This window comes from Limosilactobacillus alvi, from assembly GCF_016900115.1.
Classification (GTDB): Bacteria; Bacillota; Bacilli; order Lactobacillales; family Lactobacillaceae; genus Limosilactobacillus; species Limosilactobacillus alvi.
Genome location: NZ_JACJJQ010000011.1, coordinates 1 through 50174 on the forward strand (window position 1 = coordinate 1; position 50174 = coordinate 50174).

General features: G+C 43.2%; 47 protein-coding genes. 5 read left to right on the forward strand and 42 right to left on the reverse strand.

Annotated features, from left to right (window positions below; genetic code table 11):
* Positions 1-627 precede the first annotated feature (627 nt).
* The 11 genes from lysS to pth form a co-directional block, all read right to left on the reverse strand.
* Positions 628-2118, reverse strand: coding sequence for a lysine--tRNA ligase (gene lysS, locus H5993_RS03430; RefSeq protein WP_180871427.1), 1491 nt, complete (start codon positions 2116-2118; stop codon positions 628-630).
* Positions 2119-2135: 17 nt separating this feature from the next.
* Entirely contained in the window at positions 2136-3137 is a 1002-nt protein-coding gene (gene dusB, locus H5993_RS03435) for a tRNA dihydrouridine synthase DusB (RefSeq protein WP_204776237.1), read from the reverse strand.
* A 104-nt stretch (positions 3138-3241) separates the two neighbouring features.
* Positions 3242-4147 (reverse strand): Hsp33 family molecular chaperone HslO, encoded by a 906-nt coding sequence (gene hslO, locus H5993_RS03440; protein ID WP_204776238.1) that lies wholly within the window; start codon positions 4145-4147, stop codon positions 3242-3244.
* Positions 4148-4268: 121 nt separating this feature from the next.
* On the reverse strand, positions 4269-6467 hold the full coding sequence (gene ftsH / locus H5993_RS03445; RefSeq protein ID WP_204776239.1) for an ATP-dependent zinc metalloprotease FtsH: 2199 nt from the start codon (positions 6465-6467) through the stop codon (positions 4269-4271).
* Between the two features lie 107 nt (positions 6468-6574).
* Entirely contained in the window at positions 6575-7120 is a 546-nt protein-coding gene (gene hpt, locus H5993_RS03450; RefSeq protein ID WP_204776240.1) for a hypoxanthine phosphoribosyltransferase, read from the reverse strand.
* Positions 7113-8489 (reverse strand): tRNA lysidine(34) synthetase TilS, encoded by a 1377-nt coding sequence (tilS, locus tag H5993_RS03455; protein ID WP_204776241.1) that lies wholly within the window; start codon positions 8487-8489, stop codon positions 7113-7115. The genes hpt and tilS overlap by 8 nt, the downstream gene beginning before the upstream one ends.
* Entirely contained in the window at positions 8489-8995 is a 507-nt protein-coding gene (locus tag H5993_RS03460; RefSeq protein WP_204776242.1) for a S1 RNA-binding domain-containing protein, read from the reverse strand. The genes tilS and H5993_RS03460 overlap by 1 nt, the downstream gene beginning before the upstream one ends.
* Before the next feature lie 159 nt (positions 8996-9154).
* Positions 9155-9517 (reverse strand): FtsB family cell division protein, encoded by a 363-nt coding sequence (locus H5993_RS09645; protein WP_180871420.1) that lies wholly within the window; start codon positions 9515-9517, stop codon positions 9155-9157.
* A gap of 205 nt (positions 9518-9722) precedes the next feature.
* Positions 9723-9992 (reverse strand): RNA-binding S4 domain-containing protein, encoded by a 270-nt coding sequence (locus tag H5993_RS03470; RefSeq protein ID WP_180871419.1) that lies wholly within the window; start codon positions 9990-9992, stop codon positions 9723-9725.
* Complete coding sequence (gene mfd / locus H5993_RS03475) at positions 9979-13497, reverse strand: transcription-repair coupling factor (RefSeq protein WP_204776243.1); 3519 nt, start codon at positions 13495-13497, stop codon at positions 9979-9981. The genes H5993_RS03470 and mfd overlap by 14 nt, the downstream gene beginning before the upstream one ends.
* Positions 13498-13595: 98 nt before the next feature.
* Positions 13596-14156 (reverse strand): aminoacyl-tRNA hydrolase, encoded by a 561-nt coding sequence (gene pth / locus H5993_RS03480; RefSeq protein WP_204776244.1) that lies wholly within the window; start codon positions 14154-14156, stop codon positions 13596-13598.
* A 177-nt stretch (positions 14157-14333) separates the two neighbouring features.
* On the opposite strand from pth, the gene cbpA reads away from it, so the two are divergent.
* Complete coding sequence (gene cbpA, locus H5993_RS03485) at positions 14334-14966, forward strand: cyclic di-AMP binding protein CbpA (RefSeq protein ID WP_204776245.1); 633 nt, start codon at positions 14334-14336, stop codon at positions 14964-14966.
* A 54-nt stretch (positions 14967-15020) separates the two neighbouring features.
* Here the strand turns inward: cbpA and H5993_RS03490 are convergent, their stop codons facing one another.
* The 7 genes from H5993_RS03490 to H5993_RS03520 all read right to left on the reverse strand — a co-directional run bounded on the left by H5993_RS03490 (position 15021) and on the right by H5993_RS03520 (position 21550).
* Entirely contained in the window at positions 15021-15383 is a 363-nt protein-coding gene (locus H5993_RS03490; protein ID WP_204776246.1) for a type II toxin-antitoxin system PemK/MazF family toxin, read from the reverse strand.
* Positions 15383-16510 carry an alanine racemase gene (gene alr, locus H5993_RS03495; protein WP_204776247.1) on the reverse strand — a complete coding sequence of 376 codons (1128 nt, stop codon included), beginning with the start codon at positions 16508-16510 and terminating at the stop codon, positions 15383-15385. The genes H5993_RS03490 and alr overlap by 1 nt, the downstream gene beginning before the upstream one ends.
* On the reverse strand, positions 16503-16871 hold the full coding sequence (gene acpS, locus H5993_RS03500) for a holo-ACP synthase (protein ID WP_204776248.1): 369 nt from the start codon (positions 16869-16871) through the stop codon (positions 16503-16505). The genes alr and acpS overlap by 8 nt, the downstream gene beginning before the upstream one ends.
* A 3-nt stretch (positions 16872-16874) precedes the next feature.
* Positions 16875-18359 (reverse strand): degradosome RNA helicase CshA, encoded by a 1485-nt coding sequence (cshA, locus tag H5993_RS03505; RefSeq protein WP_180871412.1) that lies wholly within the window; start codon positions 18357-18359, stop codon positions 16875-16877.
* Between the two features lie 86 nt (positions 18360-18445).
* Positions 18446-19828: a UDP-N-acetylmuramoyl-tripeptide--D-alanyl-D-alanine ligase gene (locus tag H5993_RS03510; RefSeq protein WP_204776249.1), complete on the reverse strand. Its 1383-nt coding sequence runs from the start codon at positions 19826-19828 to the stop codon at positions 18446-18448.
* A gap of 263 nt (positions 19829-20091) precedes the next feature.
* The gene (htpX, locus tag H5993_RS03515; protein ID WP_204776250.1) at positions 20092-20973 is read right to left on the reverse strand and encodes a zinc metalloprotease HtpX; all 882 of its coding nucleotides are present in this window, start codon (positions 20971-20973) and stop codon (positions 20092-20094) included.
* Between the two features lie 10 nt (positions 20974-20983).
* On the reverse strand, positions 20984-21550 hold the full coding sequence (locus tag H5993_RS03520; RefSeq protein ID WP_180872087.1) for a LemA family protein: 567 nt from the start codon (positions 21548-21550) through the stop codon (positions 20984-20986).
* A gap of 139 nt (positions 21551-21689) precedes the next feature.
* Here H5993_RS03520 and H5993_RS03525 point away from each other — a divergent pair, with 139 nt between their 5' ends.
* Positions 21690-22154, forward strand: coding sequence for a low molecular weight protein-tyrosine-phosphatase (locus tag H5993_RS03525; RefSeq protein ID WP_180871409.1), 465 nt, complete (start codon positions 21690-21692; stop codon positions 22152-22154).
* A 27-nt stretch (positions 22155-22181) separates the two neighbouring features.
* On the opposite strand, the gene H5993_RS03530 is transcribed toward H5993_RS03525, so the two are convergent.
* The 7 genes from H5993_RS03530 to purR all read right to left on the reverse strand — a co-directional run bounded on the left by H5993_RS03530 (position 22182) and on the right by purR (position 30532).
* Positions 22182-22865 carry a hypothetical protein gene (locus H5993_RS03530; protein WP_180871408.1) on the reverse strand — a complete coding sequence of 228 codons (684 nt, stop codon included), beginning with the start codon at positions 22863-22865 and terminating at the stop codon, positions 22182-22184.
* A gap of 82 nt (positions 22866-22947) precedes the next feature.
* A complete protein-coding gene (locus H5993_RS03535; protein WP_180871407.1) occupies positions 22948-23952 on the reverse strand; it encodes a LacI family DNA-binding transcriptional regulator in 1005 nt (334 codons plus the stop codon).
* Positions 23953-24124: 172 nt separating this feature from the next.
* Positions 24125-25582, reverse strand: coding sequence for a sucrose phosphorylase (gtfA, locus tag H5993_RS03540; RefSeq protein WP_204776251.1), 1458 nt, complete (start codon positions 25580-25582; stop codon positions 24125-24127).
* Between the two features lie 97 nt (positions 25583-25679).
* Entirely contained in the window at positions 25680-26909 is a 1230-nt protein-coding gene (locus tag H5993_RS03545; protein WP_204776252.1) for an MFS transporter, read from the reverse strand.
* 352 nt (positions 26910-27261) lie between these two features.
* Positions 27262-28248 carry a ribose-phosphate diphosphokinase gene (locus tag H5993_RS03550; protein WP_180871404.1) on the reverse strand — a complete coding sequence of 329 codons (987 nt, stop codon included), beginning with the start codon at positions 28246-28248 and terminating at the stop codon, positions 27262-27264.
* A gap of 75 nt (positions 28249-28323) precedes the next feature.
* Positions 28324-29691 carry a bifunctional UDP-N-acetylglucosamine diphosphorylase/glucosamine-1-phosphate N-acetyltransferase GlmU gene (gene glmU, locus H5993_RS03555; RefSeq protein ID WP_180871403.1) on the reverse strand — a complete coding sequence of 456 codons (1368 nt, stop codon included), beginning with the start codon at positions 29689-29691 and terminating at the stop codon, positions 28324-28326.
* A gap of 1 nt (position 29692) precedes the next feature.
* Entirely contained in the window at positions 29693-30532 is an 840-nt protein-coding gene (gene purR, locus H5993_RS03560) for a pur operon repressor (protein ID WP_180871402.1), read from the reverse strand.
* Between the two features lie 374 nt (positions 30533-30906).
* Here purR and H5993_RS03565 point away from each other — a divergent pair, with 374 nt between their 5' ends.
* The gene (locus tag H5993_RS03565; protein ID WP_204776253.1) at positions 30907-31104 is read left to right on the forward strand and encodes a hypothetical protein; all 198 of its coding nucleotides are present in this window, start codon (positions 30907-30909) and stop codon (positions 31102-31104) included.
* On the opposite strand, the gene H5993_RS03570 is transcribed toward H5993_RS03565, so the two are convergent.
* From H5993_RS03570 to H5993_RS03650, 17 genes are all read right to left on the reverse strand, one after another.
* Positions 31101-31895, reverse strand: coding sequence for a metal ABC transporter permease (locus H5993_RS03570; RefSeq protein WP_180871401.1), 795 nt, complete (start codon positions 31893-31895; stop codon positions 31101-31103). The two genes, H5993_RS03565 and H5993_RS03570, sit on opposite strands and share 4 nt — an antisense overlap.
* Entirely contained in the window at positions 31896-32564 is a 669-nt protein-coding gene (locus H5993_RS03575) for a metal ABC transporter ATP-binding protein (protein WP_180872086.1), read from the reverse strand.
* A 1-nt stretch (position 32565) separates the two neighbouring features.
* Complete coding sequence (locus tag H5993_RS03580) at positions 32566-33474, reverse strand: metal ABC transporter solute-binding protein, Zn/Mn family (protein WP_180871400.1); 909 nt, start codon at positions 33472-33474, stop codon at positions 32566-32568.
* Positions 33475-33701: 227 nt separating this feature from the next.
* Positions 33702-34151, reverse strand: coding sequence for a GNAT family N-acetyltransferase (locus H5993_RS03585; protein ID WP_180871399.1), 450 nt, complete (start codon positions 34149-34151; stop codon positions 33702-33704).
* A 9-nt stretch (positions 34152-34160) separates the two neighbouring features.
* Entirely contained in the window at positions 34161-35012 is an 852-nt protein-coding gene (ispE, locus tag H5993_RS03590) for a 4-(cytidine 5'-diphospho)-2-C-methyl-D-erythritol kinase (RefSeq protein WP_180871398.1), read from the reverse strand.
* A gap of 407 nt (positions 35013-35419) precedes the next feature.
* Positions 35420-36313: a 16S rRNA (adenine(1518)-N(6)/adenine(1519)-N(6))-dimethyltransferase RsmA gene (gene rsmA / locus H5993_RS03595; RefSeq protein ID WP_180871397.1), complete on the reverse strand. Its 894-nt coding sequence runs from the start codon at positions 36311-36313 to the stop codon at positions 35420-35422.
* Positions 36285-36875 (reverse strand): ribonuclease M5, encoded by a 591-nt coding sequence (gene rnmV / locus H5993_RS03600; protein WP_180871396.1) that lies wholly within the window; start codon positions 36873-36875, stop codon positions 36285-36287. Before rnmV ends, rsmA begins: the two co-directional genes overlap by 29 nt.
* Positions 36862-37659 carry a TatD family hydrolase gene (locus tag H5993_RS03605; protein ID WP_204776254.1) on the reverse strand — a complete coding sequence of 266 codons (798 nt, stop codon included), beginning with the start codon at positions 37657-37659 and terminating at the stop codon, positions 36862-36864. Before H5993_RS03605 ends, rnmV begins: the two co-directional genes overlap by 14 nt.
* Positions 37659-39683, reverse strand: a complete 2025-nt coding sequence (metG, locus tag H5993_RS03610) for a methionine--tRNA ligase (RefSeq protein ID WP_204776255.1) — start codon at positions 39681-39683, stop codon at positions 37659-37661. Before metG ends, H5993_RS03605 begins: the two co-directional genes overlap by 1 nt.
* 82 nt (positions 39684-39765) lie before the next feature.
* Positions 39766-40617, reverse strand: coding sequence for a DUF72 domain-containing protein (locus H5993_RS03615; protein ID WP_180871393.1), 852 nt, complete (start codon positions 40615-40617; stop codon positions 39766-39768).
* A 133-nt stretch (positions 40618-40750) separates the two neighbouring features.
* Complete coding sequence (locus tag H5993_RS03620) at positions 40751-41446, reverse strand: class A sortase (protein WP_180871392.1); 696 nt, start codon at positions 41444-41446, stop codon at positions 40751-40753.
* Between the two features lie 63 nt (positions 41447-41509).
* On the reverse strand, positions 41510-42376 hold the full coding sequence (locus H5993_RS03625; RefSeq protein WP_204776256.1) for an alpha/beta hydrolase family protein: 867 nt from the start codon (positions 42374-42376) through the stop codon (positions 41510-41512).
* 253 nt (positions 42377-42629) lie between these two features.
* Entirely contained in the window at positions 42630-42875 is a 246-nt protein-coding gene (locus tag H5993_RS03630; RefSeq protein WP_019206491.1) for a type B 50S ribosomal protein L31, read from the reverse strand.
* Positions 42876-42969: 94 nt separating this feature from the next.
* On the reverse strand, positions 42970-44235 hold the full coding sequence (gene murA / locus H5993_RS03635; RefSeq protein WP_180871390.1) for a UDP-N-acetylglucosamine 1-carboxyvinyltransferase: 1266 nt from the start codon (positions 44233-44235) through the stop codon (positions 42970-42972).
* A gap of 216 nt (positions 44236-44451) precedes the next feature.
* Complete coding sequence (pyrG, locus tag H5993_RS03640) at positions 44452-46065, reverse strand: CTP synthase (protein ID WP_180871389.1); 1614 nt, start codon at positions 46063-46065, stop codon at positions 44452-44454.
* A gap of 183 nt (positions 46066-46248) precedes the next feature.
* Complete coding sequence (gene rpoE / locus H5993_RS03645) at positions 46249-46815, reverse strand: DNA-directed RNA polymerase subunit delta (RefSeq protein ID WP_180871388.1); 567 nt, start codon at positions 46813-46815, stop codon at positions 46249-46251.
* Between the two features lie 40 nt (positions 46816-46855).
* The gene (locus H5993_RS03650; protein WP_180871387.1) at positions 46856-47296 is read right to left on the reverse strand and encodes a YwiB family protein; all 441 of its coding nucleotides are present in this window, start codon (positions 47294-47296) and stop codon (positions 46856-46858) included.
* Between the two features lie 118 nt (positions 47297-47414).
* On the opposite strand from H5993_RS03650, the gene H5993_RS03655 reads away from it, so the two are divergent.
* A complete protein-coding gene (locus H5993_RS03655) occupies positions 47415-48773 on the forward strand; it encodes an HD domain-containing protein (protein WP_204776257.1) in 1359 nt (452 codons plus the stop codon).
* 2 nt (positions 48774-48775) lie between these two features.
* Entirely contained in the window at positions 48776-49603 is an 828-nt protein-coding gene (yidA, locus tag H5993_RS03660) for a sugar-phosphatase (RefSeq protein WP_180871385.1), read from the forward strand.
* The last annotated feature ends 571 nt before the right edge of the window (positions 49604-50174 follow it).

Sequence of the window (50174 nt, forward strand, 5' to 3'; positions counted from 1 at the left end):
CAAAAATAAATTAAGCGAATTGACTTCGCAAATGTTTTGCCTCGATCATCAAGATCAAGGACCCTACACATTTGATTCGTCGAAACTTTATTCAGTTTTCAAAGGTCTACCGAATTGCTTGGAAAGTTAATCCCTAGCGCTTAATTATTATATCATCTGGTTTAGAAGATGTCAAGAACTTTTTCTAAATTATTTTTGAAGCTCTTAATTACTAAGCTCATCAGCAACTCTTACATGTTATCAAACTATCAACTCTTTGTCAACTACTTTTTTTAACTAACTTTTGTTGATCAGCAGTGAATTTAATTAACTGCCGTGACAACGATATCTAATATACAGGGTTCCCTAGCCTCTGTCAACAAAATTTCGAAATTAATTTTCAATTTTTTATCTCCGAATTTTAACTTTATTCAATTTCTAAATCGTCGCTGAATCGCTAACTTTATTTCTGTTTTTCCGATGAATCACCCGGCTTTAATATTTAGGATGATGGGTATCAACATGCCGATTTCAAAGTAAAATTTGCAGATACTTTTTACAATTTCCATTTAATTTAAATCTCGTTTCTAACTTCAGCAAATAAAAAAGCCCAGGGTAGTTTCAAAACTACTCTGAGCTTAGCAATTATTACTTCTTTGGCCGCATGGTTGGGAAGAGTAAGACATCCCGAATCGACTTAGCATCAGTCAAGAGCATGACTAACCGGTCAATTCCAACCCCGAGTCCCCCCGTAGGCGGCATTCCGTATTCGAGGGCCTCCACGAAGTCTTCATCGATTGGTTGGTATTCATCATTTCCTTGAGCATGTTCTTCGGCTTGCTTTTCAAACCGTTGCCGTTGATCAATTGGGTCGTTTAATTCACTGAAGGCGTTAGCAAATTCACTACCTAAAATATAAAGTTCAAATCGGTCAGTAAACCGTGAATCTTGTTCGTTAACTTTAGCCAATGGTGAAATTTCAACTGGGTGCCCATAAATAAAGACTGGTTCTTGGAGTTGGTCTTGGACCTTTTCTTCAAAGAAGGCGTTGATAATGTGGCCAACCTTCCACCAATCTTCATATTCAATTCCATTTTCGTCAGCAAGCTTCTTAGCGTCATCGTCTGACATCGGTTCCCAGAAATCAATCCCGGTGTACTTCTTAATTGCATCAACCATGTGCATCCGGGCAAATGGCTTGGTAAAGTCCATTTCATGCCCTTGATAAGTAAACTTAAGGTTCGGGTGAACAGCCTTAGTAGCTGCCTTGACGATCCCTTCCGTTTCTTCCATCACATCATTGAAGTCAAAGTACGCAGCATACGTTTCCATCGTATCAAACTCAGGATTGTGGCGCAGATCCATCCCCTCGTTCCGGAAAATCCGTCCTAGTTCATAAACCCGTTCCATTCCCCCAACAATCAACCGCTTCAACCGTAATTCGGTCGCAATCCGCATGTACATATCGATATCAAGGGCGTTATGGTGCGTAATAAATGGCCGGGCTTCAGCACCAGAAGCCACATTTTCTAAAATTGGGGTTTCTACTTCCGTAAAATCATTGTCATCCATGTACCGCCGAATGGCCTTGATGATTTTAGTCCGGTTTTGGAAACGTTCAAAGCTTTCCCGGTTGGTAATTAAGTCCAGGTAACGTTGCCGGTAAACCAATTCAGGGTCTTGAAGACCATGGTACTTATCTGGTAATGGCCGCAATGCCTTCGTTAAGAAGGTGATTTCAGAGGCCCGGACAGTCAATTCACCAACTTTGGTCTTAATAACATCCCCCCGGATCCCCCAGAAGTCACCAATATCAGATTCCTTAAAAAGCTTATAGGCTTCTTCGCCAACCCGGTCTTGCCGAATGTAGAACTGAATCCGCCCACCACGGTCAAGCAGGTCACCAAAGCTAGCCTTACCGCTTCCCCGCTTAGCAATCATCCGTCCAGCGATCGTAACCATGTTACCCTGTTCAAGTAAGAGCTCGCCACTGAGTTCGCCATACTTAGCGCGGATATCCGTTGAAATATCATGGTCAGGAACAAACCGGTGGCCAAATGGCGCAACACCAGCATCCCGCAAAGCTTGCATCTTTTCTCGACGAACGATCATCTGGTCGTTCAATTTTTCTTCTGCCATCTTAAAGTGATCCTCCTCTACTGTGCTCGGCGCATCTGATTTCTTTGCTCCAAGCTTCCAATAAATTCATCAAAAATATCGTTAACTTCTTGTTGGGTCTTGGCTTCCATGACCTTAACCTTGGTCCGGGCTGACCGCGGGATTCCCTTTAGGTAATATGCTGCTTGACCGCGGAATTCAGGAACCGCATTGTGCTCTCCTTTAAGCTCAATCAGCCGGGCTAGGTGGTCCTTAGCTGTTTGCAACTTTTCCGCTGGGGTAGCTTCTGGTAATAATTCGCCCGTTTCAAGGTAATGAACCGTTTGGGTTAACATCCAAGGATTTCCCATGGCAGCTCGGCCAATCATAATTGCATCAGCGCCAGTATAATCCAATACATACTTGGCATCTTCAGCTGAGCGGATATCGCCGTTTGCCATAAATGGAATCGTCAACTGGCTGGCAACTTCTTTTAAGATATCCCAATCGGCATGACCAGAATACATTTGTTTCCTAGTCCGGCCATGCATTGCTAAAGCAGCAGCTCCCGCCTTTTCAGCTGCCAGGGCGTTTTCAACGGCATAAATATGCTTGTCATCCCAACCAGTCCGCATCTTAACCGTAACTGGCTTTTTAACAGCGTCCACCACATAGGCAACCATTTCGTAAACTTTCTTTGGATCAAGTAACCACCGAGAACCCGCATCAATATTAACGACCTTGTTAACTGGGCATCCCATATTAATATCGATCACATCGGCGTCGGTATTTTGATCAATAAACTTGGCCCCTTCGACTAAGGTTTCCTTGGTTCCCCCAAAAATTTGAATTCCCATTGGGTGTTCTGATGGATCAACCCCCGTCATAGAAAGGGTCTTCTTATTTTTGTACATGATCCCCCGGTCAGAAATCATTTCACAAACGACGTATCCAGCGCCAAATTTTTTACAGATGACCCGAAAGGCCTTATTGGTTACCCCAGCCATGGGTGCAACAACAACCTGGTTTGGGATTTTAACATCCCCGATTTGCCATTCCATCTTTTTCCCCCTTTATGCCCAAATAATGATTAATTTTCAGGTTCGACTTTTATATACACAATGACTAACTTACCATTTTTTTCTAATAATGACCAGTCTCGTTTTTATTTCTGCTTCTTTTGTATATCTTGATACTTTAGCATGCCTTTTAATTCAGCTTCACTGAACTGGTATTTCTTCCCACAGAATTGGCAAACAGCTTCTGCTCCATGATCTTCATCAATCATCGCCTGAATTTCATCCGGGCGTAAGGTTGCAAGTGCCCGGGTAAAACGATCCTTGGAACAATTACACTTAAATTGTACCGGCATCGTTTGATGAAGCTTTAATTCTTGATCCTTAAAAATCATCCTTAAGATCTCTTCTGGCGTTTTACCATCTCGCAATAACTCTGAAACCAATGGAAGATCCTTAATCGAAGCTTCAAGTTGGGTTAAGGCCTCATCGGTCGCGCCAGGTAAAGCTTGAATCAAAAATCCCCCCGCAACGTCAATTGAATCGTCTTGATTAACAAAAACCGAAAGGCCCATCGCGGATGGAATTTGCTCTGATTGCGCTAAATAGTAAGTGAAATCTTCACCAAGCTCACCCGAAACCAGGTTTACTTCGCCGGTATATGGCGTTTTATCAGTTGGCGCCATCTTGGTGACAGACAATACCCCCGTCGTCCCAACGGCTCCCTTCACATCAATTTTACCTTGCTTGTTAAGTGGCAAGTTCACGTGGGATTGCTTTACGTAACCACGGACATCCCCATTGGCCTTTCCATCACAAACAATAAAGCCGACTGGACCGTTTCCTTGGATCTTAACCGTTAAATGACCATCGCCTTGCAGACCAGAAGTTGCTAATAGAATTGTCCCAACTAAGCTCCGGCCGAGGGCTGCTGAGGCTGCTGACCACGTATCATGAATTTCATGGGCATCTTCAACAACTTGACTAGCCCGAACCGCATAAGCTCGGAACATCCCGTTCATCGCCGTTCCCTTTACCAAATAATCCTTTGTCATTTATTTGCTCCCTTTCTTTTTCTCGTACCTTTAAGCATACCAATTCCCTAATGGAAGGGCAACTCAACGGTACAAGCGATAATAAAAAAGAGACTGGAGTATTGCTCCAATCTCTTTTTGGCTAATCTTCATCTGAACTCGAATCACTATTAGCTGAAGAACTAGCTGATTCATCCGTTTCCGAACTAGGGGTTGCAGATGCCTTTGGTTCTTCACTAGCTGACGTTTGCTTTGGCTTAGGTTGATCCGCCGCTGAATTAGCCAGTTGCTCAACTGAATCTGCCGTTTGAGCTTCATCATTAGCTTCTTCGGCCGCAGTTGCCCGGGCGTTTTCCCGCCGTTCAAGTTCTCGCTTGGATTCTTCAAAAGTTTGGGCGCGGTGTTCTTCTTCCGCCACTTCAACATCCTTTTCTGGCATCTTTCCCGTCTTGTAAAGACTAAGAATTTGCTTTTCATCCAAGGTTTCGTACTCAAGTAAGGCTTCTGCAATGATCCGGTGTTGTTCCCGGTGAGTCTCAATAATGTGCAAGGCTTCTTCATGCCCTTCATTCAAGATCCGGCGAACTTCTTCATCGATTAAAGCCGCTGTCCGTTCAGAATATGGTGATTGGCCAAATTCTTGGCCAGTAAAGACCGCCCCGGAAGATTGTAATTCAACCGGTCCAATCTTTTCAGACATCCCATACTGGGTAACCATGGCCCGCGCAATCTGAGTTGCTTGTTCAAAGTCGTTTGAGGCCCCAGAAGATTGGGACTTGAAGATTAATTCTTCGGCAGCCCGACCACCCATCAAACCAGCAATTTGTTCTTGGGCATTCTTCTTTGACATCAGCATTTGATCTTCTTTTGGCAACATAATTGCATAACCGCCGGCCCGGCCCCGGGGAACAATCGTAACCTTGTGAACAACCCGGGCATCGTTAAGTACCAGCCCAACGATCGTGTGACCAGCCTCATGGTAGGCCACCGTCCGCCGTTCTTGCTTTGAAATGACCCGATCCCGCTTAGCTGGACCAGCAATTACCCGATCTTCGGCTTCATCAACGTCAGCGGCGTCAATTTCAGTCTTATTCCGCCGAGCAGCCAGCAAGGCCGCTTCGTTTAAGAGGTTAGCAAGGTCCGCCCCAACGAAACCAGGCGTTTGTTTAGCGATTTCCTTTAAGTCAACATCGCTAGCCAATGGCTTATTCTTGGCATGAACCCGCAGAATAGCTTCCCGGCCTCGCACATCAGGCCGACCGACAAGAATCTTCCGATCAAACCGTCCTGGCCGTAGTAAGGCTGGGTCTAAGACATCTGCCCGGTTAGTAGCAGCCATTACAATGACCCCTTCATCACCTTGGAACCCGTCCATTTCGACCAAAAGTTGGTTTAAGGTTTGCTCACGTTCATCATGACCGCCCCCCATACCATTACCACGTCGCCGACCAACGGCATCAATTTCATCGATAAAGATGATCGCTGGAGCAGTCTTCTTAGCTTGTTCAAAGAGATCCCGGACCCGGCTAGCCCCGACCCCAACAAACATTTCAACGAAGTCAGAACCAGAAATGGAGAAGAATGGAACCCCAGCTTCCCCGGCAACGGCCCGAGCAAGTAAGGTCTTCCCAGTTCCAGGAGGTCCTTCAAGCAATACCCCAGATGGAATCTTTGCGCCTAACTTCATAAATTTCTTTGGGTTCTTCAAGAACTCAACGACTTCGACCAATTCCTGTTTTTCTTCTTCTTCCCCAGCAACGTCAGAGAAGCGAACCTTGTTTTCCTTGGCATCGGCAGGCTTGGCCTTGGATTTACCAAAGCTCATCACCCCACGTCCACCGCCACCTTGGCCGGCTTGACCCATCATCATGTAGAAGAAGAAAATCATGATTACCAATGGCAAGATCATCGTCAAGAGGTTAGCCCAAAAGCCATTACTTTCCTCTGGTTTTGTCGTGACCTTTACCTTATCATGATCAGCATATTTTTGGAGTTGGCCCATCGTAACTTCACTTTGAAGCACCGAACTTTGGAAGTTCTTAGTGGTCCCACTTGCTTGACTAGCAAAGGAGAAACCACCCTTATCACTGCTACTTACCGATTGAGCTTTTCGATAAGTCCCAGTAATCTTGTAAACGCCCCCGTTTGGTTGCACCGTAAAGTCCTTGACCTTATTATCCTTTAATTCAGTAATGAACTCACTTTGGGAGACTTCCTTTGTTTGACCAGAATGCGTGCTACCCCCGAAAAAGTAGTACGCAATCCCCATAATACAAAGGAAAATTACTGAGTAAAAAAGGACGTTATGAGTGAACCCGTTGTTTTTCCGATTGTTGTTCATAACAACCTCCTCATCCAACGGCTATCTGCCATTCATAATGGCCTTAATATACCACACTTGACTAACATTGACCATTAATTTAAACAACAAATGTTAGTCTTGTAAAATTACTTGCTGTAAACAGCTGGCTTCAAAATCCCAACATACGGTAAGTTCCGGTAAAAACCATCGTAATCAAGTCCATACCCAACTAAAAATTCGTTTGGCACAGTAAAGCCGGCATAATCAGCTTCAACTGTTACGGCTTCATCACGCCCGTCTGGTTTATCAAGCATGGTGGCAACCTTAATTGACTTAGCACCCCGTTTTTTTAATAAATCAACTAAGAATTGAAGCGTCCGTCCGGAATCAATGATATCTTCACAAATTAAAATATCTTTTCCCTTAACATCCGACTTTAGATCGCGGACTAATTCAACTCGACCAGATGATTCGGTTCCCCCAAAATAACTTGAAACATCGATAAAATCTAAAGTGGTATAAACATCCAACTTTTCCAGTAAGTCAACCGTAAATAAAATTGCTCCGGTTAAAACTGAAATTACCACTGGTTGCTTGTCAGCATAGTCATTTTCAATTTGCTTTGCTATTTCAGCAATCCGGCTTTGAATTTGGCTTTCACTATACAAGACACGCTCAATATCGTTATTCATGATTTTCTACCTTTCTTTGAAAGAATCGTAACTGTTGCCATCCGTTAGTTTGTTTTGGCCAATCCCACCAAGCAGTTTTATAACCAATTAACCACCAAACCCGACCAGACTGATCAACTAAAACTTTAGCTTTTTGCCGTTGATCAACGGGAACTTTTTGATTAATAAAAATTCGCCGTACCGTCTGAAATCCCCCATTTTTCAACCGGAGACGGTCTGTGAGTTTAGCCGGCCGGATCATCAACGGTAAATCACTTGGACGAAGCCAGACCGTTGCCACTAAATGATTAAGTGGTAAATCCGTTTGCCGATTGGCACTAATTAAAATTGCTCGGCTTGAATTTACAGTTTGCCAATGAGCAAATTTTACCATATTTTGCCCCGAATCATTCGGCTTTTGATTCAATTTATCCAAATTTTCCAAATAAAGCAAATGGTAGTTCCGAATTAACCGCCATTTTCCTGGCAAAGCGAAAGTTTGGTTCGGTAATTCTCCTGGTTGGAGCCGGCGTTGAAGTTGTACCAAGGCCGTCCACTTATAATTTACGATTCCATTTTGATGGAGCCATGTTTGTAACAATAACCGCTGGGTAGCCGCTGAAGATTGCCACCATAAGCGCAAATCAAGCCCCTTTTCACTAACTAATGACTGTAATTGAGTTTGCAGCTGGGTTTGCGCAAAAGTTAACCAGTCTTGCAATTGAGCTGCAGTCTGACCAAGATCCGAAATAATTTGGGGATTTTCGGTGGCAAGCTCTGGTAGATATTGATGGCGATACCGATTACGAGTAATTGATAAATCCTGATTCGTCTCATCTTCATACCACTTAACCCCGTGAGTTTTAGCATAGTTAATTAAGATCACTTTGGGAATGGTCAACAAAGGACGGATCAGATCACCACTTGCGAAGGGCCGTTGAGGACGGAGCCCAGCTAATTGGTGGAGATCACCACCGCGAACTAGTTTCATCAAAACTGTTTCGGCTTGATCATTTGCATGATGGGCAGTTAATAAAATTTTAGCCTTGGTTTCAGACATAATCGTAGCAAAAAATTGATACCGCGCCTGACGAGCTGCTGCTTCAAGACCATTTTTAGGATGATCTTGCCACTGCATCACTCGCAAGGTTAGCTGGTGTGCTTGGCAATATTGGCGGAGATATCGCTCTTCAATTTGACTTTGTGATCGCAAGTGGTGGTTAACATGGGCGACAATCAAACGTTCCTTCGGCACCAAATTTTGGACTAGGGTTAATAGCACCATCGAATCAACCCCGGTTGAAGTTGCCACAACGATTGGAGTTGAGGTAGTAAAAAAGCGACTCCCTTCAAGGTGCCGCTTAATTACCATTTCTAAATTCGTTACCATTAGCTTCGCCGACCACCACGGCCACCCCGTTTACCATCGGTTTGCCGCTTCAAAATGGAAAGCCGGGACTCACTTTCCTTCATAAAGGAAGCTAACATACTGTTAAAGTCATCGTTTTGATGGTGACTTGCGTGGGGCTTAAAGCCCGCTTGTGAACGTGGCTGGGAATTTGTAGTTTCCCGGCGAAAATGTTCACGCCGTTCATGTCCCCGACTGCCTTCATGGTAATTGTGCCGACCTTCCTGTTCGCCATGCCTTGAACGAGCTGGCCGTTCTTCAACCGCCTTCATTGAAAGGGCAATCTTTCCATCTGGGGCAACCTTAACAACTTTTGCGGTAACTTCATCCCCAACTGCCAAGACATCATGGATATCCTTAACAAATGAGTTTGAAATCTGACTGATATGCACTAATCCCGTTTGATTATCATCTAAATCTACAAACGCTCCAAAGTTAGTAATTCCTGAAATCTTTCCAGAAACCTTAGCGCCTTCTTCAACTGCCATGAACAGTAAATCCTCCTCAATAATTGTGGTAGCACCTAGAAAGAAGGCTTTCTCTGATAGCGCTCTGCGCACTAAATCTTACTTCCTAGCCGAAACCCTTAAAAATCCTTAAATTCATTGTAGTTGAGTATACCATACTCACTACTTAATTTGATCGCTTTACTTAACAAAGTTGTAGATAATTTCGCCTTTCTTAGCGTAGTTATACTTTGAGCGCAGTAACTCTTGTAAGTAAGTTGGATCTTTTAATAACTTTTGTTTTTGCGTTAATTCTTTATTTTGCACCTGCTTTTTTTGCAACGTTACCTTAGCGGATTTGATTTGGCTATCAACTTGACTGATTTGACGATGCGTTGACCATAACTGAATCCCCAAGGTAGTTGCAATCACCAAAAATATGCCCAGGATTACGCTTGCTCGTCGGATATGAACTCGTTTGCGCTCTTCACGTTGAATTTGTGCCAGCTGACCAACGGCCCGAGTATATTCGTTATCTAACTTTGTTACCCGTTTATTTACCACGACCCATACTCCTTTCGACTAATCACTTCTAATCGTAAGTATGACACACGATACTAGATAATGTCTAGCCGACATCCAAAATTAAATTCATTTTTTATTCAGTAATTTTTAATGGGAATCTCAATTACCAGGTAAGGCGCATGGAACCTCTAAACGGCTTTGAACTTGGCTTGTTTATCATCGCAAAATTTTCGGCAAAGCCTTCTTAATCATCAAACGTCTCCGCATACTCTTCGGAAAGGATGGTGTACATGGCGTCGGCGTCGGCCTTCTTAGTAGTTTCTTCAATCCGATCAATCCGGACCTTTTCAGTTTTATTGCCAAATTTGATGGTTAAAACATCCCCAATAGCCACCTTCGAAGCCGATTTGGCTTCCCGATCGTTTACCAAAATTCGCCCTTGATCGGCAATTTTCTTAGCGATCGTCCGCCGTTTAATAATTCGCGAAACCTTTAAGAATTTATCTAATCGCATCTTTTTCACCTTTCTTTTGTTCCATTATGATCACTTTTAAGTTTTCCACAAAGGTAATTAGTTGTTTCAACCAATCCGCTTGCGTCATCCGGGGCTGAATTACCAAGCGGATCGTTAGTCGCCCAACTTCATCTTCCCCCATTGTGGCTTTAAAACGAGTTTTTGATAGGGCCTGAATGATTTCTGGTGCCGTTAATTGATGAGAAGCTGCTGTTGTTAACCGGATCAAAAGGTTATCTTTTTGCCGGTGAATATAATCCAACCGGGCAAGATCAGCGTCAAGTTTTAATTCCGCTACCTGTAAGAGGGTTGCCACGGCCGCAGGATAATCACCATAGCGATCAATTAAATCACCCGTAAGCTCCGTTAATTCCTTGGTGGAGTTAATGTTTCGTAAGGCTTTATATAGTTCAATCTTTTGACGTTGATCCTGGATATAAGTTGATGGAAAATAAGCTTCTACGCCCAATTCTAGTTCGGCATCGGAAAGTTTTGGTTTAGCTTTTCCCTGCTTTTTCGCTACCGCATCCGCTAACATCGTTGAATACAAGTCATACCCAACGGAATCGATAAAGCCATGTTGTTGTTTTCCTAGCAAACTACCAGCCCCACGAATGGAAAGATCCCGCATGGCAATCTTAAAACCGCTCCCTAACTCAGTAAAATCACGAATCGCCGCTAAGCGCTTCTCCCCAAGTTCAGTTAAAACCTTATTTGGCTGATACATAAAGTAAGCGTAGGCGACCCGATTGCTCCGACCTATTCGACCCCGAATTTGGTATAACTGAGCCAATCCCATATGATCGGCATTCTCAACAAAGAGGGTATTAACGTTGGGAATATCTACCCCAGTTTCAATAATCGAAGTCGTAACCAGAACATCATATTCACCCCGAATAAAGTCGTATAAGACTCCCTCCAGTTGAACCTCTGTCATTTGACCGTGAATATAGCCAATCCGCGCCTCAGGAACCAAATCTTGGAGCTGAGCAACGGTTCGTTCAATATCACTCACCCGGTTGTGTAAGTAATAAACCTGACCTCCCCGTTGCATTTCCCGCCGAATACCGGCTTGAATTGCTCCGCCATTTTGTTCTAAAACGTAGGTCTGAATTGGATAACGTCCATCCGGTGGAGTTTCCAAAACCGAAAGATCCCGGACACCAAGCATCGACATGTGCAAGGTCCGAGGAATTGGCGTTGCCGTTAAGGTTAAGACATCAACATTAGTTTTAAGTTGCTTTAATCGTTCCTTATGTTTGACTCCAAACCGTTGCTCTTCATCAATGATTAATAAACCAAGATCTTTAAAATGGACATCTTTTGAGAGAATCCGGTGGGTCCCGACAACTACGTCAACCGTTCCATCGGCCAATCCTTCTTCAGTCGCCTTTAGCTCTGCCCGGGTTTTAAACCGTGACATCATAGCAATCTTAACTGGGAACCCTTCAAAGCGGTCGGTTAAGGTGTCAAAGTGTTGTTGGGCAAGAATCGTGGTTGGAACTAAAAAGGCAACTTGTTTACCACCAGTAACCGCCTTAAAAATTGCGCGCATCGCAACTTCGGTTTTTCCATAGCCAACATCCCCCACCAACAACCGGTCCATTGGCTTAGCCTTCTCCATGTCAGTTTTAATTTCATCAATACTTTGTAATTGGTCTGGTGTTTCGGCATATGGAAAATTATCATCAAATTTCGCTTGCAGATAATCATCGGGTGGGAAGGCAAAGCCCTTGGCAACCTTACGCTGAGCGTACAGATCCACTAATTCATCCGCAATATCTTCAACCTTTGCGGCTACCCGGTGCTTGGTTTTGGCCCATTCACTCCCACCTAAGCGGTTAATCCGTGGTTGTTTTCCTTCTGCGGCTACATACTTTTGGACCAGGTTTAATTGGGTAACGGGGACAAAAATTTGGGCATGGTCCCGGTAGTCGATCACGATATAATCTTGATGGACACCATCAACTTCCATCGTCTTGATCCCTGCAAATATTCCAATCCCATGATTAACATGGACCACAAAATCACCAGGCTTCAAATCGGTATACGACTTAATTCGTTCCGCATTTGATAAACGTTGGGCCCGTACTCGCCGTTTTTTTAACTGGGCAAATAATTCACTTTCAGTAATTACCACTAGTTCAGCCGGCGGAAGTTCAAAGCCATTATTTAAGCTTCCAGCCACTAGCTGTAGTTGATGAGGCTTTAATTCCGTCACCGTTGTTTCAAGGGTGCTTAACCCAAACGATGTCAGGTCAGTTGCTACTTTTCGCCGGCGTTGTTCATTTGCCGTTAAAATTACCACCGTTTCCCCTTGGTCAAGATAGCGATGAAGTTCATTTTTAAGCAAATCAACCTGGCCAAAGAAACGTTGCATTTCCCGGGCGTGGAGATCTAAGAGTTGACTAAATTGGAAATTACCTAACCCCTTTTTAAACCGGGCTAAGTACAACTGAGCATGGTGATCACTAGTTAAATTGGCAATGATTTGCGGGCCAATTAGTTTTTCACCGATCGGCCGATCAGCCTGCCAATTATTTTGATCTAAGACTAAGGTTTTCTCTTGCTCCTTAATGCGGCTCAGATCGTCAATTACTAAGCTTCCTGATTTTGGTAAGTATGCTAACAGATTAGTTGCCTTTGGAAAAATATTATCGGCATAACCAAGGGCCGTTTCCGGTACATGACCATGCTTTAATTCTTCAATCAAAGCTTGATAATCATGTTGGACTGAATTCGACTCTGCTAACGTTGATTCTAGCGTGGCTAGCTCTTCTTTTAAGCGTTTTGCGGCTGCCAAACAAGCTTGCTGATCCAAAACTAACTCGGTCGCCGGTAAAATTTCGGCTTCTTCAATATTTTGAACACTCCGCTGGCTATCAGCTTCAAAATAACGAAGTGAATCAACCTCGGTATCAAACAAGTCAATTCGCACCGGGTATGGGGTGTTAAGGGCATAAATATCAATAATCGATCCCCGAACCGCAAAATCTCCCGGAGCCATGACCATTTTTTGGCGCACATACCCCATCAGTGACAACCGTTCAATCGTTGCTGTTAAGTCTAAATCGTCACCAACGGCAACCCGAAGCGTCGCTTGATTAAAGGTGGTTGGTTGCGGTAACGGACGCATTAAACCAGCAGTAGGGGCAACGATAATTGCTGGTTGTTCAGCCTGCAAAGCATGGAGGGCCATTACCCGCGCTAATCGGTAATTTGGCGAGCTAACTGCCATCGCCATTGCTAAACTCTCTTCTGCTGGGAATGAATATACCATCGTTTCTGGCAGTAAGTTATTTAAATCATTAACCAACTCTTCCATATGGAAAAGACTATCAACCAATACCAATTGTGGGCCAGGTAATTCTTTTTGAAGATTTGCTAGCAAGAGGGTTTTTGCGGAACCAGCAATTCCCGTTACTAATTGCCGATGTCGCTTATTAATTTCTACCTTTATTTTCTCGATTTGCGGAACTTGATTTAAGTAATCGGTTAACTCCATTCATCCCACCACCTAACTTTTTTAACCTGCTCTAGGTTAAGTTCTACGCAATTTTGCTTTACTTATCATCGTAGGCCTTTTTGGGCAAAGCCGTTTGATTAATTATAATCATTCATCAAATGAGCGAAGTCTTCTCCCTTCACCCAATCGGCAAGGGCATCTTCGGCTTTAGCCACTGCCACATCAAAGGCTGGCCGTTCATCCTTCGAAAATTTACCGAGGACGTGGCTCACAACCGTTCCTTGCTTAGGATGATCAATCCCAACCTTCACCCGGTTAAACTTATCCGTTCCTAAATACTGAATAATACTCTTCAAACCATTGTGTCCCCCCGACTTACCATGAGTCTTTAAACGGATCTTACCAACTGGCATATCCAAGTCATCATTAACAATGACCAAATCAGCCAAATCAAGCCGATAGTAATCCATTAGTGGCTTAACCGCTCGCCCAGAATCATTCATATAAGTTGTCGGCTTAACCAAAATTACTTTTTCACCGTTGACAACCCCACTTGCGACAACTGCTTCAACTTTTGCGTGGGTAAATGCTCCTAAGTGATAGTCACGAGCAAATTGTTCAACCACCATAAAGCCAGTGTTATGCCGGGTTTCATCATATTGGGTACCGATATTTCCCAAGCCAACAATCATTTTCACGTTTTTCCACCTCATTTTATTATTTGGCAATCTTTTTAATTATACCGAATTTAGTAGGAAAGATTAAAGTTAACTGTTCAATAATTTTAATTTTCTTTCTCATCAGCTTCTCATTTTTTGCCAATCTATGGTATGATGAAAGCCGGTATTAATTCGGTAGAAATAAAGGAGCTTTTTATGATTTTTAAATCGTTAATTAAGCCAAAGGAAACTCTTACAACCCTTTCGGAAAATGCAACGTTGGCAGACGCTTTGACCACTCTTGAAGATTCCGGATATCGTTGCGTTCCTGTGCTAGATCCTACGGGAACCATTTTTCGAGGAAATATTTACAAAATGCACCTCTATCGCCACAAATCGCGAGGCGGTGATATGAGTTTGCCTGTCACGGCGTTATTAAAAAACGCTACTAAGTTTATTTCCATTAACTCATCTTTTTATACTGTTTTCTTCACTATTCGCGACTTACCATACATCGCTGTCTTGGATAGTGAAAACCATTTTTATGGGATCTTAACCCATAATAGTTTACTAAAATTATTGGCCGAAGCCTGGAACGTTAATAAAGGGAGCTACGTTATCACCGTTCGGGTTCTTGATGAACGAGGTGATCTTTCAACGATTTCAAAGGAAATTACCCGTTATACCCAAATTGTAAACGTAATTTCCTTAAATCCACACGGTGATGAAACAAAGGAAATTCTGTTTACTTTACCAGCAGATGTGGATGAAGGCAAACTTCAAAAAATCATTAAACGTTTGAAACGCCGTGGTTTTGAAGTTTCAGAAATTGAAAGTTTACACGCCTAATGAAAAAGGACATGTTTCAAAGTCACCCAAGAAGTGATCTTGAAACATGTCCTTTTATTTAACGTGAACGCTAACTCGTAAAGCGTGATCAACGCGCTTCATAATAGTTGGATTAAGATGGGTTACGCGTTGACGAAGCCGATGTTTGTCAATGGTTCGTACTTGTTCCAACAAAATCATCGAGTTTTTCGCAATTCCAGAATCAGCGGCGGCTAAGAAAACGTGGGTTGGCAAACGGTGCTTGGTTAATTTCGTTGTAATAGCAGCGATAATTACCGTTGGACTATGGAGATTCCCCACATCATTTTGAACAACCAGAACCGGGCGCACCCCACCCTGTTCAGAACCAATTACAGGATCAAGGTCAGCGTAAAAAATATCGCCCCGCATGATTTCTTGGGTCCGTTTAAAGACCATTAATTAACATACTCCCGGTGTAGCCGTTCGCTCATCCCCGTCAACACCTCGTAGTTAATGGTATTTAATTGATCTGCTAAGTCGGTTGCTGTAATCTCCGCCTCGCCCGACTTACCCATCAAGACTACTTCTGTCCCTACTGGCATTTGTTTTGGTAACCGGATCATAAATTGATCCATGCAAATCCGGCCTAAAATTGGACACTTTTGACCATCTACTAGGACGTAGTAACCCGTTAATCCCCGGGCATAGCCATCCGCATAACCAACTGGCACCGTGCCGACCCATTCATCTGCTTGGGCGGTATAGGTTGCTCCATAACTTACTGAGCTTCCCTTTTTAAGGCGTTTAACGAACGTTAATTTGGCTGTTAATGACATAACCGGCTCCAAATCCCAGGTTGGCGTTAGGTCGCGGCCAGAAGGATTTAATCCATATAATGAGATTCCCATCCGTACCGTATTGCCTACTACCTCACCTTTATGCCAAAGGGCGGTTGCTGAGTTTGCCACGTGTACAAACGGCGGCAGATGCTTAACAACACTCGTAAGGCGTTGCCAATTAGCATATTGCTTTTCAAAATAAGCTGTATCGGCGCTATCAGCTGTTGAAAAATGGGTAAATATCCCTTCAAACACAAAGTGCGGATCCTTTGCCAACAAGTCAACTGCTTGGGCAAGTTCTTCTTCGTCTGTAAAGCCAATTCGCCCCATCCCCGTATCTAGGCCCAGGTGAACCCGCAAGGGAGTGGTAACTTTAGCTACCCGCGCAATTTGAAGGTACTCTTGTAACCACGCTAATGATCCGACAGTCAGTGAAACTCCTTCGCGGGCCGCAACTAACGCGTACTGAACCGGAGTAATTCCCAAAACCAAAATCATTTGGCTGATCCCTTCATCACGCAATCGTAGTCCTTCGTCAAGCAGGGCCACACAAAAACCGGCAACTTCTGGTTCGTTCTTTAAACTATTAACCACTGGTACTAAGCCATTTCCGTAAGCATTAGCCTTTACCACTGGCAAAATTCGACTACCAGCGGGAAGCTTAGCGATCTGAGTTTTTAAATTATGGCGTAAAGCTGCAAGGTTTACCACCAAGTTAGCATCACGTAGTTGTGCACTAATCATCTTGCGTATTCCTTTCTAGAATTACTTCTGTCATTACCAACTCTTTAGTATGACTAACTGAAACGTGGGCTGGGCCAGGATAAGGCGATTTAGTAACAATTGGTTGTCCTAATTCGTTATCTAGAATTTCAAGGTCTAAGAAACCAACTGTTTTACTAATCCCCGTTCCCATCGCCTTACTAAAGGATTCTTTTAAAGACCACCGACCAGCAATATATTCCACTTTCCGTTGATGATGAAAGTTGGCAGCTTGAGCCTGCTCAGCTGTCGTAAGAATCCGGTCAATAAAGCCGGGATGGTTTTCAATTGCTACCTTTACCCGGGCTAATTCCGTAATATCAATTCCCAGACCGGCAATCATTTGCTAATCCTCCTTCCGGTGCATCCGGAAACCAGGTTTTTTCCCCTTACCATCATGACGTCCCCGGTTTCGCGACCCGTTAAAATGGCGTTGGTGCTCCCGGTGAAAATCACGGCGCCTACCCTTGCGATGTCCGCGATAACCGCCTCGCCGGTCACTCTTTCGCCGTGGTAATGGCCGTTCAGGAGTAATCTTAACTGGAACTTGTTCTGCTGTATCTTTAGTTAAGTCATTTAAAAGGGCCGCTACTAGGTCAATGGCATCGTAGCTATCCAATAGTTTAGCCGCTGATTCATGATAGCGTTCAGTCGTTTTGTCCTGGATCAAATCGTTAATGTCATTAACGGCACTTGCAACTTGTCCTCGGAAAGCTTCTTCAGCCGTTGGCGGTTTCAGTGGAAGCATCCGGACCCGGGTTAATTTTTCAATTTCATGGAGGTAATCCATTTCATTTGGCGTCACAAAGGTTAATGAAACCCCGTGGTGGCCAGCCCGGCCAGTCCGCCCAATCCGGTGAACATATGAATCAGGATCAGATGGAATATCATAGTTATAAACATGGGTAACCCCAGAAATATCAAGACCCCGGGCGGCAACATCTGTTGCAACTAGAATATCCAAGGCGCCGTTCTTAAAGCGTTTCATAATCTTTGTCCGGCGTTCTTGCGTTAAATCCCCATGGATTCCCGCTGCGTTGTAGCCCCGGGCAATCAAGCCTCGCGATAATTCATCGACTCGCCGCTTTGTGCGACCAAATACAATCGTCAAATCAGGGTCTTGGACATCAATCAAGCGGGTCATGATATCAAACTTTTCATAATCCTTCGCCCGGATGTAATATTGATCAACCAGGTCCGTCGTCAATTCCTTGGCCGCAATCTTAACCGTTTGCGGTTCATGCATAAATTGAACCCCAATTTTCTTAATTTCTGGAGGCATCGTTGCTGAGAAAAGTAAGGTTTGCCGATCAGCAGGAGTCTGTTTAATGATGGCTTCAATATCATCTAAGAAGCCCATGTTTAGCATCTCGTCAGCTTCATCCAAGACTAAAGTCTTAACTTGGTCAAGTTTAACCGTTTCTCGGTTAAGGTGATCGCGTAAACGACCTGGCGTCCCAACTAAAATCTGCGGGTTTTGCTTTAAGGCTTTGATTTGCCGCCGAATATCAGCCCCACCGTAAACAACTTGGACCTTAACGTGCTTTTCCCGACCTAAACGGAATAACTCTTCTTGGGTTTGAATTGCCAATTCGCGGGTCGGTGAAATAATAATGGCTTGAATTGCTGGATTATCAAGATCGACATGCTCTAAAAGCGGTAAACCAAAGGCCGCCGTCTTTCCAGTCCCTGTTTGAGCTTGACCAATCACATCTTTTCCTTCTAATACAAGGGGAATTGTTTGTTCTTGAATCGGAGTGGCTTCTTCATAACCACTCTTTTGAATTGCTCGTAATAAACTCTTTGATAAACCTAGTTCTCCAAATTTCAAATTGTCACCTCATAAAAATTATTTGTTTCTGTAAACGCAAAATGGCGGCAATAACTAAATAACCTGCCATTGCCGAGCCATTTCACCTAATTATTTGCCTTTAAAGCGACCAAAGTTTGCTCTAAGTGAATCCCGTGACTAGCCTTTAGTAAGACCACATCATCTGCCGTTAGGTCAGTCTTTAAAGCTTCAGCCATTGCTGCTTGTTGATCCTTTGGGAAATAATGGATATCACCAGCGGGGTAACCTTGTTCAATTAGTTGCTTTTGTAAAGCCTCAATTTCCGTTCCAATCAAGTAAACTTCCTTAAATTGATCATGGTTGATCCCAGAGGCTAAGCGAGCATGCAACTCAGCACTTGCTTCACCAAGCTCTAACATATCGCCTAAGACTAGGATCCGTTTTCCTTTAACCGGAACTTTAGCTAAGGTCTTAATGACCTCTTTCACAGCTGTTGGATTTGAGTTGTAAACATCAGAAAGAATTCGTTCACCGTTTGCCCCCGTAACCCATTCGGTTCGGTTAGCGGTTAAATCAAATTTTTTCAATGCTTCCCGCATATGATCAGGGGTAACATGCATTAACTTCCCGACTTCCATTGCTGCTAAAGCATTGTTAACGTTGTATTCCCCAACCATTGGAATCACAAAGTTTTCATCGGGCCATTCGTTAACCTTAAATTCAACGTGGTCGCTCGCAGGTTTTACGCTCGTTGCATACAAATCATTATCAAGTTGCCGGCCAAAGGTCCGCGTTGCTTGTTGCAAATTTTTTACCCGTTCTTGAAGCAGGGGCTCGTCCCCATCGAAAACCAAGAAGCCATCTTCTTGCAAGCCATGGGTAATTTCCATCTTGGCATCCGCAATCTTATCCCGGGTCCCAAAGAATTCAATATGCGCTTCTCCGATCATTGTTATAACCGCAATATCAGGAGTAACTAACCGACTGAGTAAATCGAGTTGGTTGAAGTGGTCCATCCCCATTTCAACAACAACTGCTTCAGTACTTGCATCCATGTTTAATAAGGTAACCGGAACCCCAATCTCATTATTAAAATTGGCATGCGTCTTCGTCACATTCATTTGGGTACTCAAAATTGCCGCTACCATATCCTTGGTAGTGGTTTTCCCGTTGCTTCCCGTAATTGCAACTACTTTTGGATTAATTTTGTTAAGGTAGTACTTTCCCAATGCTTGAAGAGCAGTTAGGGGATCATCTACTACTAACCGCGGTTGACCATCTGCTATGTAGTCGTGATCAGCGGCCCAAAGGCTTGCTACCGCACCATTTTCAAATGCCTTAGCAACATATTGATGACCATCATGGGCCCCTTGTAATGGGACAAAAAGCGCCCCGGGCTTTAAATTCCGACTGTCAAAGGCAACGCTTGTAACTTCTTGGTCTTGCCATTGTGAAATGTCATTTTGGGCCTGCACCGCTTGGGCGATTTCGGCTAATTCCATCTTCATCGGTAAATTTCCTCTTTTTTCTTCCTCGTATTAGACGTTTTCTTATTATATCACCGAACAGAGACGAGTGCGAATTAGATAAAAAGCTTTCTCAAGACTGAGGCCTTATTTAGAGGGTCAGATCGTTAGGGAGAGCTTCAAGGTAACCTAAAGCCATCGCACTTGTTACCTCCAATCTTATTTATGCGGGTTGCTGATTTTATACACAATGTAATCTTAGAAATAAAAAAGAAGCCGAGATTTTCTCCCCACTTCTTAATTCATCACAGCTGCTTTAACCGTTCAATTCGCGCATCTAGCGGCGGATGGGTGTCAAACAAATGACTAAACTTACTTCCCGCCGGTTCGTTAATATACAGCGCTGAACTGTTTGGATCGGCATTTTGCATTGCCGGAGCACCCTTAAGTGCTTCCAACGCTCGAATCATCCCTTGCGGATTTCTTGTTAGTTCCACTGCTCCAGCATCGGCAAGGTATTCCCGATTTCTGGAAAGGGCCATTTGGGCAATGGTAGCGGCAAGGGGCGCTAAAATAATTAGCAAAATGGAACCGAAAATGGCAATAATCCCACCACCGTCACGCCGGTCATCATCTCTATGTCCACCAAACCACCAAAAATTGCTAGCAAAGTTAACTAACAAACTAATTGCTGAAGCCAGGGCTAAGGCAATCGTTTGTAAACGAATATCATAATTTCGTACGTGAGTCATTTCATGGGCCATAACACCTTCAAGCTCTTCACGGTCCATAATGGCCAGTAAACCAGTCGTTGCTGCCACTGCCGCATGTTCAGGGTTATTTCCCGTTGCAAAAGCATTAGGACTGGGATCATCAATTACAAAAACTCGCGGCATTGGCACTTGAGCCACCATCGCCATATCTTCCACCACGTGCCATAATTCTGGATATTGATTAGCATCCGTAATTTCATGAGCATTATTCATACTCATTACCACGTCGGTTGATTGCCCCACCATCACCGACACATAAATCAAAGTAATAATTAGGGCAATAATAACCCCACCAACGGTCGAGCCGGCAAATAATCGCCCCACCGCTGCTCCAATTAGGGCCACTAAGAAGGTAAAACCGGCCATCACATAAATTGTCCGGCGTTTATTCATTGCTATTTGTTGATATAACATCGGACTTCCCCTAATCTAAATCGTCAAAAGAAACCTTTGGTGCTTCCTTAGCCGTATCTGGCACTTGGAGGTAATCCATCGCCGTAAAGTGGTGCTTTTTCGCTATAATATTTGCCGGGAAGTTTTGAATCTTAGCATTTAAATTGGCTACAACTGAGTTGTAAAGTTGGCGCGAGTAGGCAATCTTATTTTCCGTATTACTTAATTCTTCCATCAACTTACTGTACTCCGTACTTGCCTTTAAATCGGGGTAGTTTTCAGCAACCGCATAAAGTGAGTTGAGGGCCCCCGTTAGCTTATCAGCAACTTCCATTACTCCCTTGTGGTCACTTGATGGCATCGCAACCATTTGTTGCCGCAATTGGGTAACCTTTTCCAAGGTTTTTTGTTCATACTTACTGTACCCCTTAACGGTTGAAAGTAAGTTCGGGATTAAATCGTTCCGTCGTTGCAATTGAACGTCGATTTGACTCCAAGCTTCTTGCGCATGGGTCCGTAGGTTAACCAAATTGTTGTAAGCCGAAATATACCAAATAACAATTACAGCAACAATTACAATCACAATAATTAAAGCTATCATTTTTTCCTCCAATATTCTATTTGATCATCTAATTGTACCAATTCTCTTAATTTGTGCCTAGCCAAAACTAACCGGGTGGTAATTATCTTATAATTCTCTTATGATTTAGGTAGAACCATCAAAAGGAGAAATCTTTATGAAAGTATTATTTGTTTGTCTTGGTAATATTTGTCGCTCCCCAATGGCCGAGGCAATGTTTTTAAAAGAACTTCAAGATGCTAATTTAACTAGCCAAGTTGAAGTCGCATCGGCGGCCACTAGTTCCCATGAAGAAGGCAATCGTCCTCACCCAGGGGCGCGCAAGATTATGGAAAAGTACCATCTTAATGATCGCGAGCACCGGTCACGGCCGATTACAATGACAGACTTTGCTAATTACGATTTGATTATCGGGATGGACGAGATGAATATGCATAATTTAAAAGCCATGGCACCACGTCAATATCAAGATAAAGTGTATGCCATCAATGACTTTACCCCCGGTCACAAGGGCGAACCAATCCCTGATCCATGGTATACTCATCGCTTCCAAGATACCTATGACAGTTTGGCCCTGGCTTTGCCGAACTGGTTAAATTACGTGAAGAAACAGATTCAATAAAAAAAGCTGCCATAATGGCAGCCTTTTTTATTGAATCTGAGTAATCTGCTTTGTTGTGGCATTAAAGTCATATATACCGACAAAGTTGGCAACTGACCCATCCGCATTATCTTGTCGAACTTCAAACCGGTAAACATTCCCATTTTTGCTGACGGGGATAATTCCGTAGCCTTCTTTATTAAAGCCGGCTTGACTGGCAAAAGTATTAACGACATCTTCACTTGTGGCAGAAGCAACACTTGCATTAGCTGCTGAACTATTACTATTTGAATTAGCTTGACTCGTAGCGTTTGTGCTCGTCCCTGACTCTTTTGCCGAAGCAATTTGACTCCGCAACTTACTGTAAGCAGATTTCATGCTCGAACTAGTTGACTTAACTGTTGATAAACTAGTTGCCGCTTCATCGTAATTATTGTCTTTTAAGCTACTCTTAGCTGCTAAGTAGTTCTTAAGATCGCGCCGCAATGCTGATGTCGTCGTTGTCTGGTGGTCTAAAGCATTTAACTTATCAAGCGCTGCTTGGTATTTTCCTTCGCTGATCAAATGGTTGGCTTGCTTAACCGCTGTCGCCGTTGAATCCATCGTTTGGGTACTGCTTGATTTAGCCGAACTGCCACTTGGAGTAGCGGAATTACCACATGCCGCTAAGGACAAAGCCATCCCCAGTGTAACTGTCCCAATTAAAATGCGTTTTCCAAATTGGCTTGCCATGATGGATCCTCCTAATTCTTCCGAAGTTATTTTAGTTGATACAACATTATTTTAACATTTTCTGGTAATCAGTACACTTATTTTAGTACTCTCCATTAATTTTATAATTTTTTACTGTGGATCCTAATTTTAAGTTAACCGATAAAACGACTTCTTCCGGAACCGCTTGTTGGTTAAGCTTAGCTTCTAGTAATTCAATAGCTTTCTTTGCCATTGCTGGAATTGGTTGAACCACTGTAGCTAAACGGGGTAAAAGTCGTTGGGTGGTTTGGGTCCCATCATAACCAATAATTTGTAGTTGATCGGGAACTACATAGCCATTCTCAACTGCTAAATCTAACAGGGTGGCCGCATCAAGATCATTACTGGTAAAAATCGCATCAACTTCTGGGTGTTCTATGAAAATTTTTTGCAATGCTTCCCGGTTTTGTTTGGGATCCGGTAAGCTTGGATAGGTAATTGCTGGTCGATCGTGAGCTTTCATTACCGCTTCATAAGCCCGGCGCCGCGCCGTATCTTGATCATTGAGCGGTGATAAATCATCCGTATGAATAATATACTTGGCTCCCCGCTGAATCAGGGCCTCACAAGCCTGTTTTGCCCCACCATAGTTATCAGAATAAACAACTGGAATATCAGACCGTAAAAATCGATCAATTGCTACAATCGGTAAATTAGTATTTTGATACTCAGGAATATTAGCGTTATGGGTTGCAATTATTAGACCATCCACCTGGTGGCCCAGTAATTGGCGTAAATAACGTTGTTCTTTTTCGGGATCATTGAGAGCATCCCCCACCAATACCTTGTAACCCTTTTTAAAAAGCTCATGTTCCATCGCTGCTGTTAGTTCTCCAAAAAACGGGTTCCCTACGGTTGGAACAATAATTCCGATTAAATTTGTACGTTGCGAATGCATCTGGCGAGCAATAACATTCGGATGATAGTCCAGTCTTTCCATTGCCTGCTCGACTTTTAAGATTGTCCTTTGACTTAAGTAGCCACGCCGATTGATTACCCGCGAAACTGTAGCTCGTGAAACTCCCGCTAGCTTTGCAACATCTTCTAATTTGATTCTTTGACTCACGTTCTCAACCCTACTCTACAAAATAATACTGATTATTTTAACAGTTTTTACCAACTAAAAACAGGATAAGGATGCCAAAAAGTCCGGCTTAGTATCCTTATCCTGTTTGTTGATTTTTAACGCAAAACGCTTTATTTAGGAGAAAAGAAGGTTAATTGGATTGCGTTAGTTTTTAGTTTTGTTCCATCACTACTTGACCATTCGCGGTAATCTTAAAGGTCTTCTTAGTAGCATCAGCTTCTAAAACGGCCACATTATCACCAGTATGGTCTTGGCGGACGACCTTAATCGTCGTTTCACTCGGAGTCGTAACTTCGATTGAACCATCTAAGTCAAAGGCCGTAAAGTTATTCCGCCACGTCAACAACTTCAATAAGTTGGCAACAACTGGCCGTTGAACTTCATGGGCAACTTCTTCTTTAGAGTAGTAATGCCGGTTGATATTCCGCCCTTCCTTCGTTTCTTCTAGCAACTTTAAGTCATTAGATCCAGCTAACAGACCAACATAGTAAATCATTGGAATCCCTGGTGCAAAAATTTGGACGGCCCGTGCAAGCAAGTATGCCCGGTCATCATCTCCTAAAGCTGAGTAGTAGGTAGAGTTAATTTGGTAAATATCTAAGTTATGATATTCCGCTGACGAGTATTTTCGCTTAACGTTCGCCCCAACCTTGTAAAGTTCATTGGAAGCGTATTCGATTTCATCATCCGTCAAAATATCCTTAGCATCAACAACTCCGATTCCATCATGAGTATCCAGAGTAGTAAATTGCTTCATCGGCGACATCTTAAGCCACTTCGCAAGCCGGTTCGTCTTACCAGAATAAAGGGTGTACAAGGTCGTCATTGGTAAAGTGAAGTCATAAATGTAAAAATCATGCGCTGAGATCTTTTGGGGAATCGTGTAGTGTTCGTGGATTTCAGGTAAAATCTCGGCCTTATAAGGTGCAAGCGTCTCCTGAATTTCATTCAAAAGATCCCAGATTTCTGGTTCAACAAAGAAATCGTTAGTACCAATCTTCTTAACGGCATAGGCAAAGGCATCCAACCGGATCATATCAGCTCCGTGTTTAACCATATCAATCAAAGTTTGCTTAAAGAAATCATTGGCAATTTTACTCTTAACGTTAATATCAATTTGTTCTTCACCGAAAGTATTCCAGAGATGTTCTTTGCTACCGTCATTAAATTCAATAACTTGTTCTGGTGCTTTATCCTTCCGTTTGTAAATCAAATCAATATCTGCTTGAGTTGGTCGATTTTCACCTGCTTGTTCCCAGAATTTTTCCCACCGAATAAAGAAGTCCCGGTACTTTGAATCATCATGTTTGGCCTTAAAATCCTGATACATTTCTGACTTCTTTGAAATGTGGTTAATCATAAAATCGAACATTAAGTAATAATCTTCCCCTAAAGCTTCAACATCGGACCAGTCACCAAAAGCTGGATCAACCATATCATAACGGTATGGTGCAAACCCCCGGTCACCCGTTGATGGAAAGAATGGTAACAGGTGAACCCCACCAATTGCATCCTTAATGTACTTCTTTAAGACTTCATGGGTTTCCTTGATATTCTTTCCCATTGAATCAGAATACGTAATCAACATGGCTTTATTTTTAATTGGCATTTTTTATTCCTCCAAATGTGTAAATTTTTGCTTTTAAATTATGCAAGGACTCAGTCTTGAATCCGGCTACGCTACCTTCTATGGCCGATTGTCCTTATTATCGTGTCATTTCGGGAAGCGACTTTTTTATTCCAATCCGCTTTCCATGAATGGTGAGATAGATTAAAGCGGCAATTATCAACAAAGCAATTCCGTAAGCTAGGAATGGAGCGGCTAAACCTGTCCCTTTAAGAGGAACGTTTAGCATCGTGTTTAGCCATTCCGCCAGAGTTGGGGAGAAAAAGGCCCCAAAGTTAAATCCAATCAATACCATTGACGTTACCAAAGGTTGACGCTTAGCTGGTGCTAAACCTGGTAAAAGATTAAAGATCATTGGGGATACTAATTGTAGTGGAAAACCGATTAACAGGAGTCCCATCACTAACAAGCCAAAATTATTTCGTCCAAAATAGAACAAGAAATTAGCTAAAGCCATCAAACCTAGCCCCAGATAGATAGTTCCAAAACCAAACCGACGATTAATCGCTCCGTAGAAAATTCCACCGAGTGTGGCCCCAATTAACATTAAAGATAAGTAGTTGGCGGCCCCGGTATATGCAGATCCCTTAAGAAAAACCGCTAAACTAGCAAACCGATTTTCCATGCCAACATAATCAACAACGAGAAAGAAGGCAAATAAGATTAATAAGGCTACCCGGGGACTCGTTTTCGTGATCGTGTCTGGCGTAGCAGTTAGTTTTTCCACGGGCTGATCTTGACTTGGTCGATCATTTGGCACCTCTAAGGCAAAGAATAACAGCACTACAAAGGCCAGTAGGTAAACTAAAAATGAAAAATGCCAACCGCCAATGGTTAATAAAATACCTGCAATAAATAAGGTGGTCGCTTGCCCAATTTGTTCAGCAGCAGCCCGCCATCCAAGCATTTGCGCCCGGGTTGCCCCTTCGTACCAAACAGAGATCAAGGCAATGGCTTGCGAATTATACAGCCCATACCCTGCTCCCAATAGTAACCGAGAAGCTAAGATTAAAGCGTAATTATGAAGATTGAAGAATGGAACAATTCCCATTACCCCAACTAAAGTAACTCCGGCCATGATCATTTGCTTATCAGATACTTTGAGCCAAGTCTGTAATAGTGGTGATAAAACTACGAAGATCATCACCGCAAAGGATGGCATCGTTGCTAAATATTCGGCTTGAGTTTGACTAACATTTAGAGCTACCTTCAATTGGGGTAAAGCTCCTTGAACCGCATAGGCACTGGTCAGCATAAACGAGACCGATAAGAAGGCAAGCTTCTCAACAATCGAATCCTTTTTCTGCATCGCAATAAAAACTCCTTTGATATTAAGTATTTAGCTTTAAGGTGTAGCTAGTATTTTTCTTGACTACATCCTGTACAATTTAGCTTTCCTAGGTGAGCTAACACTCTAGATAAGGACTTCGTCTTGAACCCGACGATCCCGTCTTATACGATTAATTGTCCTTATTCTCGTGTCATCTCGCGGCAAGCTTGTTCTTCTCTCTGATGTGTTTCGAAACTACCAAGAGATTATCATGTAAAGCGGTTTCTGTCAATCGAGTAACATAAAAAATAATTTTAATTATTTAAATTTGTAAAGAAAAAGCGATCAAGGCGTAGTTCCTCAATCGCTTAGTAATATAAGTAGGCCGTTCCTAATTAGCTTCGCCCTCTTGCTTGAAGCGTTCGTTAAAGAGTGGGCTAACGGGCCGATTTTCATTGATCCGCTTGATTGCAGCACCAATCAATGGTCCAACGGATACTTGCTTAATCTTATTAATTTGCTTTTCTTCTGGAAGCCGAATTGAATCGGTGACAACAACTTCTTTAATCGGAGAAGCTTCCAACCGTTCAATTGCTGGACCTGAAAGAACCGCGTGGGTACATGAAGCGTAAACTTCCTTTGCTCCGGCATCAATTAAGGCTTGCGCCCCTTTACTAATCGTCCCGGCGGTATCAATCATATCATCAATCATGATACACTTTTTACCCTTAACATCCCCAATGATGTTCATAATTTGGGCAACATTTGCCTTAGGACGCCGCTTATCGATAATGGCAATTGGTGCCTTCAAAAATTCAGCTAATGCCCGCGCCCGGACAACCCCACCATGGTCAGGAGAAATGACAACCGCATCGTCAGCGACCCCTTCCCGGATAAAGTAATCGGCTAACAATGGTGCTCCCATCAAGTGATCTACCGGAATATCAAAGAACCCTTGAATTTGGGCAGCGTGTAAGTCAAGGGCAACCACCCGGTTTACCCCCGCGTTTTGCAACATATTAGCAACTAACTTAGCGGTAATTGGTTCGCGAGAACGCGCCTTCCGATCTTGGCGCGCATAACCATAATATGGAATTACTACATTGATGGTCTTGGCACTTGCTCGCCGCAAGGCATCAACCAAAATCAATAACTCCATCAGATTGTCGTTAACTGGTGCTGATGTTGATTGAATTACGTAAACGTTGTCGCCCCGGATACTTTCCTCAATATTGATTTGAATTTCCCCATCGCTAAACCGATCAACAGACAACTTTCCAAGTTCAACCCCAACTTCAGCAGCAATTTTTTCTGCCAATGGTCGGTTGGAACTTAAAGCAAAAATTTTGAGTTTTGAATCAAAATAACGTTCTTTCATTAGGTCCTCCGATTTTGAAATACTCCCGTCATTGTTCTTCTCCATGATATTAATAAGTTGGGGAAAAAGCAAGAACTACCACGGGAGTTTCTTGGCATAATCCGCCTTATTGGTCTGGCGTGCCCGAGCAATCGCCATATCAAATTTTTGAGTATCATCCGTAATCGTTGAGCCAGCGGCAATAAAGGAATCAGCGGCGATATTAACTGGCGCTACTAAGTTGGAGTTTGAACCGATAAAAGCATGATCCCCAACATTGGTATGATGCTTGTTGGCACCATCGTAGTTGACGAAAACTACCCCACAGCCAACATTGATATTCTTACCAAGCGTCGCATCCCCAACGTATGACAAATGACCAATCTTAGTTCCTTCGCCAATGTAGGCTTTCTTCACTTCACAGAAGTTACCAATGTGAACTTCCTTACCAATTTCGGCTTGGGGCCGAAGGTGACTATTCGGTCCAATATCAGAACCATCATGCATTTCAGCTTCTTCAAGGGTTGAAGAAATTACCTTGACATTATCATGCAAAATTGAATCGGTAATCCGGGAGCCGGCACCAATCAAACAGTCACTTCCAATTTCGGTATGCCCTTTAATAACCACATTACCTTCAATAACCGTATCGTTGCCAACTTTGACCCCCGCATCAATATACGTAGTTGCTGGATCAAGCATTGTCACCCCGGCACGCATTAAGTTGACGTTAATTCGCTTTTGCATAATTTGATTAGCGCGAGCCAAGGCAACCCGATCATTAACCCCCATTGATTCATCAAAATCCTTCATCCGGTAAGCCGTGACAACTTCGTCTTGGCCCTTCAAAATCCCGATGACATCAGTTAAGTAATATTCACCTTGAGCGTTGTCATTCTTTAATAATTTTAAAGCCGCAAAGAGCTTCCGGTTATCAAAACAGTAAACCCCGGTGTTAATTTCATGGATTTCTTGTTCTTCTTTAGTGGCATCCTTTTGTTCCACAATCCGTTCAACAATGCCAACATCATTACGGACAATTCGGCCGTAACCTGTTGGATCTGGAGCTTGGGAAGTTAAGATCGTTACCGCAGCCTTCCGTTGGGTATGGTAATCAAATAATTTAGTAAAAGTATCAGCCGTAAAGAGGGGCGTATCCCCACTAACAACCAACGTTTGACCGTCCAAATTAGCTAAAAGATCAGCCGCCTGCATAACGGCATGGCCAGTCCCTAATTGCTGCTTTTGCAAGACAAATTTGGCTCGGTCACCAACTGCTTTTTCGACCGCTTCGGCCCCATAACCGACAACCGTGATGACATTATCAATGTTGGCCGCTTCCAGTTGATCTAAAACATGGGCTACCATTGGCTTCCCACAAACTTGATGGAGAACTTTGTATAGTTTCGACTTCATTCGCGTCCCCTTACCGGCAGCGAGAATAATTGCGTTCCGTTGTGTCATATTAGTTTTCACCTTCCGTAAAGACCCTTGTTAAGAAATTACCAGGTTCAGCTTTTAAATAGTCATTTGGACCTTCTTCAGTTGTAACCTTAATTAAGGATGTGCAACCACTTACTAAGCGTTCACCTTCAAATTGACCTTCCGCAAAGACATTCATGCCAACCAAATGAGCATCAAACTCCTTAATTAGTGATTGCATCCCTTTCATGGTACCACCACCCTTTAAGAAGTCATCAATAATTACCACATTGGCCCCTTCTTTAAGCGTCCGCCGGGAAAGTTCCATCTTCTTAATCCGCTTGGAAGAACCAGACACATAGTTGACACTAACCGTGGAACCTTCCGTAATGTGCGAGCTATTCCGCACAATCACAAACGGTTTGTTCAAGTACATGGCGACTGCTTGGGCCAACGGAATCCCCTTGGTTTCAACCGTCATAATGACATCAACATCAGCGTCAATGTATTGGGTAGCAATTAATTGGCCAACTTCACGTAGAATTTCCGGCCGGCCTAATAGGTCTGATAAGTAGACATAGCCGCCGGGAAGTAGCCGGGAAGGGTCGTCAACCAAGGTGACTAATTCACCAACCACCTTTTCGGCATTTTCTTTTGAGTAGCGCGGTGCAAAAAAAGCCCCACCACTAGCCCCAGGTACCGTATCAACTTTTCCCAGGCCAAATTCAGCCATGGTCCGCTTAACAATACTTAAGTCTTCACTAATGGATGACTTTGCGGCCCCGTACTGTTCACTAAAGGACTTTAATGAAACTAACTTGTGTGGGTGTTCTAATAAGTAACGGGTGATATCAACTAAACGGTTACTGCGCCTGATTTTCATAAGCTTAATTCCTTTCTTCGTTGGTTAACTTAGGTAATTCCTTTTAAAATAGTAGTAATCCTTACAAATAATACCATAATTGTTCGGGGATTGTGGTATTTTTTTCAAAAAAGCAAAAATAAAAACCCGAACGTTAGAAAAAAGGCTGAGGAAGAAACACGAGTTCCTTCCCAGCCTTTCTCATCTCCGAATATTACTCAGTAACTAAGGTCAAAAAGCACGGCCTTAGCGGATCAGGGCGAACGAAAGGCCGATTCTAATGAATCAACCTTCGTTCTTCTTATCCCAACCAGGCCGTCAAGGAGCTTTTTTCCCAACCTCCTTTCTTTCATCTCCGAATGTTATTCAGCAACGACGGTTAAAGCAGGAGCTGCGTGGCAGTTGCTTCCCTGACGGTCGCACCAACCGATTCAGCCTTGCAGGAGCTCACAAACGCCAAACCAGTTGGCTGGTTCGCTCCAAAGCATGATCTTAGCAGATCAGGGCGAACGAAAATTGATGAATCAACTTTCGTTCTGCTTATCCCAACTAGGCCGTCAAGGAGCTTTTTCCCATCCTCTCCAAGTTATTAATCAACAACATGCTGGCGATGAACTAACGCTGCTAAATAAATGACAACCTCAATTACCGCAATGAAAAAGCTAACTGGCCAATTAGTTAAATAGCCTAAATAGAGTCCCGTCCAGGTCCCTGCTAAAGAGAACAAAATAGCTAAGCCAATCATTTTTGCAGTCCCCGTGGTGTAATACTTTGCACTGGCAGCGGGTAAAGTCAGCAAAATAAAGATTAACAAGGAACCAACAATCTGGGCGGCCACACTGACGCTTAAAGCCACTAATAGTAAGAAGATAATTGCGACGACTTGTTCACCAACCCCATTAACTTGGGCCCCAATCCGATCAAAGGACGCAAATTTTAAACGCCGGTAAATCAAAAGAATTACCAACAGAACAACGAGGGAAAGCCCAATCAATTGGCCTACTTCATTCTTGCTGATCCCCACAACACTCCCAAAGAGGATGCTCGTTGCCGAACTTGCGGTTTGACTACTAAGGGACAAGAAAAGAATCCCTAACCCAATAAACAAAGCTGAAGTTGCACTAATAACGGCTTCACGGCGAGACTCTTCAGCGCTCATCTGACCAACCATAATTGAACTTGTCATCGTAAACAATAACATCCCCGCCAAAGGTGACCAACTCATAAAAACCGCAAAGGACGCACCGGCAAAGCCAATTTCCGATAAAGTGTGGGTCAGAAAGGATAGATTACGCGCCACTACAAATACCCCAACCGTCCCCGCTACAATCGAAATAAAGGTACTGGCCCAAAAAGCATAACGCATAAAACTTAAACTAAACATTTATTCTTCCCCTTTCGGTGATGCTGGGAGATCTGCAATTACCCCCGTTGAATAACCCTTAGTGGTTAAATGTAAAAAACGGGTCCCGTAATGCTTAGCTAAGTCCCAGTCGTGGGTAATGAACATGACTGTTACCCCTTGCTGTTGAAACTTAGTGACTAAATCTAATAATTCATACTTCACCTCATTATCTAGACTTGCCGTTGATTCATCGAGAATCAATAATTGGGGGGACGCTAATAAAGCTTGTGCCAAGTAGGCCCGTTGCTTCTCACCGCCGGAAGCCAACCCGAGAGGGCGATCAGCAATCCGGGTTAAATTGGTTTGCGTTAAAATTCGTTCAACCTGTGACCGTTCTTTTTTGCTTAACCAAGGCGTTAGGCGCATTGGTAAATTCAAAGCAACAAAATCCCGAACTGACAATGGATAGTCACGTGCTAAATTCCGAAATTGGGGAACGTAACCTAATTGTGTTCCAGATTGGAAATTAATCTCACCGTGCCGGGGTTTTAATTGGTTAAATAAGGCCCGGACAAGGGTCGTCTTCCCCACCCCGTTTTCACCAATCACAATTAAAAACTCCCCTTGATTAAGGTCAAACGACAAATCATGGATAATTTCATGTTCACCATAAGCCAAGGTTAAATTTTTTACCGTTAATAATGCGATTTTAATGCACCTCCACTTGAATTTTAATTAGGCGTTGATACTCCCTTGTCATCCATTCAACGTAGGTTAAGTGATCGGGTTTAGATTCGGTAACGTTTAAGACCGGCACCTTATTTTGGTGCGCAAGTTTAACTAAATTCTTCACCGTTGAATCACTTGCTTGCGAATTATTAACAAAGAACGCAATTTGGTGATTAGTAATCGCTTGCCGTAATTGAGCAATATCACTTGGTGAAGGATCGTTGCCATCTTCAATTGCTTTTTCAAAGTGGCGATCAACTACTTGATAGCCAAGATTTTGCAATGCGTAATCAAAGACTGGTTCACTAACAGCTACCTTTTGATTCCCACTAACATTCTGCTTTGCTTTCGTAATTACTTGATTTAACTTCGCTAACTTAGCTTGGTATTTTTTAGCTTGGCTCTGGTAATATTCTCGATGCTCTGGGTCAAGCTGACCATACTGTTTGGCTAAAGTTGAAGTCAAAGCCACCATTGTCTGCGGCCGGTACCAAACATGCTCGTTTTCTCCCGCTTTTTTTCCAGCAACCTGAGTCCCAACTGTGATCACCGTTTGTCTGTCATTATCAGCTTTGACCATCTTGCTTAACCACTGGTCATAGCCAAGACCATTTTCGATTACAACGTTAGCACGACTTAACTGCCGCGCTTGGGAGGTTGTTGGTTGGTATTCATGCGGATCAACCGCTGCACTATTGATAAAAGATGTTACCTGCCCATATTTTCCAGCCACGGCCTTTGCCGCCTCACCATAAAAGTTAAGGCTGGTTACCACCCGAATTGGCTTTTGTTGTGTTGGCTTGAATGGTTGCCAATTCGTAATCATTAGTAAGAGGATTACCACTAAATAAGTCACTAACCCAATTAATCCCCAGTGTCGTCGTTTCAATTTAATCCTTCTCTCATGCCTAATTTTCATTAAATAGTAATTGTTATCATTAGAACGACAGTATGATACACAGGATCGTTACATAATGCAAATAATTTTTTAATCTTTTCCCAACTTTGAAAAATTAAAACCAGTTCTTAAAGGTTCATCCACAAACTAAAAGCCGGTAAAATTCACCGTCCAAGCAATTTTACCGGCTTATAAAACCTCGTTTACAATTAAAATTTTCATCCTACTCCTTCGATTCCCGGGTGCACCATCGTAACATGTTCCCGTTCCGCTTCGATAAAGTGCTCCCCAACGCTTTGAAAATTAAATTGGGCATAAAAGGCTTCTACTTGGACCTGGGCATGAATCGTAATCGGGCGGTTAGGGAAGTTTTGCTTAATCCCATCAAAGATGTGGTCCATTAATTGCTTTCCCAACCCTTTTTGTCGGTATTCTTTTGCCACCACAACTCGCCCAAAAGTTAAGCCCTGGTCCCCAATAAAATAACGGGCATAGGCAACTACCTGCTCAGCATCTAGCGCAAAAACATGGTGACAAACTCGATCTTTTAAATCCGGATCGGGGAAAGTACACCCTTGCTCGCCATTAAAAACAACGGCCCGGAGCCGATATACTTCAGCCAATTCGGTTAAGGTTAAGGCTGAAAATTCCTTATCAAACCATTCCATCTGCATACCTCATAATAAAACCACTTGATAGACCTCACTACAAAAACCACGTAAGCCATTGTAAATCCGTTTTGCTCGCGATTCACTGCGACAAATCGCAAAAACCGTTGGCCCCGTTCCACTCATTTGAGCACAATCAGCCCCTAATTTGAGCATCTTTTGTTTTAAACGTCTAATCTCAGGATATTGACTTTCCGTTAATGGTTCTAAAACATTGCCCATTTTAGCTAAGGCCCTGTCCCAATTACCGTTTTGCATTTCTCTTAAGAGGCCTTCGTTATCCAAATGCTCAAGGGTTTCATAATTAATTTGACGCAAAATTGTGGGCGTTGAAACACTTACTTTGGGCTTAGCCACTACGACCCAGTCATGGGGGACTGGTGGTAGTGGCGCCACTAGTTCGCCATGGCCAGTAACATGCGCTGTTTGACTATAAACACAATATGGCACGTCAGAATCAATCGCCAAAGAAAGCTTTGCTAATTCTGCTAAACTTAACCCCAATCGCCAGCCCTTGTTAAGACCACGCAAAACGGCAGCCGCATCTGAAGAACCACCTCCCAGTCCGGCAGCGACCGGAATATTTTTTTTAATTCGAATCGTTACCCCCGCCGTTTGATGAAACCGAGTTTTTAGCACATGGGCGGCTTGATAAGCTAAATTTCGTTGGTCATTCGGAAGAAAACCACTATCCGAGTAGACCTTAATCGTTTGCGGCCGCTCATGGATATCGATCGTCAAATAATCAGCCAGGTCAATTGAGGCCATGATCATATCCCACTTTGGCAAACCGTCGAGGTATCGCATTGGCGTATCCAGCGAAAGATTGATTTTGGCTGGAGCCTTTTCCGTCACAATCATTACGATGCCCCCTTTCCATTTCTTTTTGTTTTTTTAATTATAACGATCAACCACCCCCGCTTTCAAATTAAAAAGGATTTGTTAAGAAAGCTTCAACCTTTTAGGAAAAGAAAGAGGGTGGGAATTTCTTCCCACCCTCTTGTCATCTCCGAATGTTACTCAGTAACTAAGGTCAAAGCAGTAGCTGAATGGCAGTTGCTTCCCTGGCGGTCGCACCAACCGATTCAGCCTTGCATGGGCTCACAAACGCCAAACCAGTTGGCTGGTTCGCTCCAAAGCACGGCCTTAGCGGATAAGTGCGAACGAAAGGCCGATTCTAATGAATCAACCTTCGTTCTTCTTATCCCAACCAGGCCGTCAAGGAGCTTTTTTCCCAACCTTTTTCTTTAATCTAAGCTTCTTTTCCACTAACCAAATAATTTTGCTTCCCCCATGGCATTTGCTAACGCTATAAACTGGTTTAAAGTTAACCGCTCCGGCCGAATTTGGGGATCAAGGGCTTGCTTAGCCAAAATAGTTTCCATTTGTTTTTGCTTGACCGCATCCTTTTTAAAGTACGGCTTTAAGTTATTCCACAAACTCTTGCGCCGGTGAGTAAAGCATGACTTAATCAACCCAAAAAGTTGCTTTTCGTCGCGGGGTTGCACCGACAAAGCTTCCGCTCGCTTTGTCAAAGTAACAATCGCTGAGTCGACATTTGGGGCCGGCACAAAGGACCGTCGCGAAACGTTAAAAGCGATTTTGGCATCCATCCGATATTCAATTGCCAGGGTCAATGATCCGTATTCCTTGGTTCCTGGTTTAGCAGCTAATCGCTCAGCCACTTCCTTTTGCATCATTACCGTGATCCCCGCCCAATCAATTTTGGTTCCTAAAAGGTGCATCAAAATCGGACTCGTAATGTAGTACGGTAAGTTGGCAACCACCTTGATAGGCTTAGTCGGATCGTCAAAATGATTTTGAATTAGTTGTGGCAGGTCAACCTTTAAAACGTCCTGGTTAAGCACTTCAACATTATCAAAATCACTTAAGACATCTGCCAAAACCGGGATTAAATCGGTATCCAATTCCAGGGCGACAACCTTCCCAGCTCGTTGGGCGAGCTGCTCGGTTAATGCCCCTAAACCAGGACCGATCTCAATGACATTATCAACCTTGCTTATTTCCGCCGCATCAACGATGCCCCTTAAAACGGTTGGATTCGTTAGAAAATTTTGACCGAAACCCTTCTTAGCGTGTAAACCATACTTTTGCATGATTTCTTTAGTGCGTTTAAAGTTTCCGATTGCTGGTTGTGTCATTTTTTTCTCCTTCCCGATTAAGCTGTGCAAGGGCAGCTTGAAAATTGGCCTTTGAAATCCGAAAAAGGTTTAGCCGGACCAAAAGTTGTTTAGCATTGCCATATCCAATTCCTAAAATCTGGCCTAAACGTTCACGACGTTGCCGGGCTGCTTGACCGCCCATCAACTTGGCCGCTTGTAAATCCGCCCGGGTAAATTCAGCTGGAGCCGCCGGTTCTTCCGTATAGACTTCCGCAAGGGCCGCCCGAATCGTTGCTGGACTAGCATGTTCGACCCCCAAACTTCCATGAGCTTCCGTGGGAACACCTTGGTCCCGACGAATAAAAGCATGTTTTACCCCGGGAATCGCTTGGCTAATCATTTTTCGTAGCCGTTCCCCATTAAAATCAGGATCGGTAAACACAATTAGGCCCCGCCTTTCCTGAAGTTTTTTTAGCTGGGCCAGACCAGTTTTATCCAAGGCCGACCCATTCGTTTCATAAGTATCCGCGTTCACAGCCATCTGGATCCGTTTGGTATCGTCTTTGCCTTCAACGACAATCACTTCTTTAATTTTCTGCATTTTTCCTCCTAAAAAGGCGGTCAGCCGTTTGGTAGCTGGCATTAGCGATCGTTGCCGGGGTTTCGTTTAGTAAGTCAGCCAAACCTAAAACCGTAAAGTAAGTAAAGGCGGGCTCATTTTGCTTACCCCGGTAAGGCATCGGAGTGAGGTAAGGGGCGTCGGTTTCAACCATCAGGCGATCGAGTGGTGTCACCTTCGCCGCTGCTTGAACATCAACCGCCTTATTAAAAGTTACCACTCCACTATAAGAAAGATCCATTCCCAAATCCAAGAAGCGTTTGGCCCATTCTGCATTCTCAGCAAAGCTATGCATCACGCCACCATAATCACCAACGTGGTTTACTTTTAAAATCCGGTAAGCATCTTCAATTGCCTCTCGGCAGTGGATTACCACTGGTAAATGTAAATCATGTGCAATCGCTAACTGGCGAGCAAAAACCCGTTGTTGTTCTTCTCTAGGAACAGCATTCCAGTAATAATCGAGACCAATTTCGCCAACTGCAACTACGGCTGGATCCGCTAATTGGCGGATTAGCGTTTCTTCAGCTTGCTCATCGTAGTTCACTAAATCTTCCGGGTGCCAACCAATCACGGCGGCAAGTTGTGAGTATTGGTGGGCCAACTTAATTGCCCGTGCATTTAGTTTAGTATTTGACCCTACCATATTCATCCTAACGACGCCAAAATGGGCGGCCCGCGCTAGGTAGGCCGCCACATCGTTATAAAACACATCATCATTAAGGTGCGTGTGTGAATCATAGATTGTTAGTTTTTGCAATTGCATTATTCAACGCCAGAACCATTAACTAAGTTATCAGGAACCGTCACAACTTGAACCTCACCATCATGTTCAGCGGAAAGGATCATCCCCTGACTAACTTCTCCCCGCATCTTCCGTGGCTTCAAATTGGCAACAATCATAACTTTTTTACCAACTAAGACTTGCGGATCTGGGTACCATTGAGCAATTCCAGAGAGAATTTGGCGACCAGTTTCCGAACCATCATCAAGTTGGAACTTCAACAGCTTATCAGCGCCTTTAACGTGATCAACAGCCTTGACTTGGGCTACCTTTAATTCAACCTTATCAAAAACATCAATCCGAATTTCTTTCTTACCAGCTGGTACTTCACTAGCTGCTTGCTTAGCGGACTCTTTCTTTTGTTCCATTGCTTTGCGCCCCTTTTGCTTTTGGTTAGCACTCATTTGACTTTGGATAAAGGCCACCTCTTCTTCGGCATCCCGCCGTGGGAAAATTGGCGTCCCCTTCTTAACAACCGTTACTTCAGCCGGAAAATCATCAAAGGCCAAGGCTGTTAAGTTAACTTCAGCTGTTGGCAAACCAAGTTGACTCCAGATTTCCTTTGGCGCATCTGGCATGAATGGTTGTAGCATTGCGGCTACAAAACGCAAGGCCTTTGCCAAATGAGTTAAAACATCAGACAATTCAGCCGCTTTTGCTTCATCCTTTGCCAAAATCCATGGCTCTGTTTCGTCAATGTACTTGTTTGCGCGAGAAATCACTTGCCAAATAGCACTCAAAGCATCCGCAAACCGCGTTTGATCCATTAATTGGCAATATTGATCAAAAGCATGCTTAGCGGTTGCTTCAAGCTCGGCATCAAAAGCCGTCGTTGCACTTGGTTGGCCCACTAGTTTCCCCGCTTGGTACTTATTTACCATTGCGACCGTCCGGTTTAACAAGTTTCCAAGGTCGTTGGCAAGATCATAGTTGACCTTTGCGACAAAGTCTTCTGGACTGAAGACTCCATCGTTACCGAACGGCATTGCCTTAAGTAAATAGTAACGAGTAGCATCAAGGCCATAACGATCAACCAGGGTTTCGGGATAAACCACGTTTCCCTTGGACTTGGACATTTTACCTTCCTTCATCGTCAACCAACCATGACCAATGACGTGCTTTGGCAATGGTAAACCTAAAGCATGAAGCATAATCGGCCAGTAAATAGTATGGAAACGAACAATTTCTTTCCCAACCATGTGAACATCGGCTGGCCAGTACTTCTTGAAGTTAGCATCATTATCACTACCATAACCAAGCGCCGTGATATAGTTGGACAAAGCATCAATCCATACATAAACGACATGCTTTGGATCACTAGGGACCTTAACCCCCCAGTTAAAAGAAGTCCGGGTAACGGCCAAATCTTCAAGCCCTGGTTTCAAGAAATTATTAATCATTTCATTCATCCGAGATTGCGGTTGGATGAAGTCTGGATGTTCTTGATAGTAGTTCATCAACCAGTTGGCATATTTACTCATCTTAAAGAAGTAAGATTCTTCTTCAACTAATTGAACTTCATGGCCAGATGGAGCCTTTCCACCGATAACATTACCATTATCATCCCGATAAACTTCGGCCAATTGGCTTTCCGTGAAGTATTCTTCATCATCAACTGAGTACCAACCACTGTACTTGCCCTTATAAATATCACCTTGGTCAAGTAATTGTTGGAAAATCTTTTGGACCGCTTTTTCATGATAATCATCGGTTGTCCGGATAAACTTATCATTTGTAATCTTAAGTTTCTTCCACAATGCCTTAATACCGGCTGCCATACCGTCAACGTAAGCTTGCGGTGTTTGGCCCAGTTGCTCAGCCTTTTGTTCAATCTTTAAGCCGTGTTCATCCGTCCCGGTCAAGAAAAAGACGTCATAACCACGGAGCCGCTTAAAGCGGGCTTCAGCATCACAGGCCACCGTAGTATAGGAATTTCCGATATGGAGTTTCCCTGATGGATAATAAATTGGAGTTGTAATATAGTAAGTTGGTTTTGCTTCAGCCATTCCCATTCCTCTTTTCAACACTTGTTAATTAAACTCTAGTATAGCAAACTTAGTGGCTGGTGTCGCACTTCCTGATGAGATTTTAGAACAAGTTAAGTTGCTCGGGAGATCGCGGAACCAAACCTTGAAAATGCAAATTCATTTGTTGCGTTAACATTTGAGCGTTTGGCGCCGCATCCCCACCAGAATTATTATTGAAAATAATACACAGTTCCTGGGGTTGCGGTTTTAATTGTTCAATTACCTTTTTTAATCCGGTCAGTTCTTCTTTGGAGTAAGCATACAAGGTCCGCTTTTTTCGCCAATCACTGCCCTGGTGATTCCACCCTTGCGCATTCCGGCCGTGCAAGCGAATCAAACCTAGTTTAGGATTAGTCAGCCTGAGCTTAAAAGGAACACTCGTTGGTAGCTGATGGGGTTCATCCACTGCCACTAAAGTGAAATTTAATTCCCGACAATAATTAATTAATGACGGGAAAACGCCTTGCCGATACCAAGACTGATGGCGAAATTCAATTGCAATCGGTAAAGTTGGCAACCACTTTCGTATTTGCATTAAGTATTCAATATTCATCGTGGTCGCTGTAAAGGTTGGTGGAAACTGAAAAAGCACCGCTTTTAGTTGATTCGCTGCCACTAGCGGCGCCACCGTTCGTCTAAAAAGTTGAAACATTTCTGTTAGGGACCGCTCATTTGGCAACTGGGCTTGCGGGTGTTTGGTCATCGTTTGGTGAGCCTTAACAATAAATTGAAAGGCCGGGGAAACTTCCCCTAACCACTTTTGTACCGTCGTAACTTGGGGTAAAGCATAGAAAAAAGTATCCACTTCGACTACTGGAAAATGCTGGGCATATTCATTTAGGGTGACTGGTCGTTGCGCGTGAATCAAAGCGTGATGTTCACTCCATGTGGTTAAACCAACTGTTATTTCCATTATTTTCAATCCTTTTTATGTAATAAAGCCACCAAGCGACAACGATTCAGTCCACGTTGCTTTGGTGGCATTGTTTCAAGCCCTTTTTTATTGTAGTTTCCTTTTTAATTTGGATCAATAATCCGAGGCTGAGTTATTTATTTGTATATTTCCCACTAAATGCTTTTTGGACAGATTGTGGAGCTTGATCAAAATCAACGGCCTTAACGTAGTTTCCGCGGATCATCAACCGATTTTTACCAGTCGCATCGCAGGTAATCAAAGTGACGATCTTCTTTGACGTATTGTTAACCACGTCAACTCGGGTTGCTAAGATAAACTTACGTTGGTAAATCTTGTAATAATAGATCTTCTTCATGTCCGTTAGGTAGATCATTTGCCCAACCTTCGCATGGTAATACAAAGGTGAGAAAAGAATCTTGGAACCATTTGCCATGTTATGGCCCGCTAATGGGTAGTTACCTTGTCCTAGCTTTTGATCCGGACGCATCGTCCCAGCAGCCACCGCTAAAGTCGCATTAGACACTCCAGTGGCGATTGGAATATTTAAATTAATCGCTGGAATAGCAATCTGACCAATCACATTAACCGCCTGCTTATTTGCCCGCGCTTTAGCAACCGCCTGTAAATTTAAATCTTTCGTCTGCGAAAAATCATACTCTTTTTGATCAACTTTTTTCTGCTGATTTTTAGCTACCGTCGTCTTAGTAATCGTTGGGCGATAACTTCCCACCAAATAGTATTTAATCTGTTGGTTAAAAATTAAGGCGAGACTAACGATAAGCAGAATAATTATTCCCGTCCACGAAAGCCATTTTCGTTTCTTCATCTTTTTTCCTCCTAACCACCATTATAAGTTAGATGATGATAAGATAACCTCCTTAGTATACCATCATTTTCCGGAAAAACGCTTATTTTTTGTCAGTGAACTCTGCTTTAAATTTGAAACACGGAGCGTGGGATTAAGCAATGGTGATCGCTGTCCAAGACTTCTAGTGATCTTAATCAATTCCTGTTGGTGGCGAACAACTGCTTTAACTTCCTGATCTGGTTGGCGGAGTTGCACCTTCCCGTTAATATCAAAATGATAACCACCCCACATATGTTGGTGAATCGGCGGCATCGGTGAACTAGCAACCAACCGTAATTTACCAATTAGATCGTGACAATTAACATACCCTAAAGTAACGGGATCATAGATATCGACATAGTTATTCACCTTGTGCCTAAATTTCCGGACATGGTGTTTCTCTTTACGGGAAAGTAAGGGATATAGGTTAGTCCCCTCGTAGAGGTAAGCAGCCCTAATTTGACCAATAAAGCGACAATGGGCAAGGGCAAATTGAAGATTGATTGCCCCTAGGGAATGGCCCACTAGATATAACTTTGCGTCTTGGTATTGGTGACACAGCTGGTTCAAGGTCCGGACGGCCGTTTTTAGCTGGCTCGGAATGGTTCGCTTTTGGATGAGCATAGCTTCTAAAATCGGCAGATTGGTAGTCAACCATTCCTGATCAAAGGTCGTCAAATTTCCCTTCCGTAAACCAGAAGAACCTTTAAATAAAATAACTACTTGTTTTGGGTGCGGATTTTGGCCCACCACAAAGAGTTGCATTCCATCTGCGGCATAGTAGTGTTGCAAAACCTGCCCTAAACAATGGTGACCAATCACGATGTCTTGACCTACCTCGAGCGGTTGATATTCTTGCTTGGCTAAGGCGACCCAATCCCGATCTGTTAGTTGTTTGCGTAAATCCAAATTGCTCACCCCCTCTTAATATATTTTATCTTATTATGAGGACAAAATAAAAAGAGGTTGGGAAAAAAGCTCCTTGACGGCCTGGTCGGGATAAGAAGAACGAAGGTTGATTCATTAGAATCGGCCTTTCGTTCGCACTTATCCACTAAGGCCGTGCTTTTTGACCTTAGTTACTGAGTAACATTCGGAGATGACAAAGAGGGTGGGAAGAAACTTGAGTTTCTTCCCACCCTCTTTCTGAAGCTTTGGCTGATTACTTGAGACCGTACTTCTTGTTGAACTTGTCGACTGCCCCATCGGCTTGCGTAAACTTTTGCTTACCAGTGTAGAATGGGTGTGAGTCGGAAGTAACTTCAACCCGGATTAATGGGTATTCGTTACCGTCTTCCCACTTAACAGTTTCCTTGGACGTAGCCGTAGAACCTGATAAGAACTTAAAGCCAGTAGATGAGTCTTCAAATACAACGTAGTGATAATCTGGGTGAATTCCTTGCTTCATAATTTAATACGCTCCTTTGCCATGAATCATTGCCTGAAACATAGATTATTTTCAATAACCTAGCTAGAATAACATAGTTTTACCAAAATGGCAACTATTCATCTTCAATCTTAACATTTGCATTCAACCGATTAAGTTTCCAAACAACTCGGTCGTAACCCCGTAAAATATGGTCAGCTTGGTGAATAACAGTGGTTCCTTGGGCCATCAAACCAGTAATCATAAGGGAAGCCCCCGCGCGAATTTCGCCAGCTTCGACCTCAGCGCCATGAAGCATTGCGCTGTCGGTATGATCAATCACAATTTTGCCATCACCAGCTACAATTTTCATGCCCATTTTTTGCAATTGTGCAATGTGTTTAACCCGCTTTGGATAAATTGTATCAACAACCACGCTTTCTCCTTTGGCCAATGCCATCAGTGGCGTAAGTGGTTGTTGTAAATCAGTCGCAAAGCCTGGATAAGGCATCGTCTTGACATGAATTGCTTTTAATTGCTTAACTGGTGGAACAAAAATTTTATCACTGTCGATCTGAAGGTTAACCCCCATCTCAATCATTTTACTGGTGTAAGCTTCCAGGTGTTCAGGAATAACATTATTAACCATTACTCCATCACCAAGAGCAGCTGCCAGTGACAGATAGGTTCCCGTTTCAATTCGGTCAGCGATAATGGTATGCGTGTTCATAGACTGAAGGGTCTTAACTCCCGTAATCCGAATCACGTCGGTTCCAACGCCCCGAATCTGGGCCCCCATGTTGTTTAGAAATGTTGCCAAATCAACGATTTCCGGTTCCCGCGCGGCATTTTCGATTACGGTCATACCTTCCGCCCGAACCGCTGCTAAAATGGCATTGATCGTTGCTCCAACGGAAACCATATCCATAAAAATCCGATTTCCATGAAGACCATTAGGGGCGGCTAGATGCACCGTCCCACCGTTTTGGCTAACAGTTGCTCCTAAAGCTTCAAATGCTTTTAAATGTTGATCGATTGGCCGTGGCCCAATATTGTCACCACCAGGAAAAGTTAAGGTTGCCCGGTGAAAACGGCCGAGGAGGGCTCCCATGAAATAATAGGACGCCCGCAGACTCTTAATTGCCTTACTTGGTAACTCTGCTTCGACAATCTGGGTCGGATCGATATCAAGTACCCCATGCGAAAATGAGGACTTAACATTCATTGACTCCAGAATAATCATTAGATTGTGAACATCCAGGATGTCCGGCACGGTATCAAACTGCACAGGAGTGTCGGCTAAAATTGCCGCAGGGATTAAGGCAACAGTGCTATTTTTAGCACCGCCAATGGTAACCTCACCCGCCAGGCGGTTTCCTCCTTGAATGATCATTTTTTTCATGATTGTCTTTCCTCACTTAATAACACGATAAATTCATACTAAAACCCTGTTTTACAAAATAAAACAGTCAATAGATATGATAATGAATCATCCGTAAAATTACAACCTTTTACCAGTATTCTTAACAAATCAATCTTGATCTGTTCGGATTTAGCGAAAATTTTCGATCAGTCTGCCAAAAAAACAGAAAAACTTTTCTGCTAGCCAAACACCAAATTAAGCTTCTTCCTTACCTGCTAATGCGGCCTTAATAAAGGCGGCAAACATTCCCTCTGGCCGGTTTGGCCGGGATAAGAATTCAGGGTGATATTGAGCAGCCATGTAGAACCGATTCTCTGGTACTTCAACAACTTCGACTAGGTTCCGTTCTGGGTTAACCCCCGCTACCTTTAAGCCCGCTGCTTCGAGTTCTTCACGGTAAGCATTGTTAAATTCGTAACGATGCCGGTGTCGTTCATGAATAATCGATTGGTTTCCATAGGCCGCATAGGCTTTCGTTCCTGGAATCAGCTTACATGCATAAGCACCCAGCCGTTGGGTCCCACCCATATCTTCAGTTTCCGCTTGATCAGCCATTAAGTCGATCACATTGTGCTCTGTGTTCGGGTTAAATTCCGTTGAATTTGCATCTTCGTACCCTAAGACGTGGCGAGCATATTCGATAGTTGCAATTTGCATTCCCAAGCAAATCCCCATGTAAGGAACATCATTTTCCCGTGCATATTGGGCAGCCGTGATCATGCCTTCAATTCCCCGACTACCAAAACCACCAGGAACTAAGATTCCATCATAGCTGCCAAGGACATCAGCCACGTTATCGACATTAATATTTTCAGCGTTAAAGTGATCAATCTTAACCTTAGCATCAACAGGATAGCCAGCATGCCGTAAGGATTCATTAACTGAAATGTAGGCATCTTGCAAGTCAGTATACTTGCCAACCATTGCAATCTTAACCGTCTTTGTAAGGCCATTTTCAATGTGGTTAACCATTTCCGTCCAGGAACGCATATCGGCAACTGGTACATCCAACTTAAAGTGGTCAACTACCAATTGATCTAAGCCTTGCTTTTGCATATTCAATGGGATTTCGTAAAGGTATGGCACGTCCATTGATTCAACAACTGCCTTGGGATCAACGTCACAGAAAAGGGCAATCTTCTTCCGCATTTCATCCGTGATTGGCTTTTCCGTCCGTACAACCAAAATGTTTGGTTGAATCCCTAAGCCCCGCAATTCCCGCACTGAGTGTTGGGTTGGCTTTGTCTTCATTTCGCCAGCGGCAGCTAAGTATGGCACTAAGGTCGTATGGATGTAGAGAACATTATCACTCCCAGCATCCTTTTTCATTTGCCGAATTGCTTCCATAAATGGTTGGGATTCGATATCCCCAACGGTCCCACCAATTTCGGTAATCACTACTTCAGCATCGGTACTTTCTCCAGCCCGTTTGATCTTTTCTTTGATCATGTTAGTGATGTGCGGAATAACTTGAACGGTCCGGCCAAGATAGTCACCCCGCCGTTCCTTACGTAACACTTCTGAATAAATCTTCCCAGTTGTTACGTTGGAATATTTGTTCAAATCATTATCAATAAACCGTTCATAGTGACCAAGATCAAGGTCGGTTTCCGTTCCATCATCAGTAACGAAAACCTCCCCGTGTTGGTATGGACTCATCGTTCCAGGATCGACATTAATGTAAGGGTCAAACTTTTGAATGGCAATCTTTAATCCCCGGTTCTTTAACAACCGGCCTAGTGAAGCGGCCACAATCCCCTTTCCAAGTGATGAAACAACTCCACCAGTAACAAAAATATACTTTGTCATGCTCTTCCTCCTAAATAAAATTGACAAACTCCGGGTGACCCTTTTCCAAATATAAAAACTCCCCATTTCAAACGAAATAGGGAGCTGAAATTTTGCTTTTAATTGGCCCAATTTTTTCTTGGGAGCCCAAGTATCATAATACCGAGGCCAATTCCGATAGTCAAGGAATAAGTTTAAGCTTCCTTATTCCTCATCGTTGTCTTCGTCGTCATCATCGTCGAAGTCTTCATCGTCTAATTCTGACAATTGGTCCTCGATGTTATTATCATCGTCGCCATCATCAACCGGATTGTCATCATCATAATCGTCATCGTCGTAATCATCGTTGCCATCGTCGTCATCATCCAGATCATCGTCCTCTGGATCATCGTTGTCGTAATCAATTACGTCGTCATCGTCATCGCTACCAGCCAAGAAGGCATTAACCTTGCGGCTCTTCTTCTTTGGACGATCTTCATCATCGTCACTTTCACCAACCGTAGCTTCATCGATTGATTCGTATGGATACCATGCCCGAAGACCCCACGTATTGTCACCGAGGGAAATAAAGCTACCATCGACGTTCAAGTCCGTGTAGAACTGGGAAAGCCGTTCGCGAATTTCCTCATCGCTTTTTCCAAGGTACTGTTGAATTTCGTTTGTTAAATCCGCAAAGGCCATTGCTTCCCCATGGTACGCTAAGATCGCATGTGCGACCTCAACCATTGAGAGTTCTGACTTGTCTTGGCCATCGAAAACCTTTAAATCCAAATTGGTGCACATCCCTTCAAAAAGTCTAACCTACATAATACTATCTTCTAAAGTTTAAATCAAGATGATACTTACCTAAAACCATCGCGCCATTTTTTAAACGGTAATCAACTTGTAACGTGCCACTTGCTTGGTCTAAATCAATTAGTGACAGCAACCGATCAGTCAAGACTTCTAAATTGATTACTCCGTATTCAGTCTTGTACCGAGTCTGTGTGCTTTGCTGCGGGTCAAAATGTAATCGGGTTCGCCGGGCACCATCTCTTGTAACCATTAATTGCCCCTCGTCCAAACGAATTCGCACCGGAATTGACTGACCTGCCTGGTGTTCAATATAAGTTAAATAGTGCTGATGTTCATTTAAAGTCACCAAACGACCAGCTTCTGTAAAAGAAAATTCTTCTTTTTGACCATCAATCATGGTGATCGTCTTGAGCTTAATTTTAACGGCCTCTTCTTGCTTAATCTTTAATCCCTCCATTACATCCCAATTTAGTTTCTTTAATTATAGGAAACTAGCCGTTAAATCTCAATTCCAGTGAAGTTTAGTTTCAGATTCGGTATAATTAGAAAAGAAATTTTTAATGAGAGGACATACCATGGGATTTTTTGACGAACAATTACCACAAGAAAAAGTTTTCCGGGACCCCATTCACCACTACATCGTGGTCGATAACCAAATCATCCTAGATTTAATCAATACTCCTGAATTTCAACGACTGCGGCGGGTAAAGCAACTAGGAACGAGTTCTTTGATTTTTCACGGGGCAGAACATTCGCGTTTTGGTCACAGCCTCGGAGTTTATGAAATTACTCGTCGCATGTGTAATCATTTCCAACGAAACTACCCGAGCCAAAGAACTGGTGATGGATTGTGGGATGAACAAGAACGGCCAGTCGCCCTTTGTGCTGCTCTGTTGCATGACCTCGGCCATGGCCCTTTTTCACATACTTTTGAGCACATTTTTCACACTAATCACGAAAACATCACCCAGCGATTAATCACCAGTCCCGAGACCCAAATCAATCAGATTTTACAGCGGGTTAGTCCAGATTTTCCGGCCAAGGTTGCTAGCGTCATTGACCATACTTACCCTAACCCTCAAGTTGTACAAATGATCTCATCCCAAATTGATGCTGATCGCATGGACTATTTACAACGCGATGCTTTTTACACCGGGACTAACTATGGAAAATTCGATCTCGATCGGGTCTTAAAAGTAATGCGGCCAATTCATAATGGAATCGCCTTTCAAATTGCCGGAATGCATGCCGTGGAAGATTACATTTTGAGTCGGCTTCAAATGTACCTCCAAGTCTATTTTCACCCAGTTACGCGGTCAATGGAAGTCATTTTAGCTCACCAACTCAAACGGGCCAAGTGGCTTTATCAGCATCCAAATGAATATCAACCTAAATTTACCCCTGAATTATTAATGCCATTCTTCAATGGTCGGTTCTCACTTGACGATTACCTCGCCTTAGATGATGGCGTTTTAACCACCTACTTCGCTCACTGGCGGCGATCAAATGACGATATTTTAGCCGACTTAGCAGATCGCTTTTTAAATCGCCGTCCTTTTAAATCGGTGCTCTATGATCAAACAACCGCCAAATTATTGCCACAACTCAAAGAATTAATTACCACAGCTGGCTTTAATCCAGACTACTACACGGCCACTAACTCGTCCTTTAAATTACCGTACGATATTTATAATCCCCAGGATAAAAAGCCGCAAAGTCAAATCGAACTTGTCCAGCCAAACGGCGAGCTCGTTGAATTATCCCAAGTTTCAACCCTGGTCGCAAGTGTTGCCGGTAAAGAAGCCGGTGATCAACGGTTCTTCTTCCCAAAAGAAATGCTTGCCCAACGCCAGAACATCGAAATTTTTCAACCAATTTACGATGAGTTTCAAAGCTACATTCAAAACAATCATTTAATTACTAAAGGAGAATAAATATGGCAATCAAATTAATTGCAATCGATATCGACGGAACCCTAATCAATGACCAACGTGAGATCACTCCAGCAACCAAAGCGGCTTTAGCCAAAGCAACTGCTAGTGGACTCAAAGTTGTCCTTTGTACTGGGCGACCAATGACTGGCGTTGCGGCTTACCTCGATGAACTTAATTTAAATGGCCAAGCTGATCAATATGTGATTAGTTTTAACGGCGGTCTCGCTCAGTCGACCGATGAACATCCCATTGTTGAAGCCACCATTTCCTTTGATGACTACCTTGATTTACAAAACTTCTACCGTAAAAACAAGGTCAAATGCATCATCGAAACCAGTGATTTTATCTACACAGCTAACCAAGATATTAGTCCTTATACGGTTCACGAATCCGATCTAGTTTCAATGCCAATTCATTACCGGACGATTGATCAACAAATTGCGCTCCGCAACCAAATGGAAATTGGTAAGGTCATGTTAACTGACGAACCAGCCAAAATCGACGCTATCCTGCCCAAAATTCCAGCTGAACTAAAAACTCGCTTTGCCTTTGTCCGGAGTGAAGCGTTTTATTTAGAAGCTGTGAATCCCAAGGCCGGGAAAGGGAATACTTTAAAGGCCCTTGCCGCACACCTTGGTTTTACCATGGATGAAGTGATGGCGATTGGCAATGCGCAAAACGATGAATCAATGATTAAAGTTGCAGGGGTTGGCGTTGCCATGGGAAATTCGATTGCCTCGACCCTAGCTTGTGCTGATATTACCGTTGCTGATAATAATCACGATGGGGTTGCCGAAGCCGTTGAAAAAGCCATGACCGGTAATTACTAAATTAAAACCGTCAACCAGTTTAAGGTCCGGAAAACTCAATAATGCCCTCTAAGTATACAGATGAAATAGAAAATTCATCTTATACTTGGAGGGGATTTTTATGTTTAGAAAACCAAAAGCTAAATATCTTGAAAGAGACTGGACATTCTAGCTTCAGATAAGTAGCTAAAAAGTATTAGTTTAATGAGGGACGATCATGACTTAGTATCGTTTGTATCGGTATCAAGGAAGGCGCGCCTGCCAAAACCTGGGCGAAGCTGGAACAATCCGTTCAGCAGGCAATTAAATATTTCAATACAGAACGTGCTTATGCAGCAAAAAACGGCTTGACCGCGGAAAAATTCCGTGCTCAAGCCGCTTAAATAATTTTTCTGTTTGCACTGTATCCTTGATGGGTAATAATGCCCTCCGACATAAAGGCTGGGAAGAAACTCATGTTTCTTCCCAGCCTCTTCCTACGATTAGTCAAGCGAAAAGTTATCGAAAATTAGCGTACACTAAACAAACCTGATCTAAATAAGAATTTAAAAATCAGGAAAAAGTGATATATTAAAGAAGAGGGTTAATCCTC

Bases quoted from the DNA above. Each gene is read 5' to 3' on its own strand.
- H5993_RS03630 (WP_019206491.1), bottom strand. From the start codon at position 42,875: ATGAAGCAAGGAATTCACCCAGATTATCACTACGTTGTATTTGAAGAC.
- H5993_RS03470 (WP_180871419.1), bottom strand. From the start codon at position 9,992: ATGCGATTAGATAAATTCTTAAAGGTTTCGCGAATTATTAAACGGCGG.
- purR (WP_180871402.1), bottom strand. From the start codon at position 30,532: ATGAAAATCAGGCGCAGTAACCGTTTAGTTGATATCACCCGTTACTTA.
- metG (WP_204776255.1), bottom strand. From the start codon at position 39,683: ATGGCTGAAGCAAAACCAACTTACTATATTACAACTCCAATTTATTAT.
- H5993_RS03510 (WP_204776249.1), bottom strand. From the start codon at position 19,828: ATGAAGATGGAATTAGCCGAAATCGCCCAAGCGGTGCAGGCCCAAAAT.
- rsmA (WP_180871397.1), bottom strand. From the start codon at position 36,313: ATGACACAACCAGCAATCGGAAACTTTAAACGCACTAAAGAAATCATG.
- pyrG (WP_180871389.1), bottom strand. From the start codon at position 46,065: ATGACAAAGTATATTTTTGTTACTGGTGGAGTTGTTTCATCACTTGGA.
- H5993_RS03530 (WP_180871408.1), bottom strand. From the start codon at position 22,865: ATGGCAAGCCAATTTGGAAAACGCATTTTAATTGGGACAGTTACACTG.
- H5993_RS03585 (WP_180871399.1), bottom strand. From the start codon at position 34,151: ATGGAATGGTTTGATAAGGAATTTTCAGCCTTAACCTTAACCGAATTG.
- gtfA (WP_204776251.1), bottom strand. From the start codon at position 25,582: ATGCCAATTAAAAATAAAGCCATGTTGATTACGTATTCTGATTCAATG.
- H5993_RS03615 (WP_180871393.1), bottom strand. From the start codon at position 40,617: ATGGAAATAACAGTTGGTTTAACCACATGGAGTGAACATCACGCTTTG.
- H5993_RS03570 (WP_180871401.1), bottom strand. From the start codon at position 31,895: ATGTTTAGTTTAAGTTTTATGCGTTATGCTTTTTGGGCCAGTACCTTT.
- rnmV (WP_180871396.1), bottom strand. From the start codon at position 36,875: ATGCAGAAAATTAAAGAAGTGATTGTCGTTGAAGGCAAAGACGATACC.
- H5993_RS03650 (WP_180871387.1), bottom strand. From the start codon at position 47,296: ATGGAGGGATTAAAGATTAAGCAAGAAGAGGCCGTTAAAATTAAGCTC.
- yidA (WP_180871385.1), top strand. From the start codon at position 48,776: ATGGCAATCAAATTAATTGCAATCGATATCGACGGAACCCTAATCAAT.
- murA (WP_180871390.1), bottom strand. From the start codon at position 44,235: ATGAAAAAAATGATCATTCAAGGAGGAAACCGCCTGGCGGGTGAGGTT.
- hslO (WP_204776238.1), bottom strand. From the start codon at position 4,147: ATGACAAAGGATTATTTGGTAAAGGGAACGGCGATGAACGGGATGTTC.
- htpX (WP_204776250.1), bottom strand. From the start codon at position 20,973: ATGTTATATCAACAAATAGCAATGAATAAACGCCGGACAATTTATGTG.
- H5993_RS03545 (WP_204776252.1), bottom strand. From the start codon at position 26,909: ATGCAGAAAAAGGATTCGATTGTTGAGAAGCTTGCCTTCTTATCGGTC.
- alr (WP_204776247.1), bottom strand. From the start codon at position 16,510: ATGATTAGTGCACAACTACGTGATGCTAACTTGGTGGTAAACCTTGCA.
- H5993_RS03550 (WP_180871404.1), bottom strand. From the start codon at position 28,248: ATGAAAGAACGTTATTTTGATTCAAAACTCAAAATTTTTGCTTTAAGT.
- mfd (WP_204776243.1), bottom strand. From the start codon at position 13,497: ATGGAGTTAACCGATTACTTAAATCAAGTTCCGCAAATCGAGAAAATA.
- cbpA (WP_204776245.1), top strand. From the start codon at position 14,334: ATGATTTTTAAATCGTTAATTAAGCCAAAGGAAACTCTTACAACCCTT.
- H5993_RS03525 (WP_180871409.1), top strand. From the start codon at position 21,690: ATGAAAGTATTATTTGTTTGTCTTGGTAATATTTGTCGCTCCCCAATG.
- H5993_RS03605 (WP_204776254.1), bottom strand. From the start codon at position 37,659: ATGCAATTGCAAAAACTAACAATCTATGATTCACACACGCACCTTAAT.
- H5993_RS03620 (WP_180871392.1), bottom strand. From the start codon at position 41,446: ATGAAGAAACGAAAATGGCTTTCGTGGACGGGAATAATTATTCTGCTT.
- ispE (WP_180871398.1), bottom strand. From the start codon at position 35,012: ATGATTGTGACGGAAAAGGCTCCAGCCAAAATCAATCTTTCGCTGGAT.
- H5993_RS03490 (WP_204776246.1), bottom strand. From the start codon at position 15,383: ATGGTCTTTAAACGGACCCAAGAAATCATGCGGGGCGATATTTTTTAC.
- H5993_RS03655 (WP_204776257.1), top strand. From the start codon at position 47,415: ATGGGATTTTTTGACGAACAATTACCACAAGAAAAAGTTTTCCGGGAC.
- lysS (WP_180871427.1), bottom strand. From the start codon at position 2,118: ATGGCAGAAGAAAAATTGAACGACCAGATGATCGTTCGTCGAGAAAAG.
- hpt (WP_204776240.1), bottom strand. From the start codon at position 7,120: ATGAATAACGATATTGAGCGTGTCTTGTATAGTGAAAGCCAAATTCAA.
- dusB (WP_204776237.1), bottom strand. From the start codon at position 3,137: ATGGAATGGCAAATCGGGGATGTTAAAATCCCAAACCAGGTTGTTGTT.
- tilS (WP_204776241.1), bottom strand. From the start codon at position 8,489: ATGGTAACGAATTTAGAAATGGTAATTAAGCGGCACCTTGAAGGGAGT.
- H5993_RS03460 (WP_204776242.1), bottom strand. From the start codon at position 8,995: ATGGCAGTTGAAGAAGGCGCTAAGGTTTCTGGAAAGATTTCAGGAATT.
- ftsH (WP_204776239.1), bottom strand. From the start codon at position 6,467: ATGAACAACAATCGGAAAAACAACGGGTTCACTCATAACGTCCTTTTT.
- glmU (WP_180871403.1), bottom strand. From the start codon at position 29,691: ATGACACAACGGAACGCAATTATTCTCGCTGCCGGTAAGGGGACGCGA.
- acpS (WP_204776248.1), bottom strand. From the start codon at position 16,871: ATGATTGCCGGTCTGGGAATTGATATTACGGAATTAGCCCGGGTAAAG.